59 protein-coding genes and 1 pseudogene (2 of these 60 running past the window's edge) are annotated in these 55051 nt (G+C 65.4%); 21 read left to right on the forward strand and 39 right to left on the reverse strand.

Going from position 1 to position 55051, the window contains the following annotated elements; all coding sequences use genetic code 11:
- The 3 genes from CUR21_RS07120 to CUR21_RS07130 all read left to right on the forward strand — a co-directional run.
- Positions 1-390 carry the 3' portion of a hypothetical protein gene (locus CUR21_RS07120; RefSeq protein ID WP_100196316.1) on the forward strand. The gene continues 39 nt to the left of window position 1, outside the view, so the window shows 390 of its 429 coding nt (coding positions 40-429); the start codon falls outside the window, past its left edge; it ends in the stop codon at positions 388-390.
- 96 nt (positions 391-486) lie between these two features.
- Complete coding sequence (locus CUR21_RS07125; protein WP_100196317.1) at positions 487-2226, forward strand: tetratricopeptide repeat protein; 1740 nt, start codon at positions 487-489, stop codon at positions 2224-2226.
- A gap of 7 nt (positions 2227-2233) precedes the next feature.
- Positions 2234-3058 (forward strand): 4-(cytidine 5'-diphospho)-2-C-methyl-D-erythritol kinase, encoded by an 825-nt coding sequence (locus CUR21_RS07130; RefSeq protein ID WP_100196786.1) that lies wholly within the window; start codon positions 2234-2236, stop codon positions 3056-3058.
- On the opposite strand, the gene CUR21_RS07135 is transcribed toward CUR21_RS07130, so the two are convergent.
- Complete coding sequence (locus tag CUR21_RS07135; protein ID WP_100196318.1) at positions 3051-4067, reverse strand: polyprenyl synthetase family protein; 1017 nt, start codon at positions 4065-4067, stop codon at positions 3051-3053. The two genes, CUR21_RS07130 and CUR21_RS07135, sit on opposite strands and share 8 nt — an antisense overlap.
- A 54-nt stretch (positions 4068-4121) precedes the next feature.
- On the opposite strand from CUR21_RS07135, the gene CUR21_RS07140 reads away from it, so the two are divergent.
- From CUR21_RS07140 to CUR21_RS07150, 3 genes are all read left to right on the forward strand, one after another.
- Complete coding sequence (locus CUR21_RS07140; protein WP_100196319.1) at positions 4122-4337, forward strand: DUF2007 domain-containing protein; 216 nt, start codon at positions 4122-4124, stop codon at positions 4335-4337.
- A gap of 14 nt (positions 4338-4351) precedes the next feature.
- Positions 4352-5107: a tRNA1(Val) (adenine(37)-N6)-methyltransferase gene (locus CUR21_RS07145; RefSeq protein WP_100196320.1), complete on the forward strand. Its 756-nt coding sequence runs from the start codon at positions 4352-4354 to the stop codon at positions 5105-5107.
- A gap of 100 nt (positions 5108-5207) precedes the next feature.
- Positions 5208-5375: a YdcH family protein gene (locus tag CUR21_RS07150; RefSeq protein ID WP_100196321.1), complete on the forward strand. Its 168-nt coding sequence runs from the start codon at positions 5208-5210 to the stop codon at positions 5373-5375.
- Here the strand turns inward: CUR21_RS07150 and CUR21_RS07155 are convergent.
- Positions 5353-6246, reverse strand: a complete 894-nt coding sequence (locus CUR21_RS07155; RefSeq protein WP_100196322.1) for a DMT family transporter — start codon at positions 6244-6246, stop codon at positions 5353-5355. The genes CUR21_RS07150 and CUR21_RS07155 overlap by 23 nt on opposite strands.
- Before the next feature lie 185 nt (positions 6247-6431).
- On the opposite strand from CUR21_RS07155, the gene CUR21_RS18770 reads away from it, so the two are divergent.
- Positions 6432-6578: an RSP_7527 family protein gene (locus CUR21_RS18770; protein WP_198431643.1), complete on the forward strand. Its 147-nt coding sequence runs from the start codon at positions 6432-6434 to the stop codon at positions 6576-6578.
- A 48-nt stretch (positions 6579-6626) separates the two neighbouring features.
- On the opposite strand, the gene phbB is transcribed toward CUR21_RS18770, so the two are convergent.
- The 3 genes from phbB to CUR21_RS07175 form a co-directional block, all read right to left on the reverse strand.
- Positions 6627-7352: an acetoacetyl-CoA reductase gene (gene phbB, locus CUR21_RS07165; RefSeq protein ID WP_100196324.1), complete on the reverse strand. Its 726-nt coding sequence runs from the start codon at positions 7350-7352 to the stop codon at positions 6627-6629.
- A gap of 104 nt (positions 7353-7456) precedes the next feature.
- On the reverse strand, positions 7457-8629 hold the full coding sequence (locus CUR21_RS07170; protein WP_100196325.1) for an acetyl-CoA C-acetyltransferase: 1173 nt from the start codon (positions 8627-8629) through the stop codon (positions 7457-7459).
- Between the two features lie 129 nt (positions 8630-8758).
- The gene (locus tag CUR21_RS07175; protein ID WP_100196326.1) at positions 8759-9598 is read right to left on the reverse strand and encodes an EAL domain-containing protein; all 840 of its coding nucleotides are present in this window, start codon (positions 9596-9598) and stop codon (positions 8759-8761) included.
- A gap of 113 nt (positions 9599-9711) precedes the next feature.
- Between CUR21_RS07175 and CUR21_RS07180 the strand changes: the two genes are divergently transcribed.
- Together CUR21_RS07180 and mnmH are read left to right on the forward strand one after the other, a co-directional pair.
- Positions 9712-10293, forward strand: a complete 582-nt coding sequence (locus CUR21_RS07180; protein ID WP_100196327.1) for a DNA-3-methyladenine glycosylase I — start codon at positions 9712-9714, stop codon at positions 10291-10293.
- 94 nt (positions 10294-10387) lie between these two features.
- Positions 10388-11434: a tRNA 2-selenouridine(34) synthase MnmH gene (gene mnmH / locus CUR21_RS07185; RefSeq protein WP_100196328.1), complete on the forward strand. Its 1047-nt coding sequence runs from the start codon at positions 10388-10390 to the stop codon at positions 11432-11434.
- Positions 11435-11506: 72 nt separating this feature from the next.
- Here mnmH and selD read toward each other — a convergent pair whose 3' ends face one another.
- Positions 11507-13747, reverse strand: coding sequence for a selenide, water dikinase SelD (gene selD / locus CUR21_RS07190; protein ID WP_369802511.1), 2241 nt, complete (start codon positions 13745-13747; stop codon positions 11507-11509).
- A gap of 138 nt (positions 13748-13885) precedes the next feature.
- Here selD and rpoN point away from each other — a divergent pair, with 138 nt between their 5' ends.
- Positions 13886-15136, forward strand: coding sequence for an RNA polymerase factor sigma-54 (rpoN, locus tag CUR21_RS07195; RefSeq protein ID WP_100196787.1), 1251 nt, complete (start codon positions 13886-13888; stop codon positions 15134-15136).
- Here rpoN and rnr read toward each other — a convergent pair.
- The 10 genes from rnr to hspQ form a co-directional block, all read right to left on the reverse strand.
- A complete protein-coding gene (gene rnr / locus CUR21_RS07200) occupies positions 15133-17382 on the reverse strand; it encodes a ribonuclease R (RefSeq protein WP_100196330.1) in 2250 nt (749 codons plus the stop codon). The genes rpoN and rnr overlap by 4 nt on opposite strands.
- 152 nt (positions 17383-17534) lie before the next feature.
- Positions 17535-17975 carry a molybdenum cofactor biosynthesis protein MoaE gene (locus CUR21_RS07205; RefSeq protein WP_100196331.1) on the reverse strand — a complete coding sequence of 147 codons (441 nt, stop codon included), beginning with the start codon at positions 17973-17975 and terminating at the stop codon, positions 17535-17537.
- 2 nt (positions 17976-17977) lie between these two features.
- Positions 17978-18229, reverse strand: coding sequence for a molybdopterin converting factor subunit 1 (gene moaD / locus CUR21_RS07210; RefSeq protein WP_100196332.1), 252 nt, complete (start codon positions 18227-18229; stop codon positions 17978-17980).
- Entirely contained in the window at positions 18226-18894 is a 669-nt protein-coding gene (pgsA, locus tag CUR21_RS07215; protein WP_100196333.1) for a CDP-diacylglycerol--glycerol-3-phosphate 3-phosphatidyltransferase, read from the reverse strand. The genes moaD and pgsA overlap by 4 nt, the downstream gene beginning before the upstream one ends.
- Before the next feature lie 46 nt (positions 18895-18940).
- Positions 18941-19630: a pseudouridine synthase gene (locus CUR21_RS07220; RefSeq protein ID WP_100196334.1), complete on the reverse strand. Its 690-nt coding sequence runs from the start codon at positions 19628-19630 to the stop codon at positions 18941-18943.
- Positions 19627-20523 carry a homocysteine S-methyltransferase family protein gene (locus CUR21_RS07225; protein WP_100196335.1) on the reverse strand — a complete coding sequence of 299 codons (897 nt, stop codon included), beginning with the start codon at positions 20521-20523 and terminating at the stop codon, positions 19627-19629. The genes CUR21_RS07220 and CUR21_RS07225 overlap by 4 nt, the downstream gene beginning before the upstream one ends.
- A gap of 11 nt (positions 20524-20534) precedes the next feature.
- Positions 20535-20993, reverse strand: a complete 459-nt coding sequence (locus CUR21_RS07230) for a GAF domain-containing protein (protein WP_100196336.1) — start codon at positions 20991-20993, stop codon at positions 20535-20537.
- Positions 20994-21339: 346 nt separating this feature from the next.
- A complete protein-coding gene (locus tag CUR21_RS07235) occupies positions 21340-21753 on the reverse strand; it encodes an ATP-binding protein (RefSeq protein WP_157791958.1) in 414 nt (137 codons plus the stop codon).
- 22 nt (positions 21754-21775) lie between these two features.
- Complete coding sequence (locus CUR21_RS07240; protein ID WP_100196338.1) at positions 21776-22120, reverse strand: STAS domain-containing protein; 345 nt, start codon at positions 22118-22120, stop codon at positions 21776-21778.
- Between the two features lie 65 nt (positions 22121-22185).
- On the reverse strand, positions 22186-22512 hold the full coding sequence (gene hspQ / locus CUR21_RS07245) for a heat shock protein HspQ (RefSeq protein WP_100196339.1): 327 nt from the start codon (positions 22510-22512) through the stop codon (positions 22186-22188).
- 83 nt (positions 22513-22595) lie between these two features.
- Here hspQ and CUR21_RS07250 point away from each other — a divergent pair, with 83 nt between their 5' ends.
- Together CUR21_RS07250 and CUR21_RS07255 are read left to right on the forward strand one after the other, a co-directional pair.
- Positions 22596-23477: an AEC family transporter gene (locus CUR21_RS07250; RefSeq protein ID WP_100196340.1), complete on the forward strand. Its 882-nt coding sequence runs from the start codon at positions 22596-22598 to the stop codon at positions 23475-23477.
- A 78-nt stretch (positions 23478-23555) separates the two neighbouring features.
- Entirely contained in the window at positions 23556-24146 is a 591-nt protein-coding gene (locus tag CUR21_RS07255) for a lytic transglycosylase (RefSeq protein ID WP_100196341.1), read from the forward strand.
- 21 nt (positions 24147-24167) lie between these two features.
- Here CUR21_RS07255 and CUR21_RS07260 read toward each other — a convergent pair whose 3' ends face one another.
- From CUR21_RS07260 to ilvD, 10 genes and pseudogenes are all read right to left on the reverse strand, one after another.
- Positions 24168-24770, reverse strand: coding sequence for an outer membrane lipoprotein carrier protein LolA (locus CUR21_RS07260; RefSeq protein WP_100196342.1), 603 nt, complete (start codon positions 24768-24770; stop codon positions 24168-24170).
- A 101-nt stretch (positions 24771-24871) separates the two neighbouring features.
- The gene (locus tag CUR21_RS07265) at positions 24872-25678 is read right to left on the reverse strand and encodes an alpha/beta fold hydrolase (protein ID WP_100196343.1); all 807 of its coding nucleotides are present in this window, start codon (positions 25676-25678) and stop codon (positions 24872-24874) included.
- A gap of 146 nt (positions 25679-25824) precedes the next feature.
- The gene (locus CUR21_RS07270) at positions 25825-26715 is read right to left on the reverse strand and encodes an ornithine cyclodeaminase family protein (protein ID WP_100196344.1); all 891 of its coding nucleotides are present in this window, start codon (positions 26713-26715) and stop codon (positions 25825-25827) included.
- A pseudogene (locus CUR21_RS07275) lies at positions 26712-27253 on the reverse strand (YaiI/YqxD family protein). The gene CUR21_RS07270 and the pseudogene CUR21_RS07275 overlap by 4 nt, the downstream one beginning before the upstream one ends.
- Positions 27254-27310: 57 nt before the next feature.
- Complete coding sequence (gene fghA, locus CUR21_RS07280; protein ID WP_100196346.1) at positions 27311-28141, reverse strand: S-formylglutathione hydrolase; 831 nt, start codon at positions 28139-28141, stop codon at positions 27311-27313.
- On the reverse strand, positions 28138-29073 hold the full coding sequence (locus CUR21_RS07285) for an AEC family transporter (protein ID WP_100196347.1): 936 nt from the start codon (positions 29071-29073) through the stop codon (positions 28138-28140). The genes fghA and CUR21_RS07285 overlap by 4 nt, the downstream gene beginning before the upstream one ends.
- Positions 29074-29276: 203 nt before the next feature.
- A complete protein-coding gene (locus tag CUR21_RS07290; protein WP_100196348.1) occupies positions 29277-29651 on the reverse strand; it encodes a hypothetical protein in 375 nt (124 codons plus the stop codon).
- Positions 29652-29690: 39 nt separating this feature from the next.
- Complete coding sequence (locus tag CUR21_RS07295) at positions 29691-30464, reverse strand: DUF6478 family protein (RefSeq protein ID WP_100196788.1); 774 nt, start codon at positions 30462-30464, stop codon at positions 29691-29693.
- Between the two features lie 125 nt (positions 30465-30589).
- Positions 30590-31162 (reverse strand): hypothetical protein, encoded by a 573-nt coding sequence (locus CUR21_RS07300; RefSeq protein ID WP_157791959.1) that lies wholly within the window; start codon positions 31160-31162, stop codon positions 30590-30592.
- Positions 31143-32885 (reverse strand): dihydroxy-acid dehydratase, encoded by a 1743-nt coding sequence (gene ilvD / locus CUR21_RS07305; protein WP_100196350.1) that lies wholly within the window; start codon positions 32883-32885, stop codon positions 31143-31145. Before ilvD ends, CUR21_RS07300 begins: the two co-directional genes overlap by 20 nt.
- Positions 32886-33104: 219 nt before the next feature.
- Between ilvD and CUR21_RS07310 the strand changes: the two genes are divergently transcribed.
- The 4 genes from CUR21_RS07310 (at position 33105) to CUR21_RS07325 (ending at position 36975) form a co-directional block, all read left to right on the forward strand.
- Positions 33105-33824 carry a DUF1624 domain-containing protein gene (locus CUR21_RS07310; protein ID WP_100196351.1) on the forward strand — a complete coding sequence of 240 codons (720 nt, stop codon included), beginning with the start codon at positions 33105-33107 and terminating at the stop codon, positions 33822-33824.
- Positions 33825-33832: 8 nt separating this feature from the next.
- Positions 33833-34699 carry a peptidoglycan DD-metalloendopeptidase family protein gene (locus CUR21_RS07315; protein ID WP_100196352.1) on the forward strand — a complete coding sequence of 289 codons (867 nt, stop codon included), beginning with the start codon at positions 33833-33835 and terminating at the stop codon, positions 34697-34699.
- A gap of 75 nt (positions 34700-34774) precedes the next feature.
- Positions 34775-35701 (forward strand): acetyl-CoA carboxylase, carboxyltransferase subunit beta, encoded by a 927-nt coding sequence (gene accD / locus CUR21_RS07320; RefSeq protein ID WP_100196353.1) that lies wholly within the window; start codon positions 34775-34777, stop codon positions 35699-35701.
- 35 nt (positions 35702-35736) lie between these two features.
- Entirely contained in the window at positions 35737-36975 is a 1239-nt protein-coding gene (locus CUR21_RS07325; protein WP_100196354.1) for a folylpolyglutamate synthase/dihydrofolate synthase family protein, read from the forward strand.
- Here the strand turns inward: CUR21_RS07325 and CUR21_RS07330 are convergent.
- The 3 genes from CUR21_RS07330 to CUR21_RS07335 form a co-directional block, all read right to left on the reverse strand.
- Positions 36972-37598, reverse strand: a complete 627-nt coding sequence (locus CUR21_RS07330) for a TetR/AcrR family transcriptional regulator (RefSeq protein WP_100196355.1) — start codon at positions 37596-37598, stop codon at positions 36972-36974. The two genes, CUR21_RS07325 and CUR21_RS07330, sit on opposite strands and share 4 nt — an antisense overlap.
- Positions 37599-37668: 70 nt before the next feature.
- Complete coding sequence (locus CUR21_RS18580) at positions 37669-37839, reverse strand: hypothetical protein (protein WP_157791960.1); 171 nt, start codon at positions 37837-37839, stop codon at positions 37669-37671.
- Between the two features lie 234 nt (positions 37840-38073).
- Positions 38074-38976 carry a rhodanese-related sulfurtransferase gene (locus tag CUR21_RS07335; protein ID WP_100196356.1) on the reverse strand — a complete coding sequence of 301 codons (903 nt, stop codon included), beginning with the start codon at positions 38974-38976 and terminating at the stop codon, positions 38074-38076.
- Positions 38977-39093: 117 nt separating this feature from the next.
- Here CUR21_RS07335 and pncA point away from each other — a divergent pair, with 117 nt between their 5' ends.
- Together pncA and pncB are read left to right on the forward strand one after the other, a co-directional pair.
- On the forward strand, positions 39094-39702 hold the full coding sequence (gene pncA, locus CUR21_RS07340) for a bifunctional nicotinamidase/pyrazinamidase (RefSeq protein WP_100196357.1): 609 nt from the start codon (positions 39094-39096) through the stop codon (positions 39700-39702).
- Between the two features lie 74 nt (positions 39703-39776).
- A complete protein-coding gene (gene pncB / locus CUR21_RS07345; protein WP_100196358.1) occupies positions 39777-41069 on the forward strand; it encodes a nicotinate phosphoribosyltransferase in 1293 nt (430 codons plus the stop codon).
- Positions 41070-41075: 6 nt separating this feature from the next.
- Here pncB and CUR21_RS07350 read toward each other — a convergent pair whose 3' ends face one another.
- The 9 genes from CUR21_RS07350 to CUR21_RS07390 all read right to left on the reverse strand — a co-directional run bounded on the left by CUR21_RS07350 (position 41076) and on the right by CUR21_RS07390 (position 50101).
- Positions 41076-42554, reverse strand: coding sequence for an inorganic phosphate transporter (locus CUR21_RS07350; RefSeq protein ID WP_100196359.1), 1479 nt, complete (start codon positions 42552-42554; stop codon positions 41076-41078).
- 85 nt (positions 42555-42639) lie between these two features.
- Positions 42640-43554, reverse strand: coding sequence for a phosphotransferase enzyme family protein (locus tag CUR21_RS07355; RefSeq protein ID WP_100196360.1), 915 nt, complete (start codon positions 43552-43554; stop codon positions 42640-42642).
- Positions 43551-44804 carry an aspartate aminotransferase family protein gene (locus CUR21_RS07360; protein ID WP_100196361.1) on the reverse strand — a complete coding sequence of 418 codons (1254 nt, stop codon included), beginning with the start codon at positions 44802-44804 and terminating at the stop codon, positions 43551-43553. Before CUR21_RS07360 ends, CUR21_RS07355 begins: the two co-directional genes overlap by 4 nt.
- Positions 44797-45222: an alternative ribosome rescue aminoacyl-tRNA hydrolase ArfB gene (arfB, locus tag CUR21_RS07365; RefSeq protein ID WP_100196362.1), complete on the reverse strand. Its 426-nt coding sequence runs from the start codon at positions 45220-45222 to the stop codon at positions 44797-44799. Before arfB ends, CUR21_RS07360 begins: the two co-directional genes overlap by 8 nt.
- A gap of 402 nt (positions 45223-45624) precedes the next feature.
- Positions 45625-46245 carry a queuosine precursor transporter gene (locus tag CUR21_RS07370; protein ID WP_100196363.1) on the reverse strand — a complete coding sequence of 207 codons (621 nt, stop codon included), beginning with the start codon at positions 46243-46245 and terminating at the stop codon, positions 45625-45627.
- Between the two features lie 88 nt (positions 46246-46333).
- Positions 46334-47275, reverse strand: coding sequence for an esterase-like activity of phytase family protein (locus CUR21_RS07375; RefSeq protein WP_100196364.1), 942 nt, complete (start codon positions 47273-47275; stop codon positions 46334-46336).
- On the reverse strand, positions 47248-48153 hold the full coding sequence (gene mepA, locus CUR21_RS07380) for a penicillin-insensitive murein endopeptidase (protein ID WP_100196365.1): 906 nt from the start codon (positions 48151-48153) through the stop codon (positions 47248-47250). Before mepA ends, CUR21_RS07375 begins: the two co-directional genes overlap by 28 nt.
- Positions 48150-49481, reverse strand: coding sequence for an MFS transporter (locus CUR21_RS07385; RefSeq protein WP_100196366.1), 1332 nt, complete (start codon positions 49479-49481; stop codon positions 48150-48152). Before CUR21_RS07385 ends, mepA begins: the two co-directional genes overlap by 4 nt.
- A gap of 74 nt (positions 49482-49555) precedes the next feature.
- A complete protein-coding gene (locus CUR21_RS07390; protein ID WP_100196367.1) occupies positions 49556-50101 on the reverse strand; it encodes an acyl-CoA thioesterase in 546 nt (181 codons plus the stop codon).
- Between the two features lie 168 nt (positions 50102-50269).
- Here CUR21_RS07390 and CUR21_RS07395 point away from each other — a divergent pair, with 168 nt between their 5' ends.
- The 3 genes from CUR21_RS07395 to yaaA all read left to right on the forward strand — a co-directional run bounded on the left by CUR21_RS07395 (position 50270) and on the right by yaaA (position 53468).
- Positions 50270-50557, forward strand: coding sequence for a YggT family protein (locus tag CUR21_RS07395; protein WP_100196368.1), 288 nt, complete (start codon positions 50270-50272; stop codon positions 50555-50557).
- An 11-nt stretch (positions 50558-50568) separates the two neighbouring features.
- Entirely contained in the window at positions 50569-52611 is a 2043-nt protein-coding gene (recQ, locus tag CUR21_RS07400) for a DNA helicase RecQ (protein WP_100196369.1), read from the forward strand.
- 62 nt (positions 52612-52673) lie between these two features.
- Positions 52674-53468 carry a peroxide stress protein YaaA gene (gene yaaA / locus CUR21_RS07405; RefSeq protein ID WP_100196370.1) on the forward strand — a complete coding sequence of 265 codons (795 nt, stop codon included), beginning with the start codon at positions 52674-52676 and terminating at the stop codon, positions 53466-53468.
- Positions 53469-53474: 6 nt separating this feature from the next.
- On the opposite strand, the gene CUR21_RS07410 is transcribed toward yaaA, so the two are convergent.
- On the reverse strand, positions 53475-55051 hold the 3' portion of the coding sequence (locus CUR21_RS07410) for a response regulator (RefSeq protein ID WP_100196789.1). The gene runs 943 nt beyond the window's last position; only the last 1577 of its 2520 coding nucleotides appear in the window; its start codon lies beyond the right edge, outside the window; the stop codon is at positions 53475-53477.

Consider the following 55051-nt stretch of genomic DNA (forward strand, 5'->3'; position numbering starts at 1 on the left):
GAGCGCCGGACCGGGCGGCGGCTGACAGCGGCCGAACAGGCCGATGTGCTGGCGGCGCTGGATCTGGACGGGGCGGAGGCCGAGGCTTTTCTGGCGGCTTTCGCTGCGGCCTTTTCGGTGGATATGACCGGTTATGAGCCGCGCTTTCACCACCGGGACGAAGCGCTGCTGCGCCGCCCGGGCTGGCCGATCGCGCCGCCCTTGTTGTTCGGGGTGCGGCTGCCGGTTTCGGTGACGACGCTGGCGCAGGCGGCCCAAAGCGGGCGCTGGCCGGTGGTCTATCCGGCGCTGACGGTGGCGCGGTCGGGGCAGTGGCTGAATGTGCCGCTGTTGTTGATCGGGCTGCCGCTGCTGGCGGCGGTGGGGATCGCCTTGGTGGGTTTTTTCTGACATTTGCGCGATCATCGCTGCACATGGCCCCCCGCCATTGCCAGCGGCGCGGGGGGCCGCTAGCTTTGCGCTGTCCTTCCCATGAAAAGTGCCGCAATGACCCACCCTCTGCCGCCCCGCCTGACTGCCGCTGTTCTGGCGGCACTGCTCGCGTTGACCCCGGCATCCCTGCCCGCGCAGACCGACCCGTCCCCGCCGCCCGTGGCGGAACCGGGGGATGCCGGGGCCTATCTCGCGGCGCGTTCTGCGGCGGTGCAAAACGATTTCCGCCAAGGCGCGTTCTGGTTTGCGCGGGCGCTGGAATCTGACCCCGACAATCTGGGCCTGCTGGAGGGGGCGGTGCTGTCCTTCATCGGCATCGGGGATTTCCCCCGCGCAGCCGAAGCCGCCCAGCGCCTGACCGCGCTGGAAGGGCGCAGCATCGGGGCCAATATCGCGCTTTTGGTGCGCGACGTGCAGGCCGAGGATCATGACAGTCTGCTGGCGCTGCCGGCGTCTCGCAAGATCGGCAATCTGCTGGATGATCTGACCGCTGCTTGGGCGCAGTTCGGCAAGGGCCGCATGTCAGAGACGCTGGCGGCTTTTGACGCGGTTGCCGCGACGGATGGGCTCAAGGCCTTCGGTCTGTATCACAAGGCGCTGGCCTTGGCGGCGGTGGGCGATTTTGAAGGGGCGGATGACATTTTGTCGGGCCGCGCCGAGGGGCCGTTGGTGGTGAACCGCCGGGGCCTGATCGCGCATGTGCAGATCCTGACCCAGTTGGAGAAATTCGATGAGGCCGCCGCCTTGCTGGAACGCGGCTTTGGCGGCGACCCGGACCCGGAGGTGACGGCGCTGCGGGCGCAGGTGGAGGCAGGCACGCCTTTGGCCTTTGACGTGGTGCGCAGCGCCAAGGATGGCATTGCCGAAGTGTTCTTCACCGTGGCCGTCGCGCTGAACGGTGAGGCCGAGGATGGCTATACGCTGCTCTATTCCCGGGCAGCGCTGGACCTGAACCCCAACCATGCCGAAGCGCTGTTGCTGTCGGCGGGCCTGCTGGAGCAATTGCGCCAGTTCGAGCTGGCGGGGGAAACCTATGCGCTGTTGCCGCCCGACCACGCCAGCTTTCACGCGGCCGAAATCGGGCGGGCTGCCACCCTGATCGCGCTGGAACAGCCCGACGCGGCTTTGGCGGCGCTCAAGGCGCTGACCGAAAGCCATCCGGACCTGCTGCTGGTGCATATGGCCTATGGCGATACGCTGCACCGGCAAGAGCGGTTCGAAGAGGCGAGCGCCGCCTATGATGTGGCCTTAGCCTTGGTGCCAGAGCCCGAAAACCGCCATTGGGGCCTGTTCTATGCCCGCGCAGTGTCGCATGAACGCTCGGGCCAGTGGGAGGAGGCCGAGGCCGATTTCCGCAAGGCGCTGGAGCTGAACCCGGATCAGCCACAGGTGCTGAACTATCTGGGCTACAGCTTTGTGGACCGGGGCGAGAATCTGGAAGAGGCGCTGGAGATGATCGAGCGCGCGGTCGCGGCGCGGCCCGAGGCGGGGTATATCATCGACAGTCTGGCTTGGGCCTATTTCCGGCTGGGCCGCTATGAAGACGCTTTGGCACCGATGGAGCGGGCCAGCCTGCTGGAACCGGTGGACCCGGTGGTGACCGATCATCTGGGCGATGTCTATTGGGCGGTGGGGCGGCAGTTGGAAGCGCGCTTCCAGTGGCGGCGCGCGCTGTCCTTTGACCCCGAAGAGGATGAGGCGGTGCGCATCCGGCGCAAGCTGGACATCGGTCTGGATGCGGTGCTGGCCGAAGAAGGCGCGCCGCCGCTGGCGCCGGTGACGAATGGCAACTGAGACGGCGGTGGCAACGGAATTTGCCCCGGCCAAGGTGAACCTGACGCTGCATGTGACCGGACAGCGGGCCGACGGCTATCATCTGCTGGATTCGCTGGTGGTGTTCGCCGATGTGGGGGACCGGGTATCGCTGCGCCATGACGCGGCGCTGAGCCTGACGATCACCGGGCCACAGGCGGCGGCGCTGCCGGTCAGCGACGACAATCTGGTGCTGCGCGCGGCGCGGCTGATGGGCGGGGCGGCGGCGATCACGCTGGACAAGGTGTTGCCGGTGGCTTCGGGGATCGGGGGCGGCTCGGCGGATGCGGCGGCCTGTTTGCGCGCGCTGGCGCAACTGGGGCGCGCCCTGCCGACAGAGGCCGAGGTGCTGCGGCTGGGGGCGGATGTGCCGGTGTGTCTGCGCGGAGTCCCGCTGCGGATGCAAGGCGTGGGCGAGGTCTTGACCGTGCTGCCCCCCCTGCCCGAGGCGTGGCTGGTGCTGGTCAATCCGGGGGTCGGCGTGGCAACCCCCGCAGTGTTCCGAGGGCTGGCGCGCAAGGACAACCCACCGATGCCAGAGCTGCCGCCGATGGCCGCGGCCCCGGCGCTGGCGGACTTTCTTCACCAGATGCGCAATGATCTGGAGCCTGCGGCGCAGGCGGTGGCCCCGGTGATCGGCGCGGTGAAGGCCGCCTTGGCCGCGCAGCCCGGGTGCCTCTTGGCGCGGATGTCCGGCTCGGGCGCCACCTGTTTCGGGCTGTTTGGCAGCGCGGGCGCGGCAGAGGCCGCCGCGCGGGCGGTGCAGAGCGCCGAGCCGGGCTGGTGGGTGGCCCCTGCCCGCATGCTCAGCTGATGCGTTCGACCACGTAATCGGCCAGATCAGACAGCATGTCGCGCAGATCATGGGCGGGCAGCGGCGCAAGCGCCGCGCGCGCCTTTGCGGCCCATGCCAGCGCATCGGCGCGGGCGGCTTCCATCGCGCCATGGCGGGCCATGACGACGCGGGCATGTTCCAGATCGCCCTCGCGCTGATCCCCCTGTTCGATCACCCGCTGCCAGAAGGCGCGCTCTTCGATCGAGGCTTTCTCCACCGCCTTGATGACCGGCAGCGTCAGCTTGCGTTCGCGGAAATCATCGCCGGTGTTCTTGCCGATGGCCGCATCGGTGCCGCCGTAATCCAGCAGGTCATCGACGATCTGGAAGGCGATGCCCAGCGCGTCGCCATAATCATACAGCGCCTGCACCTGATCCGGGCTGGCCCCGGCGATGACGCCGCCCACTTCGGTGGCGGCCGAGAAAAGCGCCGCCGTCTTGCCGCGCACCACCTTGAGATAGATGCTTTCATCGGTGCGCAGATCCTGCGCGGCGGTCAGTTGCAGCACCTCGCCTTCGGCGATCACCGCCGAGGCATTGGACAGAATCGCCAGAACCCGCATGTTGCCGGTTTCGGTCATCAGCTGGAAGCTGCGGGCAAAGAGGTAATCGCCGACCAGCACGCTGGATTTGTTGTCCCACAGCAGGTTGGCCGTAGGGCGGCCGCGGCGTTGCTGGCTTTCATCGACGACATCATCATGCAACAGCGTGGCGGTGTGGATGAATTCCACCGTTGCCGCCAGATGCACATGGAACGGCCCGTCATAGCCGCACATCCGCGCGGCGGCGAGGGTGAGCATCGGGCGCAGGCGCTTGCCTCCGGCCTCGATCAGATGCGCTGTCACCTCGGGGATTCGCGGCGCATGTTCGCTGGCCATGCGGTCGCGGATCAGCTGATTGACCGCATCCATATCGCGCGCCAGCCAAGCGGAGAGCCGTTCTTGTGGCTTTTGCGGAGGCTGTTCTGCTGCGATCCGATCCAAACTCATCCCCTGCCTGCTCCACTCTCGCCTTTTGCGTGAAAAGGCCATAAATCTGGGCCCATGAAAGAGCTGTTGCGCACAAACGACATAACCCTGATCGCCTATGCCCAGGCCCTGCTACAGGGCGAGGGTATAGCGACGTTTGAAATGGACGTCCACATGAGCATCCTTGATGGCAGCCTTGGCATATTGCCGCGTCGGTTGATGGTGCGAGATCAAGACCTGTTTCTGGCGCGCACGGTGCTGCGCGACAATGACATCGACCCCGGATTGTAAGCCAAGCTGCCCCGATGTTCGACGATGCCGACCTGACAGATGACAAGTTCCTGTGTGGCAGGCTGAACCTGTTGCAGCCCGCCAAAGGCTACCGGGCGGCCACCGACCCGGTGCTTCTGGCCGCCGCCTGCCCGGCGCGCGCGGGGGATCGGGTGCTGGACATCGGCTGTGGCGCAGGGGCGGCCAGCCTGTGTCTGGGCGCGCGGGTGCCGGGGGTGATGTTGTCGGGGCTGGAGGTGCAGCCGGGCTATGCGGCGCTGGCGCGGCGCAACGCGGCGCGCAATGGCGTGGCGATGCAGGTGCATGATGGCGATCTGACGCAGATGCCCGCCGCGCTGCGGGTGGATTTCGACCATGTGATCATGAACCCGCCCTATTACCCGCCCGAAGGAACACGGTCGCCGGTGCCGGAACGGGCACGCGCCATGCAGGTGGAGTTGCCCTTGGGCGACTGGGTGCAGGCGGGCGCGCGCAGGCTTGCCCCCGGCGGCTGGCTGACGCTGATCTGCGGCAGCGACGGCTTGCCAGCGGTGCTGGCGGGGGCGGGCAAGCTTGGATCGGTCAGCGTGCTGCCGCTGGCCCCGCGTGCGGGGCGCGCGGCGTTGCGCATCATCGTGCAGGCGCGCAAGGGCGGGCGGGGGCCGTTCCGCCTGCTGGCCCCGCTTGTGCTGCATGCGGGCCCTGCCCATGACGGCGACCGCGAGAATTACACGCCCGAGGCGAGCGCGGTTTTGCGCAACGGCGGCGACCTTTTGGCGCGATTTCGCTGAATTTGCGGCAAGTCCTGTGACCTTTCTGTCGATTTTGGGCGACACGACTCGGGTCTTGTGATGCACTCGTCACATTGGAACCGATTACAGGAGGGTTAAGATGACCGTTGCTTCGCACCTGCAGGAACTGCGCCGCAAGCATGAGCACCTCTCGGAACAGGTCGAGCGTGAGCAGCGCAGTCCGGCAACGGACGCTCTGAAAATCGCGGATATGAAGAAACAGAAAATGCGTTTGAAGGAAGAGATCAATCGCCTGATGCAGAACTGAGGTCTGCCTTGGCCTTGGTGGCGCTGCCCCGCGCTGCCAAGGCCGCTCCCCCTGCGATCAGCACCGCTGCCGCACCGATGACGGGGGTGGCAGGGGTGATCCCCGCAAGGATCAAGGCCAGTGTTGACAACAAAGGCGCGGCATAGGAGGCGACACCCAAAAGCTGGATGTCGCCTTTTTTCATGCCGATGTCCCATGTGAAAAAGGCGGCCCCCACCGGGCCCAGCCCCAAGGCCAGCACCGAAAGCCAGCCCAAGGTGCTGGTGGGCCACAGCGTTTCTTCCAGCGTCAGATGTGCCACCAGCGACAGCACCGCGGTGGCAAGGCAAAAGACGGTGACGCTTTCGGTGGGCACGCTGCCCAGACGGCGCGACAGCACGGAATAGGCCGCCCAGGTGAGCGCGCAGCCAAAGCCCAGAACAAGACCGGGGGCCGAGGCGCCGCCCAGATCCACCCCGCCGCGCAGCACGATCAGCGCTGCCCCGGCAAAGGCGATCAGCGCCCCAAGGATGTGCAGAGGGCGCAGTCGTTCGCCCGGCAGAAGGCCCGAGAACAGCACGATGAACAGCGGCCACAGATAGGCGATCAGCCCGGTTTCGGCGGTCGGGGCGATGCGGAAGGCGGTGAAATACAAAAAGTGATAGCCAAAAAGGCCAAGGGTGCCAAAGGCATAAACCTTCCACGACACACGGGTCAGCACGCCAAAGCCACGCCGCGCGGTCCAGATCAGGCCGATGGTGCCACCAATGCCAAAGCACAGGGCGTTGAGCAGGAAGGGCGGCACCGGGGCCGAGCCGATGGTGAACAGCGCCAAGAGCGCCCACATCAAAATGGCGGAAAATCCGATGGCGGTTGCCTTGCCTTGAGTCACCTTGTGGCCTTTTGTCTGCGAAGATCAGGGCGGAACAGATGCCAGCCGCAGGCCAAGGTCAAGCCCCGCGCTTGCGCGCGGCGGGCAACGGCAATGCAGAAAACGCATGGGGCTTTGCGTTGCAAATCGATGCCAGAACAGGCATTTCTTTGGGCAGGGGGGACAGATCCAAAGGGAAATGTCCAATGCTGGAAACCAATGTGAAAATCGACCACGAAGCCATCCTGCGCCAAGCACGCCAGTTGCGCGCTGAAGCCTTGAGCCAGATGGTGCGCAACCTCATCAGCTTTTTCCGTCGCAAGCCTGCTGTGCGCGGCGCGGCAAAAGCCTGACAGAACAGGGCCGCCCCATCGGGACGGCCCTTTCCTTTTGGCCTTGGATCAGACGAAGAACTGCCCGCCGTTGGCACTGATCGTGGCGCCGGTGATAAAGCCCGCGTCTTCGGCGGCCAGAAACACCACACAGCGCGCGATTTCCTCGGGCTCGCCCAGACGGCCAACGGGGATTTGCGGGATGATGCGGTCGTTCAGCACCTTTTCATCGATCGCGCGCACCATTTCGGTGCCGATATAACCGGGGCAAATGGCGTTGACGGTGATGCCGGCACGCGCGCCTTCCTGCGCCAGCGCCTTGGTAAAGCCCAGATCGCCGGATTTCGCGGCGGAATAATTGGCTTGCCCGGCCTGACCCTTTTGCCCGTTGATCGAGGAAATGTTGATCACACGGCCAAACTTGCGATCCCGCATGCCAGACCACAGCGGATGGGTCATGTTGAACAGGCCGGTAAGGTTGGTGTCGATCACCTCTTTCCACTGGGTCGGGGTCATCTTGTGGAACATGGCGTCGCGGGTGATGCCCGCGTTGTTGACCAGCACATCGACCGGGCCGAGATCGGCCTCCACCTGCTTGATGCCTTCGGCGCAGGCGTCGTAATCGGCGACGGACCATTTGTAGGTCTTGATCCCGGTTTCGGCGGTGAACTTGGCCGCTGCCTCGTCATTGCCGGCATAATTGGCGGCAACGGTATAGCCAGCGGCCTTGAGCGCCACGGAAATCGCAGCGCCAATCCCGCGCGATCCCCCGGTAACCAATGCAACACGCGCCATGAGTATCCTCCTTGTTCTGGCTTTCTTGAAATATAGGTATCGATAAGACAATGGGCGCGCAAGATTATTGCGCGCCCATTGTGCAAACGCAGCAAAAACTGGTCTTAGCGCTCAAGGCACATGGCCACACCCATGCCCCCGCCGATGCACAGCGTGGCCAGACCTTTCTTCGAGTCGCGGCGGGCCATTTCATGCAGCAAGGTGTTCAGGATGCGGCAGCCCGAGGCGCCGATCGGGTGGCCGATGGCGATGGCGCCGCCGTTCACGTTCACGATGGACGGGTCCCAGCCCATATCCTTGTTCACCGCGCAGGCTTGGGCGGCAAAAGCTTCATTCGCTTCAACCAGATCAAGGTCGCCCACCGACCAGCCCGCCTTTTGCAGCGCCTTGCGCGAGGCGTGGATGGGCCCGACACCCATGATCGACGGGTCCAAGCCAGCGGTGGCATAGCTGGCGATCCGGGCCAGCACCTTGAGCCCGCGCTTGGCAGCCTCTTCCTCGGTCATCAGCAGAACGGCGGCGGCGCCGTCGTTGATGCCGCTGGCATTGCCCGCCGTGACCGAGCCATCCTTGGTGAAGGCGGGGCGGAGTTTCTGCATGCTGTCCAGCGTGGCGCCGTGGCGGATGTATTCATCCTGATCCACCACCGTTTCGCCTTTGCGGGTCTTCACGGTGTAGCCGATGATTTCATCGGCAAACTTGCCCGCCTTTTGCGCGGCTTCGGCCTTGTTCTGGCTGGCAAGCGCGAATTCATCCTGCATGTCGCGGCTGATCTGCCATTGGTTGGCCACGTTTTCCGCCGTCTGGCCCATGTGATAGCCGTTGAACGCATCCCACAGCCCATCGCGGATCATGCTGTCGATGAAGTTCAGATCGCCCATCTTCTGCCCGGCGCGCAGATGCGCGACATGGGGCGAGAGCGACATGTTTTCCTGCCCGCCCGCAACCACGATGCGCGCATCGCCCAGTTGCACATGCTGCGCCCCCAGCGCCACCGCACGCAGGCCCGACCCACAGACCTGGTTCAGCGACCAAGCGCTGGCCTCTTTCGCAAGGCCCGCCTTGATATGCGCCTGACGGGCGGGGTTCTGGCCTTGGCCTGCGGTCAGCACCTGCCCCAGAATGGTTTCCTCCACCTCGGCCTTGTCGATCCCGGCACGTTCGATCACCCCGGCAATGACCGCCGCGCCCAGATCATGCGCAGGCACAGTGGCGAAGGCGCCATTGAAACTGCCCACGGCGGTGCGCCCTGCGGCGACGATAACGACATTGGTCATGCGATCTTACTCCCTCGGCCTAGGCGACAGGAGGCCTTTCCCCTGCCTTCTCTTTTGACCTAAGCCGCCGGGCCGCAAAGCGCAAGATTCTTGCGCGCCAGAGCTAACCTTACGTCAGTTCAGCAGCGGTCAGGCGGTCTGGCGTTCGGGCGGTGGCCCGGTCCAATCCGGCTGCACGGTGGGCGCGCCGAAGAAATAGCCTTGCTGGCAATCCACCCCCAAGGCCTGCAGATATTGGGCATCGGCAAGGGTTTCGACCGATTCCGCCACGCAAAGCATATCGAACTGCCGCGCAATCGAGACAAGCGCCGCCGTCAGCACCTGATTGTCGGCATCGGCATGGATGTTGCGAATGAACTGCCCGTCGATTTTGAGGATATCAAAGGCGAAATCCTTGAAATAGCGGATCGCGGTATAGCCGGCGCCGAAATCATCCAGCGCGAAGGCCACGCCATCGGATTGCAGATCCTTCATGAAGGCAATCACGATTTCAGGCACCAGCATGGCCGAGCTTTCCGTGATCTCCAAGATCAGGCGTTCGCCGATTTCGGGATTTTTGCGCAAGGCATTGCGCAAGATCGACAGCCATTTCGGATAGCCGATCGACCGCGCCGACATGTTGACCGACAAGCGGACATGCGGCACCCGCGCCAAAGTGGCCAAGGCCATCGCCAAGGAGGCGCAGTCCAGTTCCCGCCCGATTTCCTGCGCTTCGACCGCGGCCATGAAATCGCGCGCGGGAATGGGGCGACCCGCCGGGTCCAGCACGCGCATCAGGCCTTCGTGAAAGGCGATGCGCGAGGTGTCGGCCGAAATGACGATCGGCTGATAGGCCAGCCGGACACGGCCCTTGAGCAGCGCCTCCCGCACCATGGCAATGGTCTGCCGGTCATTTTCCGAGATGGCATAGAACAGGGGGCTGGCCAGTCTGGGCGGCACTTCGGGACGGGGGGGATTGTCATGCGCCATCGGACACTCCTGTGTTGAGGGTCGCAGAACCGTGGCGCCATGCGGGTAAAGCTTGCGTAAAGTTTCACATTTTGTTCCAATTGTCTTCACTCAGGGCAAACGGGTGGCAACAGATGGACGGAACTGCGCAATCGCGCTGCGGATGGTGCGGGACAGAGCCGATTTATGTGGATTATCATGACCATGAATGGGGCGTCCCCGAACGTGACGGCCGCGCCCTTTGGGAAAAGCTGATCCTTGACGGCTTTCAGGCCGGGCTGAGCTGGATCACGATCCTGAAAAAGCGCGACAGTTTTCGGCAGGCCTTTGACGGTTTTCACCCCGAGGTGATCGCGCATTGGGGCGAGGACGACATCGCCCGCCTGCTGGCCAATCCCGGCATCGTGCGGCACCGGGGCAAGATCGCGGGCACCATCGGGTCGGCACAGGCCTATCTGCGGATCGAGCAGCGCGAGGGATTCGCCCATTTCCTCTGGGCGTTTCAGGGCGGCACCGTGCAGCAAAACCGCTGGCAAAGCCTGTCGCAGGTGCCCGGGCAAACCCCGGTGTCACAGGCCATGTCAAAGGCGCTGAAGGCCGAGGGCTTTGCCTTTTGCGGGCCGACGATCGTCTATGCCTTCATGCAGGCCTGCGGCATGGTGAATGACCATCTTGTCAGCTGCCCCTGCCATGACAAGGTGGCTGCGCTGGCCTGAGCCTCTTGCCGCACAGACCGGCGCAAGGCGGGCCAGAACTCGGGGTTGCGCGCAGCGGGCAAGCCGCCCATTCTGCGCGGATTCTGGGGGCACCATGGCTGTAGAACTCACATCCCTTGCCGATGTATTGGCGCTGCGCTTCGATGACATCATCGATGTGCGGGCTCCGGCGGAATTTGCCGATGACCATCTGCCGGGCGCCCTCTCGCTGCCGGTGCTGGATGATGCAGAACGCGCGCGCGTGGGCACGCTTTACAAGCAGGTCTCACCCTTTGACGCGCGCAAACTGGGGGCTGCGCTGGTGGCCAAGAATGCCGCCGCGCATCTGATGGGCCCCTTGGCCAACCGCCCCGGCAGCTGGCAACCGCTGGTTTATTGCTGGCGGGGCGGCCAGCGCTCGGGGTCTTTCGCCACCATCCTGTCGCAGATCGGCTGGCGGGTGCAAACCGTTCAGGGCGGCTACAAAAGCTGGCGCAGCCTTGTGGTCGCGGCCTTGCAGGACCAGCCCTTTCCTTGCCCGGTGGTCGTGCTGGACGGCAACACCGGCACCGCCAAAACCGCGCTTCTGGCGCAGCTGGCCGCGCAAGGGGTGCAGGTGCTGGATCTGGAAGCTCTGGCCGGGCACCGGGGGTCGCTGTTCGGGGCCATCGGGCCGCAGCCTTCGCAGCGCCGCTTCGAAGGGCAGCTGGCGCTGGCAATGGCCCGGCTGGACCCGAAGCGCCCGGTTGTGATTGAGGCGGAAAGCTCGCGCATCGGTCGGCTGAACCTGCCGCGGGGGCTGTGGCGCGCCATGACAGCCGCCCCGCGCATCACGCTCGATGCGCCGCTGGACGAGCGGGCGCGCTATCTGGCCGAGGCCTATGCCGATATCGCCGCCGATGCCGGGCGGCTGACAGCGGTGCTGGGCTGGCTGCGCCCGTCGCATCCGGGCGAGGTGATCGCCGAATGGGAGGCCTTGGCCGAGGCGCGGCAGTTCACCGCGCTGGCCCGCGGCTTGATGCAGCGCCATTACGACCCGCGCTATGCCAAGCACCGCGCCCGCAGCGCACCACCGGTGGCCGAAATCCACGCCCCCCGCCTTGACGCAGAGGCGCTGCCGGATCTGGCCCGGCGCATCGCGCAGGCGGTGCCGGGGCTCTGACCCGCGCCCGGATTTGCACCTTTCTTAAATACTCCCGCGCGGAGCGCTCCTGCGGCCCGCCTCGCAGGGCTGTCAGCGCAGGATAATCCGTGCAGGGGCCGCCACCACCTGCCCGATCTGCACCGCAAACTCCCCCGCCGCCGCCATGGCGGCCAGCGCCGCCGGGGCGGCGGCCTCGGGCAGGCACAGCAAAAGCCCGCCACAGGTTTGCGGGTCGAACAGCAGATCCAGCCTTGGCCCGGCCTCGCCCTCGACCTGCCAGCCAAGGCCTGCCCGGTTCGAGGGCGCAAGGGTGGAGGCCACGCCTTGCGCCGCCAAGCCTTCGGCCCCCGGCAAAATGGGCAAGGCCGCGCGCGACAGTTCGGCCCCCAGCCCCGCCGGTTCCAGCATTTCCCACAGATGGCCGGCCAGCCCGAATCCTGTCACATCGGTCATCGCATGGGCCTGTGGCCGCAGAATCGCCGCCGCCGCCGCCAGCGGGCGTTGCATGCTGTCGATACAGGCCGCCCAGATCTCGCCCAGCATCAGACCATCGGTGCCTCTACAGTCTGCCGCGATCCGCGCCATCTCGGCGGCCAGAACCACGCCGGTGCCCAAAGGCTTGGTGAGCAGGATCGCATCGCCGGGCCGCGCCCCTGTCTTGAGCCGTGCCGGGCCTTCCATCAGCCCCGTCACGGTAAAGCCCAAGGCCAGCTCATCCCCCACCGCCGAATGGCCGCCCACCACATCGGCCCCGGCGGCGCGGAACACCGCGCTTGCGGCCTGCATCACCTCGGCCAGCATATCGGCCTGCAAGGCCTCGGACAGGCGTGGCAGGGTGATCTGCGCCAGCGCCGCCTGCGGATCGGCGCCCATCGCCCAGACATCGCCCAGCGCATGAATCGCCGCCAGCCGCGCCATCAAGGCCGGATCGGCGGTAAAGGCGCGCAGATGATCGGTCGTTATCACCTGCGTGCGCCCGCCGATGACCAGCCGCGCCGCATCATCGCCGCGCCCAGACAGCACATCCGTGCGGTCGGGCGCGGGAAGGCCTGCCAATGCCGCACGCAAGGCCCCTGCCCCCACCTTGGCCCCGCAGCCGCCGCACATCGGTTTGTCGCCCAGCGCCTGCGCCATGCCCTTGGCATGAACGGGCGGCACCGCAGGCCGGGGCATTGCCGGATAGGTCGAGAATTTTGCCATGAACTTGGCATCGATCTGGTCTTTCACCTGCCAAAGCCAGCGGCCACCGCCGCGCAGACCGAACTTGTCGGCCACCGCCACCTTGTCCCCCACCGACACCAGTTTCAGGTAATCGCGCTGCGGGTGATAACCGCGCAGCGGCCCACCCGCCCCTGCCTGGTCCGACCCTGACCCGCCCGAAACGGCCGCGCGCAGATTGTGCAACAGCACCGGCGCCTGCCGCACCGCGAACACCCCCGCCTTGGGGCGCGGGGCATGCGTCAGATGCGCGCAATCGCCGACCGCGAAAATCGCCGCATCCGAGCTTTGCAGCGTCGGCCCCACATCGACAAAGCCATCGGTCAGCGCAAGCCCGGTCTGCGCCAGCCAGTCCTGCGGGCGCGCGCCCGCCACCGACAGGGTGAAATCCGAAGGCAGTCGCCGCCCATCCTGCAGCAGCACGGCCTCTGCCAGCACCTGCGCCGGGCTGACCCCTGTCAGCAGGGTGACACCGTGACTGTGCAGCGCCGCCAGCAAGCTGCGCCGCGCGCCCGCCGAGACCCCCGGCAGCGCCTGTGCGCCCCGGTCCAGCAAGGTGATCTGCGGCGTCTTTCCCGCCGCGCGCAGGCGATGGGCCGAAGCCAGCGCCAGCTCTACCCCGCCCACGCCCGCGCCGATGATCACCAGATGCGGCGCCGGGCCGCTTTCGGCCACAAAGGCCTCCCATCGTGCGGCATAGCGGCCCAGCGGCTTGGCCGCCACGCCATGCGCCGCATAGCCCGGCACCTCGGGCAGATCCGAGGCGATGCCAATGTCAAGCGAGGCCACATCATAGCGCAGCCGCCGCCCCGAGCCGAGCACCACCTGCCGTGCCGCGCGGTCGATGCCACAGGCCCGGTCCATCACCAGCCGCGCACCGGCAAAGCGCGCAAGACGCACCAGATCAATCATCATCGCCTCGCGGCGGTAATGCCCGGCCACCGCGCCGGGCAACATGCCGGTATAGGGCGCCACCGGGCCGGGGTTGATCAGCGTCAGCCGCGCGCCGGGCAGCGGGTTCATCCCCCAGCGGCGCAGCACCAAGGCATGCGCATGGCCGCCGCCGATCAGCACAATGTCTTGCGTCAGCGGCAGAGGCGGGGCAGTCATCATGGCAGGGCGCACCTTTTGGGCTGTCATGCCGCGACCTTACGCGCTTGGTCCTGCAAGCGCGAGGGGCGCGCAGATCCTCTGCGGTCAAAGGCGCAACAGGCTTGCGTCCTGTCTGGCACGCGCCTTAGGCTGGCCGCCATGAAGGCACGTTCAAAACTTACGGTCAGCCCGTCGCAGCGGCTTCAGCTCAGTGCCGGGCTGCAAGCCGCGCTCAATGTGCTGCGTGCCGACGCCACCAGTCTGACAGAGTATCTGGAGGAACAGGCCGCCGAGACTCCGGCGCTTTCACTGCAGACGGTGCTTCCCGCAGGGGGCGACTGGTTGCCGCGCTGGTCCGGCACCTTGCCGACCGGAGGGTCGGAGGATCTGGAAAACCTTGCCGATCATGGGCCAAGCCTGATCGCCCATGTGCTGGCCGCGATCCCGCAGCTTGTCGAAGGCCACGGCGCGCGCGAGATTGCGGTGGCCTTGGCCGATGCTCTGGAACCCTCGGGCTGGCTGGGCCGCCCGCTGGCGCAGATCGCCGCCGAGCTTTCGGTGAGCCTGCCAGCGGTGGAACAGGTGCTGGGCCAGTTGCAACGCATTGATCCGCCCGGGTTGTTCGCGCGTTCGCTGGCCGAATGTCTGCGGCTGCAAGCCTTGGATGCCGAGGTGCTGGACCCGGTGCTGGCCACCATGCTTGACCGGCTGGATCTGGTCGCTTCGGGCGATTGGGCCGCCTTGGCGCGGCTTACCAACGCGCCGACGGCAGAGCTTCAAAGCCGCTTTCGCCTGATCCGCAGCTTCAATCCGAAACCCGGCGCCAGCTTTTCTGCCGTCGCCAGCCCCCAGCGCGAGCCGGACCTGATTGCGCGGCAAGGCGGCGATGGCTGGCAGGTGGCCTTCAACCGCTCGTCTTTGCCGGCGCTGTCGGTCGATCCCGATGCCGCCGGGGCCGCCCGCGCGCGCGATGTGGTGCGGCTGATCGAAACCCGCAACGCCACCCTTTTGGCCGTGGGCCAAGCCATTCTGGCGCATCAGCATCTGGCCTTGGCGCGCGGCCCTTCGGCCTTGCGGCCCCTGACGATGCAAGACATTGCCCAAAGCCTTGGTCTGCACAAATCCACCGTCAGCCGCGTGGTGGCGGGCACCGCTGTCGATACCCCGCATGGCACGTGGTGGCTGCGGCGGCTGTTCTCGCCCGATATGGGGGCCGACACTGCGGCCGCCGCCCTGCGCGCCCGCCTTGCACGGTTGATTGCGCAGGAAGAAACCACAGAGCCCCTATCGGACGAAGCGCTGACGCAGGCGCTTTCGCAAGACGGAATCGCCTTGGCACGGCGCACGGTGGCGAAATACCGGGCCGAGTTGCGCATCCCGGCCGCGCATCACCGAAAACGCAGGCACTAGCGCCGCTTGCGCAGCACCTTGCGCTTGACCTTGGCCTCCTTCGCGGCGGCCTTGCCCGGCTTGCGCGGTGCAAAGCGCCCGCGGCGCGGCTGGGCGCGCGGCAAGGCGCCGCCTTCGATCTCCAGCAGTTCCAGCATGATGCCGCCGGTCACCGGCACCGCCTCGGCAAGCCGCACGGTCACGCGCTGACCGATGCCGATGGTCAGGCCGGTATCGGCTCCGGTCAGGGTCTGGCTGTCCTGATCATAATGAAAGAACTCGCGCCCGACGCTGCGGATGGGGATCAGCCCATCTGCGCCGGTCTCGTCCAGCTTCACGAACAGGCCAAAGCGCTGCACGCCGGAAATCCGGCCCGTGAAATCCGCCCCCACCCGGTCGGCCAGATAGGCCGCCAGATAGCGGTCGGTCGTATCGCGTTCGGCCGCCATGCTGCGTCGTTCGCTGTCGGAAATCAGCTTGGCGGTGTCCTCCAGCTGCTCGATGTCAGACGCCGACAAGCCATCCTTGCCCCAGCCATGCCCTGCAATCAGCGCACGATGCACGATCAGATCGGAATAGCGCCGGATGGGCGAGGTGAAATGCGCATAATTCTTCAAGGCCAGCCCGAAATGGCCAAAATTCTGCGGGAAGTAATAGGCCTGCGTCATGCTGCGCAGGGTGCTGATGTTCAACAGCTCATCAAACTCGGTGCCTTGCGCCGCCGCCAGCAGGCTGTTCAGATGCCGCGTCTGCAACACCTGCCCCTTGGCCAGCACAAAGCCCGAGGCTTCCGCCACCTCCCGCAAGGCATCCAGCTTTTCCGGTGTCGGTTCTTCATGCACGCGGAACAGCAAGGGCTGCTTCAGCCGCACCAGTTCTTCCGCCGCCGCCACATTGGCGAGGATCATGAATTCTTCGATCAAGCGATGCGCGTCAAAGCGTTCCTTGAACGACACCGACCTCACCTCGCCCGCCTCGGACAACTCGATCTTGCGCTCCGGCAAATCCAGATCCAGCGGCTGGCGGGCGGCGCGCGCCAGTTTGGTGGCGGCATAGGCGGCGTAAAGCGGGCGCAACACCGGGTCGAGCAGCGGCGCGGTCACCGCATCGGGCGCGCCATCAATGGCCGCCTGCACCTGTTCATAGCTCAGGCTGGCGACAGACCGCATGATCCCGCGCACGAAACGGTGGCTGATCTTGGCACCCTTCGCATCCAGCCGCATCCGCACCGCCAGACAGGCGCGGTCCACATGCTGATGCAAGGAACACAGATCGCCCGACAGCACATCGGGCAGCATCGGCACCACCCGGTCGGGGAAATAGGTCGAATTGCCGCGCTTTCTCGCCTCCCGGTCCAAGGCCGATCCGGGGCGGACGTAATAGGCCACATCGGCAATCGCCACCCAGACGACAAAGCCACCGGGATTGCCCGGCTCGGTATCGGCCTCGGCGTAAACCGCATCATCGCGGTCGCGCGCATCGGCGGGGTCGATGGTGCACAGCGGCAAATCGCGCAGATCGGTGCGCCCTTCCAGCGGGGCTGGTAGGGCACGGTCGGCCTCGGCGATCACGGCATCGGGGAACTGGTCGGGGATGCCGTGCTGATGAATGGCAATCAGGCTGACCGCTTTCGGTCCCGAGGGGTCGCCCAGCACGGCGGTGATGCGCGCCTGTGGCAGACCCATGTTGCGCCGCCCCACGGCCTCGCCTTCGACCAGCTCGCCATCCTTGGCGCCAAGGGTCATGTCGCGGCCCACGCGCCATTCCTTGTCCTGCCCCTTGTCGATGGGCACGATCCGCCCGCCTTCGGCGCCTGCGCGAAACACCCCCAGCACCCGCAGCGGGTTGGTGCCGATATGGCGGATCAGCCGCGCCTCATACTGGTATTCGCCCACATCCGCCGGGGACAGCCGCGCCAGAATCCGGTCGCCCGCCGCCAAGGCCGGGTCGCCCTTCTTGGCCAGAAACAGGATGCGCGGCGCCTCGCCCGCGCCGCCCCATTCCATCGGCCGGGCAAAGACATCGCCCTGCGCATCCGGCCCGGTGATCACCAGAATGGACACCGGCGGCAAGCCTTCGGGGTCGCGGTAGCTGCGGCCCTTCCTGGCAATCTGCCCCTCTTCGGCCAATTCGCCAAGGATGCGCTTCAACTCGATCCGCGCCGCCCCCTTGATGCCAAAGGCCTTGGCGATATCGCGCTTGGCCGCAAGGCCGGGGTTTTCACTGATCCATTGCAGGATCTGCTCTTTGCTGGGCATCTGTTCCATGACATCAGCCCTAGCACGCCCCGCGGTCGCACGAAAGCCGCCTGCCGCTTGCACCTTTTCCAAATACTCCCGCGCGGAGCGCATCCGACGCCGGCCCCCCGCGCGACCAGCGCAAAACCGCCCCCTGCGACCTGCGCAAAGCCGTCCCCTCGCTACCAGCGCAAAAGGGCCGCCTCGTCCGCATCCTTGGCCGCAACCCAAGCGGCGCCCTCAGGGCCAAGCTCTTTCTTCCAGAACGGCGCGCGGGATTTCAGGTAATCCATCAGGAACTCGGCGGCGGCAAAGGCATCGGCCCGGTGCGGGGCCGCCGTTGCCACCATCATGATCATCTCGCCGCCCGCCAGTCGGCCAAAGCGGTGGATCACCAGCGCATCCACAAGCGCCCAACGGCCTGCGGCCTCGTCCATGATCGCGGCAATCGCCTTTTCGGTCATGCCCGCATAATGCTCGATCTCCATCGCCGACAGCGCGCCGCCATTGTCGCGCACGATGCCGGTAAAGGTGACCACCGCTCCCGCGCCCGCCGCCCCGGCGGCAAAGGCCTGAGACTCGGCCCCCAGATCGAACGGCGCCTCCTGAACCGACAGGCGCATCGTCAACCCCCGGTCATCGGCGGAAAGAAGGCAACCTCGCGCACCCCGGCCAAGGGCGCGTCAAAACTGGCAAGCTCTTGATCCAGCGCCACCCGCAGGCTCGCCAGATCGGCAAAGGCCATGGCATAGCGGTCTTCGCGCGCCACCAGTTCGGCGATCAGATCGGCCACCGTGGCCGCATCGGTCTGCACGCGCTCGCGCGGCAGGCCGATCCGTTCCCGCACCCATGCGAAATACAGAACCTCGACACTCACGGCTTGTCATCCTTCAAGAAGGGCAGCGATTTGCGGAAATAATCCCAGCCGGTCACAAGCGTGAGCGCCGCCGCCACCCAGATCAGGCACAGCCCCACCAGCGTGGCCACCGAGGAACAGCCGCGCGCGCCGCACGACCGCAGCGGATCGGCAAGACCCTGGGTCACCAGCGAGGCATATTGATCTGTCGTCATCCCGCGCCGGGCGATGCCCTCCAGATGCTCGAGCCCGGTGCCCAGAAACAGCACCGCAATCGCCACCATCTGCGCCGTGGTCTTCCATTTGGCGAGTTTGGTCACCTTCAAGAGCCCGGCCTTTTCCGCCAGAAACTCGCGCAGGCCAGACACAAAGACCTCACGGAACAGGATCAGCGTCACCGGCAGGATCAACCAAGGGTTCATGCCGGAATAACCGGTGATGATGACCAGCGCGATCACCACCATCGCCTTGTCGGCAATCGGGTCGAGCATGGCGCCGAACTTCGATTCCTGCTGCCAGCGCCGCGCGATATAGCCGTCGAACCAATCGGTGACCGCGGCCACGATGAACAGCGTCAGCGCAAACCAATCCGCCCAAGGCCGATGGAAATACAAGAACATGATCGCGACGCCGGGCGCCGCGATCAGGCGCATCACCGTCAGAATATTGGGCAACGTCCATCTCATGCCCGATGCTTAGCCCATTAACCGCCGCAGAGGAAAGCGGATTTGCTCAGAACGGCGCGGGCGCGGTAAAGCTGACCGGCGCGCCGGTGGCGGGATGGTGCAGCGTCAGCATCTCGGAATGCAGCATCAGCCGATCCGCCGCCCGCGCGGGGCCGGTGGCATAGATCTGATCGCCGATGATCACATGGCCCAGCGCAAGCATATGCACGCGCAATTGATGGCTGCGCCCCGTGCGCGGATACAGCCGCACGCGGGTTTCGGTTTCGGTGCGTGCCACCACCTCCCAATCGGTCTGCGCCGGGCGACCGTTTTCCGGGTCAACCATCTGACGCGGGCGGTTGGGCCAGTCGCTGCCCAAGGGCAGATCCACATGGCCGGAGTCCGCTTCCATCACCCCCCAGACGCGGGCGACATAGGTTTTCTGCGCCCGGCGCTTTTCGAACTCCTGCCCCAGATAGGCCTGCGCCTGTTTGGTGCGGGCAAAGATCATCACGCCCGATGTGTCGCAATCCAGCCGGTGCACCACCAGCGCATCCCAATATTCGGCCATCAGGCGCGAGATCAGGCAATCCTGCCGCCCTTCCAACTTGCCCGGCACGCTGAGCAGACCCGCAGGCTTGTCCACCACCAGAATATGCGCATCCGCGTGCAGCACCGACAACGGCACATCGGGCGGGTCATAGCTGAAATCGGGGATCAGGCTGGGCGCGTGATCGGGCACCTTGCGCCGGGTCATCGGATCGTGTGGCCCGCCGCCTGCAAGCGCGCGGCCAGATGGCGGATATGGGCGGGCCCCACCTCGCAGCAGCCCCCCACGATCGTGGCCCCCATCGCCACCCAGTCCAGCGCGAAATCGGCGTATTTTTCCGGGGTCAGATCGTGGCGATGGGTCAGTTCCGCCACCGTGGGCGCGTCTTTCAGGAAATTGCCGGAAATGTGGGTGAACCCGTTCGCATAGGCGCCAAAGGGCAGGCCAAGGGTTTTCAGCCCCGCCAGTGCCGCACCCATCGCCTCGGGGACCGAGCAATTGGCCAGCACCGCCGCCACCTTGTGGCGCGCGATCACACCGGCCAGATCGGTCACCGGCTCGCCCGAGCGCAGTTTGCTGCCGTCATGGTCATCCACCGAAACCGAGAGCCAGACCGGGCGGCCCGCCGCTTGCGCGCCTGCGGCAGCACCTTCAGCCTGCTCCACGCTCGCCATGGTTTCACACAGGATCACATCGACATGCGGGCCAAGGAGGGCAGCAATCTCGGCATATTTCGGCGCGGCCACGGCCACGGGCTGCGTGACCTCGGGGCGGTAGGTGGCGACCAGCGGCCCCATCGAGCCTGCGATCAGGCCCCGCCCATGCGCGCCGCGCGCCTCATGCGCTTCGGCCAGCGCGCGCAGGTGCAAGGCGTGGAACAGATGGTCCAGATCAAAGCGTTCCAGCCGGTCATGGTGGATGGCATAGGTGTTGGTGGTGGCCACACTCGCCCCGGCGGCGAAGTAATCGGCATGGATCGCACCGACCATGCCGGGATGGTCGATCATCACCCGCGTGGCCCACAAGGGCGTGGGCGCATCGCCCGAGCGGGCGACGAGTTCCTGCCCCATCCCGCCGTCCAGAAGGGTGATCTGTGCCATGCCGTCTCCTTTCAGGCCGCGTCGCGGAAGACATCCGCCAAAAGGGCGGTGAAAAAGGCCTCATCCTCGGTGGTGAAGGCCGCCGGGGTGTTGCTGTCCAGATCCAGCACCCCCAGAAGCGTGCCCGCCCCGTTCCAGACCGGCAGCACCAGTTCGGACCGCGTGCTGGAGGCGCAGGCGATGTGGTCGGGGAAAGCATCGACATCGGGCACGTTGAGCACCTTGCCGCTGCGGGCGCTGGCGCCGCAGACCCCGCGCGAAAACGGGATCACAAGGCAGCCATGGCCGCCCTGATAAGGCCCGATCTTGAGCAACTCGGGCGCCACGACGCGGTAGAACCCGGTCCAGTCGCTGAGCGGGTGGTGGTGATGCACCTCGCAGGCGACGGTGGCCATCAAGGCCACGGCATCGGTTTCGCCATGGGTCAGCGACAAAATGGCGCTGCGCAGCGCGTCGTAATCTGGGGTCATCGTGGCCTTCCACCTTTTGCGGCTTCACAGGGTCCGGCCACGCCGGTCTGTGCTGCCTTGGTCCCTATCACAGCCGATTGCACCGCGCCAAGCAGGCAGTGGCGCAGGCAGGCAGTGGCGCTGGCAGGTTTGGCGCTGGCAAAGGCGCCATGCCGGGAGACAGGGGAAGGAGGCGCGCAGGCACAGGCAGATCCTCGGCGCCGCGAACTGGGTGGGGGCGTTATCCGCAGCGCCGAGGGAAGCCTAATGCAGCTACCCCTTCACTGTCGCGGCAAGGCGCGCCGTTTTTGCGGGGAAACTGGGGCAGTTTCGCGACATCTGAAGAAAGGCAGAAACAGTGCGGGGGTCACTCAGAGGATTGTTGCGCAGAAATCCGAAACGACAGCAGGTTCCGCCCGCCTTCGCGCCGATAGCACAGGTCTTCGGCCAAGCTGCGAATCAAATGCCAGCCATAGCCACCTTCTGAAAGATCCTCTGCGGCAGCGGGCGATGGCAGCCGCCCGTCTGGCAAGGCGCCGCCGGGCAAGGGCACCCCGGCATCGATGATCTGGCAGGTGACGCCGCCTTGGGTGGCTTCCACCGTTACCTCAATCTCGCCGGGGGCCAAGGCATAGGCGTGTTCGACGATGTTGTTCAACGCTTCGGCCAGCACGATCTGGGCGGCATCGCGGGCTTCGCTGCTGATCGGCCCCGGCGTCCAGCCGGTGAAGAGGGCGCAAAGCGCCTGCCGCACAGCCACGGGATCGGCAGGGAAGACCATGCGGGTCCGCCCCCCGGGGCTGTCAGCCGGCATCGCGCAGGCCATCGGCCCCCGCCGGGGCCGTGGGGTGGATGATGAAAACGCTGTCCATCCGCGTCAGCCGAAACACCTTTTCCACCGAAGGCGTCAGGCCCGACAATTCCAGCGGACGCTCTGGCCCCAAGGCCTTGCGCACGGCCACCACCGCACCCAGACCAGAACTGTCGATGAACATCACATCCGACAGGTCGAGCAAAACCCGCCGGCCATCCTGCGCGGTCAGATCGCGCATCCGATCCTTGAAATCGATCGCGCCCGCCGCATCGATGCGCGGTTCCCGGACGTGAACGATCATCAGATCAGGGGTGTGGGTGCAGTCCAGTCGCATCGTCGCCCTCCGCTTTCTGCGGCAGGCTAGCGTGCAAAGATTACCGACAGGTCAATCGCGCCGGATCAGTTGAGCTGAAATTGCAGCGGATAGCGCCCATCCTCGAAGTCTCCGAACAGATCGTTCAGATCCGGATGGCCCACAGGCTCTCCGGTGTCATCCGGCACAAGGTTCTGCTCGGACACATAGGCGACGTAATAGCTTTGGTCATTTTCGGCCAGCAGGTGATAGAACGGCTGGTCTTTTGAAGGACGGCTTTCTTCGGGAATGTTTTCATACCATTCATCGGTATTGGAAAACATGGCATCCACATCGAAGACCACACCGCGAAACGGGTGCTTGCGATGACGCAGAACCTGACCAAGATGGTATTTCGGTGTTGATGTCAGCATCTCTTGCGTCCTTTGGTCATGGTTATTAATCCCGATGGCAGGGTCTTGTCCACCGGACAGGCGGCGCAAAAGGGAAACAAACTGTGGTCCTGATCCTCACAGTGCTCGAGATCGTGGCGCCCGTCGGTCTGCTGGGATTGATCGGCTACATCTGGGTGCGCACCGGCCATGAATACCGGATGGAGTTCATCACCCGCCTGTCGATGACCCTGTCGGTGCCCGCGCTGATCTTCACCGCGCTGATGCAGGCCGAGCTTGACCCTGCCGCGCTGACCGCCGTGACCTTGGCCGCCATCGCCGCCTATGGCGCCCTGACGGTGATCCTGTGGGCGGTGGTCAGGCTGCTCAGGCTCGAACGCCGCACCTATCTGGCGCCGCTGATCTTTGGCAACACCGGGAACGTCGGCCTGCCCTTGGCGCTGTTTGCCTTTGGCGAGGCAGGCTTGGGCTATGCCGTGGTGATCTTTGCCGTGATGATGGTCTGGAGCTTTACCTTTGGCATCTGGCTGGTCTCGGGCGGCGGATCGCTGATGCGCGTGGTCAAGGAACCGGCGATGGGCGCCACGCTTTTGGGCGCGCTCTTCCTCTGGCAAGGCTGGCAAACGCCCGCGTGGCTGACCAATTCGCTGACGCTGCTGGGCCAGATCGCCATTCCGATGATGCTGATCACGCTGGGGGTTGCGGTGGCACGGCTGACGCCGGGGCGTCTGAGCCAAGCGCTGTGGCTGACGCTGCTGCGTGGCGGGCTGACGGTGGCGGTGGCCGTGGCGGTGGGGCGGTTCTTCGCGCTTGATCCGGTCGGATTTGCCGTTCTGGTGCTGCAGGTCAGCACGCCGGTGGCCGTGACCTCTTACATGCTGGCGGAAAAATATGGGGCCGATTCCGATGCGGTGGCCGGGCTGGTGATTGCATCGACCCTGCTGGCGATCATCACTTTACCGCTCACTCTCGGATTTCTGATCTGACAGGCCCTTGCGCCCCATTTCCCCCGGCCCGGATTTGACCTATCATCCAAGGCAATAAGAAGACTGTGCGAGGGGCAAATGAGCAGATTTCTCCGCGCGTCGATATTGTTGCTTTTGCTTGCCGCCTGTGGCGGGGGAAGCAGCAGGTTTTCGGCGCCCCGCGACTTGGAAAACGCCTGCGCCATCGTGCGTGAGCGTCCACAATATCTCAGCGCCATGCGCGCCACCGAACGCAAATGGGGCATCCCCATCCATGTTCAGATGGCCACCATCCATCAGGAATCGAAATTCATCGGCAATGCCCAAACCCCACATCAATTTGCGCTGGGCGTGATTCCGATGGGTCGACAATCCTCGGCCTATGGCTATTCGCAAGCGCTGGATGGCACATGGGAAGAGTATCAGCAGGAGCAGAACCGCCGGAGCGCGCGGCGGGACCGGATCTCTGATGCCACCGATTTCATGGGCTGGTATATGGATCAAAGCGAAAAGCGGCTGGGCATTTCCAAGGCCGACGCCCGCAACCAATATCTTGCCTATCACGAAGGCCGCACCGGCTTTGCCCGGCAAAGCTATCTGGCCAAGCCATGGCTGGTGGATGTGGCGGGTCGGGTGCAGCGGCGGTCAGAGATGTATGCCCTGCAACTGGCAGGCTGCGGGCGGCGCTAAGCCGCCCGCGACGCGCGCGGGTTACAGCCCGCGCTTGCGTGTTTCGGCGGTGATGTCAAAATAAGACGCCGGGATCGACCCGCCTTTCGACATTTCCCCCAGCACCACCGTGGTCTGGTTGCCCACATCATCGGTGATGATCCATTGACGCAACTCTACCGGGTTGGCGGTGAACACCAGTTCGATCGTGCCATAGGCCGGATTTTCCGGGTCCTGCGCGATCACCCGCGTGGTGTTTTCCACCTCGCGGTGGCCCACCACCATGCGCGCGCGGCCCAGATCGACATTGGCCGCCAGAATCAGGTTCAACGGCGTCCGGCGCAGCGGATATTGCTCGGGCGGCTGGTTTGATTTGGGGTCGAAAATCGCCACCTGACTGCCGCCCGCCATCACCAGACTGCGATCCGGCGGCGCATATTCAAACCGGATGCGCCCGGGCCTGCGGATGAACAGCTTGCCCGTGGCAATCGTGCCGTCTCCGTTGATCTGGGTGAAATCGGCCTGCACAGTCGTCAGACTGTTCAGATAAGCGGACAGATCGGCCAGCGGGATCCGCGCGGCAAAAGCCGGGGCGCCAAGCGCGAAAAAGGCGAGCGGGGCCAATATGGCGGTTCTACGGTTCATGGATGATATATAAGCCACCTTGGGCCGTCCTGAAATCCCCCACCCGCCGCGAGCCTGTCACGACAGGGCGAGGGATTGTTACACTTCAGATGCCGAAACCGTCAGCGTGACAGAAAGCCGATCAAGGCGGCGTTGAACGCCTCGGCATGGCTGACGTTCACGCCATGCGGCCCGCCCTCGATCAGCGCAAGCTGGCTGCCATGGATGGCCGCCTTGGTGCGCGCGCCCGAGCCTTCGAAAGGCACGATGCCATCGGAATCGCCGTGCAGAACCAGTGTCGGCAGCGATACCTTTTTCAGATCCTCGCGGAAATCGGTGGTGCCAAAAGCCTCCATGCAGCCCAAGGCCGCAGCCTGATCGGACTGTTTGCACAAGGCGATGGCCTTCTGACGCTCTTCCTCCGACACTTTCAACGCGCCGTCGGCAGAAAAGAAATCGCGGGTGAACTGGTCGAAAAAGGCATCGCGGTCGGCGCGCAGACCGTCTTCCATTTCCTGCGCAGCATCTTCGGTCAGCGGGCCTTCGGGGTTGTCGTCCGACTTCATCAAAAAGGGCGGCACCGCCGAAGCAAAGACGACGCTGCGCAGACGGCTTTCGCCATGGTTGGCGATGTAGCGCGCGACCTCGCCGCCCCCCATCGAGAATCCGACCAAAGAGGCATCGCGCAGATCATGCGACTCCATCAGATCGGCCAGATCCTGCGCCAGCGTATCATAATCAAAGCCCGAGGCAGGCTTTTCCGACTGGCCAAAGCCGCGGCGGTCATAGGTGATCACCCGGAAACCAGCCTCGGCCAAGGCAGGCACCTGATGCGCCCAGGCCTTGCCCGACAGCGGCCAGCCGTGAATCAGGATGACAGGGCGGCCCGCGTCGGGGCCGGTGGCTTCGATATGCAGTTTGACGGACATCTGGGTTCCTGCGGAAAACGGTGTTGCGGTTCAACTTCGCAGGTCAAACGCCACAGCTTCCGGTCAGTTCCAGAGGCGGAAGGGCGGGCGCAGCACATGCGCGTGATCCCGCCGCACAAGGCGCCAGCCGTTTTGGCCGCAATCCGTCAGGCCGCAACCGCCCGCGCGATGTAATCGGCGGTCATCAGGTCCAGATGCGCGCCACCGCCGTTCTTGGCGATGGTGATGTCATCGGGCGATCTGCGGCTGTAAAAGGCCGGATCATCATAAAAATCGGCGATCACATCCGATTCAGAAATGGCACCACTGCGGATCGGCTCGATCAACTCGCCGATATGGCCCAGCGTCGTCTCGCGGCTGTCGACAAACAGCCGGGCGCGCGCCATCGCCTCATCATCGACCTCGCGCATGGCCGGGGTATAGGCGCCGATCAAATCCAGATGCTGCCCCGGTTGCAGCCAAGCGCCCCGGATCAGCGGCGTGCGGGCCATGGTGGCGGTGCAGATGATGTCGGCGGCGCGCACCGCGGCCTCCAGATCTTCGGCCACCGGCAGGCCCATCGCCTCGGCCGAGGCACGGCTCCGGCTCCAGACCGTGAATTCCGCCTGCGGAAAGGCGCTGGCATAAGCGCTCACCATCGAGCGCGCCACCGTGCCCGCCCCCACCAGAAGGATGCGACGCGAATCCTTGCGCGCCAGACGTTTGGCCGAAAGCAGGCTGTCGCCAGCGGTTTTCCACTTGGTCACCAGATGGAAATCCACCATCGCCGCTGGCAGTCCGGTCTTGTCTTCAAACAGCGTGACCGCCCCATTCACCGTGGGCAGGCCCTGCGCGCCATTGCCGGGGAAAACGGTGGCCACCTTCACCAACTGCCCCAGCCCGTCGATCCAGGCGGCGCGGTTCAGCAGCGTATCTTCGCCGCGATACAGAACCATGTCGCGGATTTCCGCCTTCGGGCGGCGGTGCCCGGCCTCGATCGCCTCGGTCAGCCCTTGCCATGTCAACCGCGACTCGGCGTCCTTGGTGATGATCTTCATGCGCCCAATCCTGCTTGTGCCATCCTTGCGTCTGCCCCGGACGCGCTGCCCATAGAGCCTGCGGCACGCCGGGGTTTCAACCCCCGACCTGCGCCTTTGCCGCCCGCACCACCCGGTCGAGCACATCCAGAAAGCGCGAGCGGTCCGCCTTGGAAAAGGGCCGCCCGCCGCCTTGGCGAAAGGGGTCGGCGCTGCGCAGGTCCTGCATCAGATCGCGCGTGGCCAAGGCCATGCCGATATTGGCTTGGCCCAGTTCCTCGCCATTGTGCTTGATCACCCGCGCCCCCGCCGCCACGCATTTCGCGGCCAAGGGAATATCGCCTGTCACCACCACATCGCCCGGACCGCAGGCCTCGGCGATCCATTTGTCGGCCTCATCGGGGCCGCTGGCCACGAACACGCTTTCCACCAAAGGATTGGGCGAAGGCCGGATGCCGCCATTCGACACCAACAGCATCTTCACCCCATGCCGTGTGGCCACCCGCTCGGCCTCGGCTTTCACGGGGCAGGCATCGGCATCAATGAACACACGCGTCATGCCCTCCCCCCTGCGCATGTCGCGCCCTTGCAAGCGCGCGGCGCGACATGCGCCCGCTTAGCCATACAGCGCCTTGGCATGAAAGCCGATGTGATCTTCCATGAAGGTCGAGACAAAGAAATAGCTGTGGTCATAGCCCTTTTGCATCCGCAGCGTGCCGCCTTGCCGCCGCACCGCCATCGCCTCGGCCAAGGCCTCGGGTTTCAGCAAATCGATGAACTGGTCCGAGGTGCCCTGATCAATCAGGATCGGCCCGTCAAAGCCGCGCTTTTTCATTAGCAGCGTCGCATCATGCGCGGCCCAAGCCGACTCATCACGCCCCAGATAGGCGGCAAACTGCTTGCGCCCCCAGTCGCTCGCGGTCGGATGGCAGATCGGCGCAAAGGCCGACACCGATTTGAACCGCCCCGGAAAGCTCATCGCAATGGTCAGCGCGCCATGCCCGCCCATCGAATGCCCGGTGATCGCTTGCGCCTCTTCCGCCAGTGGAAAGGCGCTGAAAAGCAGCCGGGGCAGCTCCTCCGTCACATAATCCCACATGCGGAAATGCGGGGCCCAAGGCTTTTGCGTGGCGTTCACATAGAACCCCGCCCCCTGCCCCAGATCAAAGGCCGGATCATTCGCCACACCCTCGCCCCGCGGCGAGGTGTCGGGAAACACCACCGCCACCCCGGCCTCGGCCGCCCAGCGCTGCGCATTCGACTTCACCATCGCATTCTCATGCGTGCAGGTCAGACCGGACAGGAACCACACCAAGGGCACCGGCCCATCCTCGGCCCCTTCGGGCAGGAACAGACCAAAGGTCATCTCGCCCGCCGTCGCGGCGGAGCTGTGCGAATACACCCCCTGCACCCCGCCAAAGGCCCTGTGTTCCGAAACCGTCTTCATCCGTTTCCTCCATTCACCAAGGCGATCACCGCCGTCAGGGTCAGCACAGAGGCTGCCGTCGACAGCAGAATCGCCGTTGACACCCGCTGCGGCGCCACACCGAAATGCGCCGCCAGAATATAGACATTGCCCGCCACCGGCAGCGCGGCGGCGGCAATCATCACCCCCGCCGCATACCGTTCCACCGGGAAAATCACCAGAGCCGCAAAGGCCACCGCCGCCGGATGCAGCACCAGCTTGGCAAAGGCAAGCCAAGCCGCCACCTGCACCCGCTCGGCGGACCGCCCGGCCAAGGACGCACCAATCGCAAACAGCGCCCCCGGCGTGGCCGCCGCGCCCAGCGTGGTCATGAACTCGTTCACCGGCCCCGGCACCTGCCACCCGGTCGCGCCCCAGCCCAAACCCAGCACGATCGACACGATCATCGGATTTTTCAGCAAGCCAAGCCCCAAGACCCGGAACAGCCCAAGGCTCATCCGCCCTTCGCGCCGCGCCGTGATCACCAGCGTGATGACGCTGGAAAACACGATTAGATCCACCGCAAGCACCAAGAGCACCGGCCCTGCCGCCGCCGCCCCCAGCAAGAGCACCAGCATCGGCACGCCCAGAAAGCCGACATTGCCGATCACCGCACATTGCGCCTCGACCGCCGCTTCCTCCACCGTCACCCCGCGCCACAGCGCCACCGCCGACGCCAAAACATAGACCACCCCCGAGGCCGAGAGATAGGCAAAGACAAAGGTCCAGTTGAGGATCTCGCCCAAGGACAGATTGGCGGCAAAGCCGAACAGCATCGCCGAAAGTGCGAAGTAAAAGACGAATTTGGTCAGCGCTGCCGTGGCCTCACTCCCGAAAAACCGGGTGCGCCCGGCCAGATAGCCCAGACCGATCAGCGCAAAAAACGGCAGGGTCTTCAAAAGGATCGGCAGCATCGGCTCACTTTCGCGCGGTCCCGCGCAGGGTTTCAGAAACCGCCCGCCACCGCAAGCCGCTGCCCATGGTCCGCCCCGCCTCTCTCATAGGGGGCGGCGCGCCCTGTTGCGCAGCCCCGCGCGGAGGGGCAGGCGGCGCAAGCCGCGCCCCGACACCTCGCGTGCGGGCGGCACGCCCGCTCTGCAAGATCCGCCGGGTCAGGCTAGCCCATCGTCTCCAGACAATGGCGCCGGAAGGCGCGCTTGAGCATGTCCAGCTCTTGCCGCAACAGATCCACCTCGGCGCGCATGTCATCTTCCATGGCCACCCCGGTGATAAGCGTGAAATGGGCCAGCGTCTCGCCGCTCGCCGCCTCCCGGATCAAAAAGGTCTGCACCCCATCGCTCAGCACTTCAGCGGGTATCGGCACCCGCACGGCCCAGTCCGTGGGACGGTCCGGCACCGGCTCGACGGTGACACCGGGCAAAGGCTGTTCCAGCAGCACCACCTCCAGCGCGGGCCGGGCGTCTGCCCCGCTCAGCACGCCTTCCCAGATCCCGGCGCGGATGCGCGTCTTGGTCAGCCGCTTTTCGATCATCTTCGCCTCACCTTGTTCCACGCGCCTCAGCGCCGCCCCTTACACTTCGGCGCGGGGCCGCCGCGAAAGCGTCACGTCGCGCAGGATGATCTGGTTCATCTCCGGTCCTTCGAAGATCAGGTCCACCCACAAGCGCTCGACCCGCTTTTCGCTGATCTTGGTATAGGCAAGGTCGAATTCGACCATCACCTCCGCATCGCCCAAGGGCAGTTCGCGCACGATCTGTTCCACATTCGGCCCGTGCTTCACGTTCAGCCGGGCGAAAATCTCCAGTGGCTTTTCCATTTCCACGATCACATCCAGCCGGATCAGATGGCGCAGCTTCAACCCCGCCGCCGCCTCGGGCGGCAGGTCCAGCACAAGGCTCAGGAACGACCCGTCAAAGCGGAACACATCCATGCGACAGCCAAAAGGCGCGAGGTCGGATTGCCGCGTGTTGCGGATCTGGCGCACCGTCAGCTCGCTGTGGCGGCAATCGTGAAACACCGTCGCGCCGTCGCACAGCGGCGCCCGCCCCGGCACCGAAGACACCCCCGGCACCGGGATCGGCCCGCGCCAGAGCATCGGCCGCCACGACCAATCCGTGCCCAAAGGCCGCCGCATCGCGTTCGACCCGATCACCGGCAGCGCCAGCCGGTGCTCGGCCTCATGGATCACCCGGTCCAGCTGGCGGCGGATCGACCGCGCCCGGCCGCGCAAGGTGCTCAACGTGGCCAGATCCAGCGTGGCGGCACGCTCCGCCCAAGCGCCCCAGCGCCGCTGCACCCGACGTTGCAACACCCGATCCAGAAAGGCGTCAATCCGGCCTGCCATCTGTGTTCCGAAATGCTCCTCCGCCCCCTCCGCGCGCATGCTGAGCGACGGAGCGGCGACTCTTCTTATCGCCGCAAATCCTTTGCGATTCCACAGGTTTTGCATCTGGTGGGCAGAGCGTGACCCTAGCGGTTGGCCCGGCGCAAGGCGCGGGCCGTGTCTTCAACAAGCGTGCGGCTTGCCGCTTCTTCCAGCGCAGGACCCGACACTTTGATGCTGATGGTGCGGCCCGCCAAGGCCGTCATCCCGCGCCAATACACGCCTTCCGCCCGGTCCGACACCCGGAACAGGAACAAGTCGCCCACGCTGCGCGCCGAGGTGATCGACACATCCGATGCCCGCCCCCGGCGGCTCAGCGATTTGCGACCGGCCTCCGAGGCGAAGAACGCGGCCATTTCTTCACCGCCCACCGTCATGGCCGAGGCACTGCCGCCGCGGCCAAAGGTCACCGTGATCACCGCAGGCGGCGCCTCGGCCTGATCGGTGCAGCGCCCCAAAAGCAAGGTGGCCGCGCCAGCGGTCTGCTTGAGCGTGGCAGGGTCCGGGCAATAGCCCGCCGGACCTTGCACCGTCAGACCTTCTGCACGCAGCACCACCGCTTTGGGCAGGGTCTCGGCCCCGGCGGCCAAGGGCAGGCCCATGGCCCAGCCCAAAACCGCCAGTGCCCAGAGGCCCTGCTTACTGGTCCATGTAGACATGGCTTTCCGCCTTGGCGCCCGGATGGGTGACGGCCCCCCACCGCGCGCCGCCCACCAGCTTGGCAAACTTGTGCACCGCGCCCGAGGTGTATTCGGTCTTGCGCGGGCCTTTCCATTCGGCCTTGCGCTTGGCCATCTCTTCATCCGACACATTCACCGACAATTCGCCGGTCAGCGCGTTCAGCGAGATGATATCGCCGTTCTGCACCAAGGCGATCGGCCCGCCATGCGCGGCCTCTGGCCCGACATGGCCGACGCAGAAGCCGCGGGTCGCGCCCGAGAAGCGGCCATCGGTGATCAGCGCCACCTTCTTGCCCATGCCTTGGCCCGACAGGGCGGCGGTGGTCGACAGCATCTCGCGCATCCCCGGCCCGCCAGCGGGGCCTTCGTTGCGGATCACGATGACCTCGCCTTCCTTGTATTCGCGCTTTTTCACGGCCTCAAAGGCCTCTTCTTCGCATTCGAACACACGCGCCGGGCCCGAGAACACCTGCTCGGCCTCGCTCATGCCCGCCACTTTCACGATGGCGCCATCGGGGGCAAGGTTGCCTTGCAGCGACACCACGCCGCCGGTCTTGGTGATGGGCGACCCGATGTGATAGATGACCTTGCCATCGGCTTCGCCCCGGATCTCGTCCAGCGACTCGCCCAGCGTTTTGCCCGAGGCGGTCATGCAATCCAGATGCAGCAGGCCTTCCTTGGCCAGTTCCTTCATCACCACGGCAACACCGCCCACCTCGTGCAGGTCTTTCGCCACATAGCGCCCGCCCGGACGCAGGTCGACGAAATAGGGCGTGTCCTTCATCATCGCGGCCACGTCGAACAGGTCGAAGTCGATCCCGGCCTCATTCGCCAAGGCGGGCAGGTGCAGCGCCGCATTGGTCGAGCCGCCGGTGCAGCCCACCACGCGGGCGGCGTTTTCCAGCGATTTGCGGGTCACGATGTCGCGCGCGCGAATGTTCTTTTCGATCAGGTTCATCACCGCCACGCCCGAGGCCTCGCCATACTGGTCGCGGCTTTCATAGGGCGCGGGGGCCGAAGAGGAGTTCAGCAGCGCAAGGCCGATGGCTTCGGACACGCAGGCCATGGTGTTGGCGGTGTATTGCGCGCCACAGGCGCCCGAGGACGGGCAGGCCACCCGCTCCATGATTTCCAGTTCCGCATCCGACAGATTGCCCGCCTGATGCTTGCCCACGGCTTCGAACATGTCCTGAACGGTGATGTCCTTGCCCTGATAGCGGCCCGGCAGGATCGACCCGCCATAGATAAAGACCGACGGCACGTTCAGCCGCACCATGGCCATCATCATGCCCGGCAGGGATTTGTCGCAGCCCGCAAGCCCCACCAGCGCGTCATAGCAATGGCCGCGCATCGTAAGCTCTACCGTGTCGGCGATGGCATCGCGCGAGGCAAGGCTGGAGCGCATGCCTTCATGGCCCATGGCGATCCCGTCGGTGACGGTGATGGTGGTGAATTCACGCGGGGTGCCGCCGCCCTTTTTCACGCCATGCTTGACGATCTGCGCCTGACGGTTCAGCGCGATGTTGCACGGTGCCGCCTCGTTCCAGCAGGTGGCGACCCCGACCCAAGGCTGGTGGATTTCTTCCTCGGTGATGCCCATGGCATAGAAATACGACCGGTGCGGCGCGCGCGCCGGGCCTTCGGTCACATGACGGCTGGGAAGTTTCGATTTGTCGAAACGCTGGTTCGTGGACATGGGCATCCTCCCGCAAAATCTGGCTGGTCTGGGATAATGGGCGAATTCCCCGGGGGCAAGCCGCGAAAGCAAAGGCCAAAACGGAATAACGCGCAACAAGGCCGGGTTCCCCCCGCCTTTTGCCCGGTCAGATTGGCGGGGAAAGCCCCAGCTTGCCGCCGGTTGCAGGCGCGCGTTGTCTTGGGGGGCTTTCCTTAGCCGCTGGCATGGCTACTGTGCGGCGCCATGACAGCGCACCGCATCCATGCCATCGATCTTGCCCGTTCCGTCGCCCTGCTGGCGATGGCGGGTTATCACTTTACCTTTGACCTCATGCTCTTTGGCCATCTGCCGCCCGGCTTCGTCTTTCAGGGCCCTTGGCCGCTGATCGCGCGCGGCATCGCGTCCAGCTTTCTGTTTCTGGCCGGAGTCTCGCTCTGGCTCGCGCATGCACGGGGCATCCGCTGGCCCGCCTTCTGGATGCGCTTTGCCATGGTCGCGGGCGCGGCCCTGCTGGTGACCACCGCCACCTATTTCGGCATGGGCGCGTCTTTCATCCGCTGGGGAATCCTGCATGCCATCGCAGCGGGCAGCCTCATCGGGCTGGCTTTCCTGCGCGCGCCGATCCTGCTCACGCTGGCGGTGGCCGCCCTTGTCTTTGCCGCGCCGCATCTGGCCCGGTTCGAGCTGTTCAACGCGCCCCATTGGCTTTGGCTGGGCCTGTCGACCGAGATCCCGCCGATGATGGATTACGAACCCCTGCTGCCTTGGCTCTGCCCGGTGCTTCTTGGCATCGTCTTTGCCCGGCTGATGGCCCGCAGCGGCGGGTGGGACTGGCTGCGCCTGTGGCAGCCGGGACGGCTTGCCCGTGCGGCGCTTTGGCCCGGTCGGCACAGCCTTGCCATCTATCTTGTCCACCAGCCTGTGCTTTTCGGCGGGCTCTATCTCTTCACCCGTTATCTGTAAGGCCCGCCATGCTTTCCTTGCCCGACCAGCCCGATCTTTACGCCGCCCTGCGCGCCAGTGGTGCCGCACCCGAAGACCTGTCCGCGCTCATCGCGGGCAGCCCGCCCGCCGTGGCCGACCGCCTGACGGCAGGCGACCAAGGCCTGCTGCGCGCCCTCTTGCGCGCGGGCCAAGGCGGGCCCGCCATCTCCGCCGCGCCGCAGATCCTTGCGCATCTGCGCGCGCAAAGCTTTGTCCCGCTCTTTCGCCCGGATGTGGCGCAAAGCCCCACCCTCACCTTGCTCACCAATGGCGAGCATCCCGATATGCCGCCCTTTTCCGACCGCGCCTTTGATGCGTGGTTCGCGGCCAAGGGCGTGCCCTATGGCATTGGCACCTATGGCGAGGATCGGTCGGTCTATCGCACCGCGCAATTCGCCGACAGGCTCAGCCCGGAACGCCGCACGCGCCATCTTGGCATCGATGTCTTTGCTCCCGCAGGCACCCCGCTTTATGCCCCGCTGCCGGGCCGCGTGCGGCACCTGACCTATAACGCCGACCCGCTCGATTATGGCCACACCCTGATTCTGGAGCATCAGGCCGGTGATGCGCCTTTCTTCACCCTTTACGGCCATCTGGCCGGCACCTTGCCCGGGCTGTTGCAGCCGGGGGCCGAGGTGGCGGCAGGCCAGCATATCGCCGATCTGGGCGACTGGCCCGAGAATGGCGGCTGGGCACCGCATGTGCATTTCCAGATCATGACCGACATGCTGGACCAGACCGGCGGCAACTTCTACGGCGTGGGCCACAGCAGCCTGTGGGATGTCTGGCAGGCCATCTGTCCCGACCCCAACCTGATCCTGCGGCTGCCGGACAGCGCCTTCCGGCTCGCCTGACGCCGGGGCCGATTGCATTTCACGCCCCGTGCCTCTATCTGAAAGCAAAGATCGGCACCCGAAAGGCCCGCCCGCATGAACTGGATTTCGAACTACGTCCGCCCGAAAATCAACTCGCTCTTCTCGCGCCGGGAAGTGCCCGAGAACCTGTGGACGAAGTGTCCCGAATGTGGAACCATGCTGTTTCACCGCGAATTGGCAGAAAACCTGAACGTCTGCTCGAACTGCGATCACCATATGGCGATCAGCCCGCGCGACCGGTTCAAATCCCTGTTCGACACCGGCATTTTCACCGAAGTGAAGGTGCCCGAGCCTGTCGCCGACCCGCTGCATTTCAAGGATCAGAAGAAATATCCTGACCGTCTGAAAGCCGCGCAAAAGACCACCGGCGAGAAAGAGGCGATGCTGGTCGCCGAAGGCGAAATGGGCCGCACGCCGATTGTGGCCGTGGCGCAGGATTTCAGCTTCATGGCAGGCTCCATGGGCATGTATGTCGGCAATGCCATTCTGGCCGCCGCCGAACGCGCCGTGAAACTGAAGCGCCCCTTGGTGCTGTTTTCGGCCGCAGGTGGCGCGCGGATGCAAGAAGGCATCCTGTCGCTGATGCAGATGCCGCGCACCACGGTGGCGGTGCAGATGCTCAAGGAGGCGCGGCTGCCCTATGTCGTCGTGCTGACCCATCCCACCACCGGGGGCGTGACCGCATCCTATGCCATGCTGGGCGATGTGCAGATTTCCGAACCCAACGCCCTGATCTGCTTTGCCGGGCCGCGTGTGATTGAACAGACCATCCGCGAAAAGCTGCCCGAAGGGTTTCAGCGCGCGGAATACCTGCTGGATCACGGGATGCTGGACCGCGTCACCCACCGCAAGCAGATGCGTGATGAGTTGATCACCATTCTGCGGATGCTGACCGGGCAATCGCCCGCCATCAAGGCCGATCTGCCGCCCCCGGCCGCGCCGGAACCGGCCCCGGTGACGCCACCCCCGGCTGCGGGCTGATCTTGGCCAGCGGGTCCGACGCGATACTGGAACGGATGATGACCTTGCACCCCAAGGTCATCGACCTCACGCTTGATCGGATGCACCGGCTGCTGGACGCGTTGGGCCACCCCGAGCGCGCGCTGCCCCCGGTGATCCATATTGCCGGGACCAATGGCAAAGGCAGCACGCAAGCGATGATCCGCGCCGGGCTCGAGGCTTCGGGGGCACGCGTCCACGCCTATACCTCGCCGCATCTGGCGCGCTTTCACGAACGCATCCGCCTTGCCGGCGCGTTGATCAGCGAACCCGCCCTGACGGCGTTGCTGGATGAATGCGTGCAGGCCAACGGGCCGGAAGCGATCACCTTTTTCGAGATCACCACCGCCGCTGCACTGCTTGCCTTTGCCCGCACCCCGGCGGAGTTCACCTTGCTCGAGGTGGGTCTGGGCGGGCGGCTGGATGCCACCAATGTGATCGAGCGCCCGGCGCTGACCATCATCACGCCGGTCAGCCTCGACCATCAGCAATATCTGGGTGAGACCTTGCCCGAGATCGCAGGGGAAAAGGCCGGGATCATCAAGCGTGGCGTGCCGGTGATCATCGGGCCGCAAACGCCCGAAGGCCTTGCGGTGATCGAGGCGCGGGCCGAACGGCTGGGCGCGCCGATTCTGGCCTTTGGCCAGCATTGGCATGTGGCCGAAGACCGGGGCCGCCTGATCTTTCAGGATGAGACCGGCCTCTTGGACCTGCCCTTGCCCAATCTGCCGGGGCCGCATCAGATTCAGAACGCCGGGGCGGCCATCGCCGCGCTGCGCGCGCTTGGCCATGGCGAAGCCGCCTGCGAGGCAGCCGTCACCCGCGCGGACTGGCCCGCCCGGATGCAGCGCCTGCGCCATGGGCCGCTGGTCGAGATGGCGCCGCAGGTCGAGCTGTGGCTGGACGGCGGGCATAACCCCGCCGGGGGCGAGGCGATTGCCGCCACGCTGGCGCGCCTGCCGCAGCGGCCGACACATCTGATCTGCGGGATGCTGAACACAAAGGATGTGACGGGCTACATGCGCCCCTTGGCGGGACATGCGGCGCATCTGCATGCGGTCTCTATTCCGGGCGAGAAAAACACACTTGCCGCCGAAACCACCCGCGATGCGGCACGCGCGGTTGGCCTGCCCGCAACGGCGGCGGGCTCTGTCGGTGAGGCATTGGCCGCCATCACCGCAGCCGAACCTGCGGCACGGGTGCTGATCTGCGGCTCGCTTTATCTGGCGGGCGCGATCCTGCGCGAGAACGGCTAGTCCCGCAGGCCGTAGCGGGCCATGAACATCTGAACCGCGCCGCGCACCGCGCGCCGCCCGCTTTCGGCGGTGATCTGGTGATCCATGCGGAAGACCAGCTTTTCCATCAGCCCGGCCTTGCACAGCTGGATGAACTGCTCTGCCGCCAGATCCACATCGTCAATCTGGAGCGCATCCTTTTGCACAAGAAGGTGCAGATGGTGCACAAGGCGATCATGCACCAGTCCCGGCCCGTTGCGATAAAAATCGCGGGCGAGTTCCGGGAAACGCGCGCCTTCGCCGACGATCAGCCGACAGGCATTCTGCCCGAAATCGGACAGGATGAACCCGGCAATCCGCTCTCCGGCCAAGGTCAGCATCGCCTCGACCGACATCAAAGGGTCGATCTCGGCTTCAACCTCATCGGCCTGCCGCAAGCATTCCTGTGCGCAGATTTCCTTGAACAACAACTGCTTGTCGGGGAAATAGGCATAAAGCGTGGCCTTGCTGACCCCGGCCTCGCGCGCGATGTCATCGACCGAGGCGCCGTCAAAGCCGTCGCGCAGAAACACCGCGCGCGCGCCTTCCAGCACCTGATCGAACTTGCGCCCGCGGCGCACCCCTTGTTGTGCGGCTGTTGTCATGGCCCCCCCGTTTTGGCGACCATAGGTCAGGAGCACCAAGGGGGGCAAGCCGCGCCGAGGCAGCAAAAGGTTATTTGCACACCGTCACGGCCGGCTTGGGCGCGGCGGTGCAGCCTTTGGTCGAGCTGGTGGTCTGGTCGTCCTGCGGCCAGCTCAGGTGTGGCAGATCGACGGAAAAACCGGCGGCCATGGCCGAACCCGCGCTGAGGGCCAAGGTCAGGGCAATTGCAAGGACACGCATGAGACACTCCTGATTCTGAACTGTTGGGTTCAGAATATATGAACCGATCGGTTCACCTTTTCAAGAATTAAATATACTGAACGGTTCAGTTTTTGCATGCGCAGCGGCGCCGCGCGTGCAGTGCAGGCGCGGGGGTAGAGAAGCGGGGCGTGAAACGGGCGGCGGCGGTGCCTGTGACAGCCCGCGCAGGGGGCTCTGCCCCCTCACCCCCGGAGTATTTCAGAAAGGTGCAAATCAGGGGCCTAGATGGCTTTCGCCACGGGCGGCGGCCAGATCCATCTGGTGCTGGCGTTCGCGGAAGCGCGCCCGGTCCGCCGGGGAGTATTCGTCAACGCAAGCCGCGCAGCAGACGCCTTTTTCATAGGCAGGATGCGCCCGGCCTTCGGGGGTGACAGGGCGGCGGCAGGCGCCGCAGCTTTCGTTTTGCCCCGGCACCAGCCCATGGCCGACCGAGACGCGGGCGTCGAAGACATAGCATTCGCCTTGCCACAGGCTTTGGTCCTGAGGGACCTCTTCGAGATATTTCAGGATGCCCCCCTTGAGGTGGAAGACATCCTCTACCCCTTGCGACAGGAGGTAATTGGTGGATTTCTCGCAGCGGATGCCGCCGGTGCAGAACATGGCGATGCGCTTGTTGTGAAAGCGGTCGCGGTTTTCCTGCCACCACTGCGGGAAGTCGCGGAAGCTGCGGGTGGCCGGGTCCACCGCCCCCGCGAAGGTGCCGATGGCCACCTCGTAATCGTTGCGGGTGTCGATCACCGCCACATCCGGTTGCTGGATCAGGTCATTCCAATCCGCCGGGGTGACATAATGCCCGACCCGCGCCTTGGGGTCGACATCCGGCACCCCCATGGTGACGATCTCGCGCTTCAGCCGCACCTTCATGCGGCCAAAGGGCATGGTTTCGGCGGTGCTTTCCTTCCAGTCGAGATCGGCGCAGCCGGGCAGCGCGCGGATATGGGCGAGCACCGCATCAATGCCGGCCCGCGGCCCCGCGATGGTGCCGTTGATCCCTTCGGTCGCGAGGAGCAGCGAGCCGCGCACGCCTTGTGCCGCGCACAGCTCTGCCAGCGGCGCGCGCAAGGCGGCCGGATCGGGAAAGCGGGTGAAATGATAAAGCGCGGCGATGATGAGCATAGGCGCGGCATAAGACAAGCCAAGGCGCGGATCAAGCCACCGCCCGTGCCAAGCCCTGATTGACAGGGCGCCGCCAATCCCCGAGGACTGGGGAAAAGCCAGACCGGAGGTTCCCCGATGCGCCCAGCCGATGACGCCCTGATCGTGATTGATGTGCAGAATGATTTCTGTCCCGGCGGCGCCTTGGCGGTGGCGGGCGGCGATGCCATCGTGCCGGGCCTCAACCGGATGATGGCCGATGCGGCCTGCGTGGTGCTCACGCAGGACTGGCACCCGGCCAACCACGCGTCTTTCGCCGCCAACCATCCGGGGGCCGCGCCCTTCAGCCTGACCGAGATGGACTATGGGCCACAGGTGCTGTGGCCCACGCATTGCGTGCAAGGCAGTGCCGGGGCCGCGTTTCACCCCGATCTGGACGTGGCGCGCGCCGATCTGATCCTGCGCAAGGGTTTTCGCCCCGCCATCGACAGCTATTCCGCCTTTTTCGAGAATGACCGCCGAACCGCCACCGGCCTGCACGGCTATCTGCAAGACCGCGGCCTCCGGCGGCTGGTGCTGGCCGGGCTCGCCACCGATTACTGCGTGGCCTATTCGGCGCTGGATGCGGCACGTCTGGGCTATGCCGTGACCGTCCGCATGGACCTGTGCCGCGCCATCGACCTTGACGGCAGCTTGGCCCGGATGCGGGCCGAGATGCAGGCGGCAGGCGTTATTTTGCAGGAGTGACCGGTGTCAAGGCAACTGGACACGCCGCCGCGCAGTTGATTTAACAGCGCAAATCCTGCGCAGGAGCCGCTTTCATGGTCGACATCGCAACCCGCGTCTACAATCACAAGTGGAAGGTCGACACCATCGTCCGCTCGCTGATCGACACCGACTTCTACAAACTGCTGATGTGCCAGTCGGTGTTTCGCAACAAGCCCGAAACCACTGTCACCTTCAGCCTGATCAACCGCACCAAAAGCATCCGGCTGGCCGATCTGATCGACGAAGGCGAATTGCGTGAGCAGCTGGACCATATCCGCACCCTGCGGCTGTCGCGCGGCGAAAGCACGTTCCTGCGGGGCAACACCTTTTACGGCAAGCGGCAGATGTTCCGCCCCGATTTCATGGAATGGTTCGAAGGCCTGCAACTGCCGCCCTACCATCTGGAAAAGCACGACGGCCAATATGAGCTGACGTTTGAGGGCAAGTGGCCCGAAGTGATGATGTGGGAAATCCCGGCGCTTGCGGTGCTGATGGAGCTGCGCTCGCGCGCGGTGCTGCGCACCATGGGTCGGTTCGAATTGCAGGTGCTTTATGCCCGCGCCATGACCAAGCTGTGGGAAAAGATCGAGACGCTGCGCCGGATCGACGGGCTGAAACTGGCCGATTTCGGCACCCGCCGCCGCCATTCCTTCTTGTGGCAGGATTGGGCGGTGCAGGCCTTGATCGAAGGGATGGAAGGCAAATTCATCGGCACCTCGAACTGCCTGATCGCCATGCGCCGCGAGGTGGAGGCGATCGGCACCAATGCGCATGAATTGCCCATGGTCTATTCCGCGCTGGCCAATTCCGATGCCGAACTGGCGCAGGCGCCCTATCAGGTGCTGGCCGACTGGCATGAAGAGCATGACGGCAATCTGCGCATCATGTTGCCCGACACCTATGGAACCGAAGGCTTTCTGGCGCGCGCGCCGGAATGGCTTGCGAAATGGACAGGCATTCGCATCGACTCGGGCGATCCCGCGACGGGGGCGGAAACCGCCATCCGCTGGTGGAAAGCGCGCGGCGAAGACCCGCAGGACAAGCTGGTGATCTTCTCGGACGGGCTGGATGTGGACAAGATTGCCGAATTGCACGCGCAATTTGCCGGCCGCGTGAAGGTGTCCTTTGGCTGGGGCACCATGTTGACCAATGATTTCCGCGGCTTGGCCCCAGACGATGGGCTGGCGCCGTTCAGTCTGGTCTGCAAGGCGATTGCCGCCAATGGCCGCCCGACTGTCAAGCTGTCGGACAATCCGAACAAGGCAATGGGCCCCGAGGACGAAATCGCCCGCTACAAGCGCGTGTTCCGGGTGGGTGCGCAGGCCCCGATGGATGTGGTGGTCTGACCGCGCTCAGGAAAAGGCGGTCAAGGCCAGAAAGATCAGCGACGACATGATCGCCGCCATCGGCACCGTGATCACCCAAGCCGCGCCGATCGTGAGGAAATGCGCGCGCCGCACCAGCTTGCGGCGGCCCCGCTCGGCCGGGTCCACCGGCTTGCCCTTTTCGATGCCCAAGCGGCGGGCTTTGCGTTCGGCATCCCATTCGCGGTAAAAGCCCACGCCAAACACCGCGCCCACCGCGATATGGGTGGAGCTGACAGGCAGGCCCAAGGCGCTGGCCACGATCACCGTGATCGCCGCCGACAGCGCCACGCAATAGGCGCGCATCGGGTTCAGCTTGGTGATCTCGCCGCCCACCATGCGGATCAGCTTGGGGCCGAACAGCACCAGACCAAAGGAAATCCCGGCGGCGCCAATGATCATCACCCAAAGCGGAATGGTCACCTGCGCACCGGCGCCGCCGTCCTGCACGGCATGGGCGATGGCGGCCAAGGGCCCGACCGCATTGGCCACATCATTGGCCCCATGCGCAAAGGACAACAGCGCCGCCGAAACCACCAGCGGCAGAGCAAACAGTTTCTTCAACGATTTCTTGCGGTTCTCCAGCCCTTCGGACTGCCGCCGCACCATGGGGCGCGCGGCCAGCGTGACCGCAACCCCAATCGAAAGCCCCAGCAGCAGACCGCCGGTCAGCGACACGTCGACCACGCGGCGCAGGCCCTTGACCGCCAGATAGGCCGAAAAGGCGCCCGCCATCAGCCCGATCAGCACCGGCACCCAGCGGCGGGCCGCGCCGATCTTGTCGGGCACATCGTTGATATAGGCTTTGATAAAGGCCAGAAACAGCGCCGCGATGACGCCGCCCAGCAAAGGCGAGATCACCCAGCTGGCGGCGATCTGCCCCATCGTCGGCCAGTTCACCGCGCCAAAACCGGCGGCCATGATCCCGGCCCCCATCACGCCCCCCACGATGGAATGCGTGGTCGAAACCGGCGCCCCCACCCATGTGGCAAGGTTCAACCACAGCGCCGCCGCCAAAAGCGCCGCCATCATCGCCCAGACAAAGGTGTCAGGGTCCGCCACCGCCTCGGGGGACACGATCCCGCCCGAGATGGTGGACACCACATCCCCCCCGGCGATCAGCGCGCCCGCCGTTTCGAACACCGCCGCGATGATCAGCGCGCCGCCCATGGTCAGCGCATTGGCCCCCACGGCCGGCCCCATGTTGTTGGCCACATCATTGGCCCCGATGTTCAGCGCCATATAGGCCCCAAAGGCCGCCGCCGTCACCAGAATGACGGTCGAGGACGATCCGCCCGCCAGCACGATGGCCGCCACCGCGCAGACCAGAATGAACAGCACGCCAAGGCTGATCGCGATCATCGGGCGGCTGACGAAAAGCAAGGCCTGCTCCAGCTGCACGATGCGGCCCAAGTCCTTGTCCAGCGTCTTCCACTGGTTCTGCGGCGGGGTCGGCTGAGAGGTCATGTCATGCGCCTGTTACTGTGGCGTTACGCCAATGTCACACGGGCGCTGACTATCCGTTCACAATCGGCCGCACAACCGCTTTCCCTCAGCCCAGACAGCGCCCGGCGAACATCAGCGCCCGCGCGATATGGCGCGCATGCACCGGGTCCTCCGGCGGCAGGCGCGGCGCCGCCCACCCGACCGAGGCCAAGGTGCGCGCCAGCGTGAAGGCATCCACCGCCTCGGGCGCGGCCAGCCCATAGCCTTCACACAGCGCGGCGCGGATCTCGGCATAGGCAGGCTCATAGAGGTTCTGTGACAGCACGGTGCCCAGATCATACAGCCGGTAGCCAAAGCCGGAATCGTCAAAATCGATCAGCGAAAGTGAACCATCGTTCACAAGAACATTCTCGCGCAGCACATCGGCATGGATCAGACCCAGCGCATCCCCCTGCCGCGCCAGCGCGCCCGCCAGCCAGACCCGCGCCTCGGCCAGCATCCCGGCCTCGCGCGCAGTCAGCGCCGGATGTTCCCAGAACCGCCCCCAGAACGGCGCCTCGCCCACCAGCCCTTCGCGGTCCCAGCGCGGGCGGGCAAAGCCTTCGGGCAGCACCAGCGCATCGGTTACCGCATGCACCCGCGCCAAAAGCTGTCCCAAGGCGTGATGCTGCGCCGCCTGCTCCGCGCCATGCCCCGCCAGCGGCACCCCGGCCTCCCCCATGGGGGCGCCGTCGACCCATGCCACGACCGAGGCCATGCGCCCCGCCCTCAGCACCGCCAGATGCCCCCCCTCGGGCAAGGCGACCGCCGCCGGAACCGGCAGCCCGGCGTCGGCCAGCGCCGCACACCACCACAGCTCCGACCGGATCGCCGCCGCCGACTGATAGCCACGCCGATGCAGGCGCAAGGCCGCGCGCCGCCCACCCGGCAGCGCCAGTTCATAAACCGCGTTTTCCCGCAGGCGCAGCGCGCGGGTGATCTGCCCGCCCCAGCGCCCCGCGGCTTCCTCGGCCTCGGTCATGCCGCGTCCAGCGCCGCTTGCAGCGCATCGGCGAGCAGGTCTGCCTCGGCCCGGCCAAACACCATCGGCGGGCGGATCTTCAGCGTCGCCCCGCCCTTGCCGATCCGGTTCAGCAAAAAGCCGCGCTCCACCAGATCCTCGACCAGATCGGCGGCAAAATCGCCCGCCCCCGCGCCGCCAAACTCCAGCCCGAAGAACAGGCCCGCGCCGCGCACATTCACGATCCGCCCATGTCGCAAAGCGCCCAGCCGCTCCAGCAGATAGGCCGAGGTGTCCACCGCGCGCGCCTGCAGGCCTTCGTCCTCAATCACATCCAGCGTGGCCAGACAGGCCGCCGCCGACACCGGATTGCCGCCGAAGGTGTTGAAATAGCCAAACGCCTCGCGAAAAGCCGCCATCACCGCGGGCGTCGCAAGGCAGGCCGCCACCGGATGGCCATTCGCCATCGGCTTGCCCACCGTCACCACATCGGGCGCAAAGCCCAGCCAGTCATGCCCCCAGAAATGGCTGCCCACCCGGCCAAAGCCCGGCTGCACCTCGTCACACAGGATCAGTCCCCCCGCGCGGCGCACCACCTCCACCGTGGGGTCCAGAAACCCCGGCCCCACGGCGGGCAATCCTTCATTGGCAAAGACCGGGCACAGCATCAGCCCGGAAAACCCAAACCCCGCCGCCTCCAGATCCTCAATCGCCGCCGCCACCTGCGCGGCAAAGGCGGCGGGCTGCGCCGCCAGACTGCCGCCCAAAGGCGCCAGCGTGTCGGGCGCGGGCACCAGCCGCACATGGGGCGCGCGCCCCCCGATCGGCGGGCGCCGCGTGGAAAGCTGGCTCACCGCCGCCGTATTGCCGTGATAGGTGGCATCGGTGGCGATGATCCCGGTCTTGCCCGTCACCGCCTGCGCCATCCGCAAGGCCAGATCATTCGCCTCGGACCCGGTGCACACCATGATGGCCTGCGAAACGCCATGGCCCAAGGTGCCCGTCAACCGCTCGATGTAATCCAGCACCAGATCATGGTGATAGCGCGTGTGGGTGTTCAACACCGCCGCCTGCGCGGCAATCGCCGCCACCACCCGGGGATGGCAATGGCCGACATGGGCCACATTGTTGTAGCAATCCAGATAGCGCTTGCCTTGCGCATCCCACAGCCACACCCCCTGCCCGCGCACGATATGCACGGGCTTGCGGTAAAATGTGGGCACATTCGGCCCCATCAGCCGCGCGCGCCGGGCCTCAAGGCTCTCACTCATCCAGATCTCCCACCCGGCCCCGCCCGGCTTTCACATCGCCACGCACCGCCTTGGCCTTCAACCGCCGCAAGGTGCTGCCATAGGTCGGCTTGGTCGCCACCCGGCGCTTGGGCGCCACCAGCGCCGCCCGCACCATCTCCACCAGCCGCTCCCGCGCCAATTCGCGGTTGCGCGTCTGGCTCCGCGTCTCCTCGGCCCGGATCACGATGGCCCCGTCCAGCGTCCAGCGCCGCCCCGCCAGCTTTTTCAACCGCGCTTTCACCGGGGGCGGCAAGTGCGGGGACCGTTCCGCCTCAAAGCGCAACTCCACCGCCGTCTCCACCTTGTTCACATTCTGCCCGCCCGGCCCTTGTGAGCGGGTAAAGCTCTCGGTCAGCTCCCAGTCGGCCAACGAGATGGTGTCTGAAATCCTCAACATCCCCGCACCATAGCAAAGGCCCCAACCAACAAAAGCCCTGCCCTGTCATCTGTTCAAAAATATCCCCGCCGGAGGCAACGACCGAGGCGGCGCGCAGGCGCCAACGAGACAAAAACAATGCGCGCAAAGCGCGCGCCTTTTCGCAACCGTCGGTCCAACAGGGGGCCGAAAAAGAGAAAGGATCGCCGGGATGCGGCGACCCTTTCCGAGTTCAAGGAGATGGGCCAGTTAGGTAACCTGTCCCAATCAAAGGTTCGTTCGCTAAGGGGTTGCCCCTAGAAAACACCCCCCATGACTGTCCCGACACGTCTCTCCAATATCACTCTAGACACTGGATCACCTCCTTTCAAATGGTTGCCGATAAGGCTAGCCTGACACAGATTTAGGGCCTGTCAAACCCTTTTAGGCAATCCGTGCGCTCAATTTTCCGACAATCATCCGGAATGGCAAAAGTGCCACCAAAGCGAGCAAAAGCTTCACGCCCCAGTCCGCCACCGCCAGCGAAACCCACAAGGGCAGCGCCGGGCCAAAGCCCAAAAGGGGCAGACTCTCATTGGCCCAGCTCACATCATTGCCCGGCTCCAGCCCGGCCAAGGGGGTGGAAAAGGCGATGGTGAAGAACAAGGCCGTATCGACAGAGGACCCGATCAGGGTCGACACCAGCGGCGCGCGCCACCACGCGCCCGCGCGAAACCGGTCGAACACCGCAACGTCAAGCAATTGCGCCGTCAGGAAAGCCACCCCTGACCCGATGGCAATGCGCCATGTCACCAGCGGGCCAAACTCGCCCATGATCTGCGTCCCGATCAGCGAGCACAGCACCCCGACCGCAAAGCCCGCGAATACCACCCGCCGCGCCGCGTGCACGCCATAAAGCCGGTTGGTCAGATCGGTCACCAGAAAGGCGATGGGATAGGTAAAGGCGCCCCATGTCAGCCATTGGCCGAACAGAAATTGCACCAGAATATTCGAGGCCACGACAGTCGCGGCCATGGCAAGAATGCCAGGCAGAAGTTTTTGCATCTTGTGATCCGTTTTTTATGCAAGGTCGCGGAGACTTGCCCCCCGTTCGGTTGGGGACGCGCTGCCCTAATGCAGCCCGGCGCGTCTGTCAATCGGTCAGCCGGTATTCCACAATCTCACTGGGCAGGAAGGCCAGAAAGTTGTCGTCCGAAATCATCGTCAGCCGGATCGCCCCGCGCGCATCGCGCCAGACCGACAGCCCTTCCAGATTGCCATGCTGCCCGGTCGGGGTTTGCAGCTCCAGCCGGGCCTCGCCCAGCGCCTCTGCGCCCAGCGCGAAAGACCGCACCCGGCTGGCAAAGCCGCTGATCCCGCGAAACGAACGTTCCAGCACATAAAGCCGCCCGTCCGGGCCGAAATCCGCGCCCACCGGCAAAAACACCCCGTCGCGCGGCAGATCAAAAGGCTGGGTCCATCGGCCATCGGCAAAGCGCCAGATCGGAAAATCCGGCCCGCCCGCATTGCCGGGCTGCCCGGTCAGCAACCGGATGCCACGGGTTCCGGGCAGTTCCTCGGGCAGGGTGTAAAGCGCGCCATCGGCATCAATCGCCAAGGCCTCCAGCGCGGCATTGTGCGGAAAAAGGGCAAACGCGGGCGGCGTCGGCAGATTCTCGGCCAGCCCGGTGATCTCGGCATAGCGCAGCACCCGCGCCACACCTTCGAACGACACATAAACGGTGCCGTCCGCCGCCACCGCCAGCCCTTCACTGTCATTGCGCCCTTCGGCCAGCGGCGCGTCGCGGTTCGATTTCAGCAGCGTCGGCGGCCCGGCCTCTACCCCTGTGATCCGCTCTTGCGCATCGCGCCGCAGCCTGCCTTGCACAAAACGCCCGCGATCGCTCAGCGCGATAAAGCTCAGACCATCCGCCGACAGGTCAATCGCCGAAAACCCGCCAAAGCCGGGCGCGGCGCTTTGCCAGCGAAAGGCGCCCATGAAGCCGGGCGGAGAGGGGGGGCTGGCGCTTCCTTGCAGCCCAAGGGCAACCACCAGCGCCGTCGCGATCACCGCGAGGCGAGAACGTCGTGGCATTGTTTGGGCAGATCCGCCATCGTGAATTGGCGCGGATGGCGGGCACGCGGCACGTCAGGGTCCACGGGTTTCTTGGTCGTCGTCTTCGGCGGGTTCAGATAATCCGTCACCCACCAGTTCAGCGTCTCATCACAGCCATTGCCGCCTTTTGACAGTTCGGCCACCGTGGGGGTCTGCGTCTCGCACAGCCGCGCGCCCTTGGGGCATTTCAGCCGCACATGAAAATGCGTGTCATGCCCGGCCACCGGGCGGATCTTCTGCAACCATTTGGTATCGGCCCGCGTCGCCGTCTTGCACATCTCGATCTTCACAGCCGCCGCCACGAAGATCCGGTCCACGCGCGGGTCAAGCGCCGCCGCCCGCATCACCGCATGATGCCGCGCCGTCCAGTTCCGGGTCACCGATCTTTGGTCGGCCGAGCGCACGGGGATCGAGGAAATCTTCTCCCGCTCCTGCCGCGTCAGGTTCAGCCGGTCGGGGGGCAATTGCCAGATGTCGGCATCCAGCCCGATCTGGTGGCTGGCATGGCCGCTGGTCATCGGCCCGCCGCGCGGCTGGCTGATATCCCCCACATAAAGCCCGGCCCAGCCAATCTTCTGCGCCGCCCGGCTAAGGTCGACAATGAAATCGATCATCTCGGGGTGGCCAAAGTTGCGCCCGCGCGACAGGCGCATCGCCTGCCAGCTGGGCCCACTCTCCGGCAGTTCCACCAAGCCCGCCGCACAGCCCTTGGCATAAGATCCCACCGGCATCGCCTTTTGCTGACTGGGAGTCGCATGGGCGCCGAACAGCTGATTGGCCAGCTGCTGGGCCTGCGCCGCCCCCGCCGACAGGGCAGGCACGCACAGGGCCGCAGCCACGAGCAAGGGCTTGATCATGCGGAGTCTCCCTCTGGTTTCACCCAAAGTAACAGGAACAACCCAATGAGGAACAGCCCGATCAGCGGGGTCACGCCAAGTTGTTGGCTCCCCGTCAGATCCGTCACCACCCCGATCGACAAGGGCGCCATGAACGAGGTCGCCTTGCCCGCCAGCGCATACATGCCAAAGGCTTCGGTCATCCGCTCGGGTTCCGCCTGCCGCACCATCATCGTGCGGCTCGAGGATTGCAGCGAACCGCCGCCTGCCCCGATCAAGGCACCAAGGATGTAGAAGCCCACATCCGGCGCAAGGCTGCCGGGCGCCACCGGCACCCCGAACACCGACTCGCGGCTGACGAACACCACCGCCACCGCCACCAGCGTCAGCAGCACCACATTCAGGATGATGACGGGTTTCGGGCCAAAGCGGCTGTCCATCCGCCCGCCCAGAAAGGCAAAGATCGCCCCGGTCAGCGCCGCGATGATCCCGAAGATCCCCACATTGGTGACGGACCATCCCAGCACCCCCGCCGCATAGATGCCGCCAAAGGTATACATCCCATTCAGCGCATCGCGGTAAAACATCGACGACCCCAGATAGGCAAACAGGCTCCGGTTCTGCGGCAGCCGCGCCAGCGAGGCTTTCAACTCGGGCCACGCCGCCTTCAGCGCCTGTCCAATGGGCATGGCCTGCGGCTTGGGGGGCTCTTTCACCCAAAGGAAGAACGGGATCATGAACAGGGCAAACCAGATCGCCACCAAGGGCCCAACCGACCGCGTGCCCTCGCGCGTGTCCGGGTCCAGCCCAAGGATCGGAGGAATGCCCAAAAGCGTGCGCCCGCCAGCGCCTTCGGCCAGAAACAGCAGCATGATGACCAGCGCTACGATGCCGCCCAGATAGCCAAAGGCCCAGCCATTGCCTGACACCCGCCCCAGATCGTCGCGCGGGCACAGATCGGGCAGCATCGCATTGGTGAAGGTGGTGGCAAACTCCATCCCGATCAGGCCGATACAGAACGACAGCATCACCCACCAGACGTTGAAATCCGCCGGCGCCGAATACCACAGCCCCCAAGCCCCGATCACATAAAGCGCGGAAAACAGCCAGATAAAGGCCATCCGCCCGCCCGACCTGTCGGCCACTGCGCCCAACAGTGGCGACAGCACCGCAATCACCAGCCCTGCCGTGCCGATCCCATAGCCCCAAACCGCCTGCGCCGCACTGCCATCGCCGATCACCGACACCACATAGGGGCCGAAGATAAAGGTCAGAAGCAAGGTGTTGTAAGGCTGGCTGGCCCAATCAAAGAAATACCAGCCCCAGATCCGCTTGCGTGCTGCCGTCATTCCGGTCCCCCGACGGGCCTTGTCTGGCCCTTTGCCCGATCAAAGCCCGAAAACCCCGGCGGGTGCAAGCAGGGCTACTGCATCGGCGGCCAAGGCCGTTCGGCATCGGCCGCAATCCAGGCGGTGACCCAAGCGGGCAGCGGCGGGCTTTCCGGCGACAGGCCAAAGGCACGCGCCATCTCGGCCGGGGCCACGATCCCGGCCTTGCCCCGCTCGCCCGCGCCCGTCACCGCCGAGCGGATCAGGATATGCGACGTGCACTCGGCCCCGCGCCACATGGATTGCTCGATATACAGGAACCGCGCATCCCAACCGATGATCCGCGTCCGCATCTCCAGCCGGTGAAACATCTTCACCCGCTTGCGATAGCGGGTGCTGTTGCCTGCCACCGCCAAGCCCCAACCGCGCGCCTTGAGCACATCATGCAGCCCCATCCGCTGCCCCAGCGGAATGCGCCCCAGATCATACAGCGTCAGCGTGCGCCCGTTGTTCAGCTCCATCCACGGGTCAATGTCCCACGGCCAGCAGATGTGATGGCTGACATGCGTCTCGAACAAGCCCAGCTTGGGGGCTTTGCGGAATTTGAAGATTTCCTTGAACATTCGGACATAAGGGTACATGCGCAGCCACTCCGGTTTGGTCGCCTCCCCCTGCCCCGGCCTTACGCAAACGTCAAGCCAGACGCGGCGGAAGCCAGTTGCCCTTTGGGGGGGCGATTGATACCACTGCCACAACAATTTGTGCCCTGCGCGCGCACGCCCACATCCATGGCTTCAGGAGGCCCGCCCATGACCTCGCTTCTGCAAATCCTGCTGTTGATCATCAGCATCGTCCAATGGATCATCATCGCCCATATCATCATGAGCTGGCTGATCAACTTTCAGGTGCTCAATCTGCGCCAGCCGCTTGTCGCGCAGATCTGGGATGGCCTGAACCGTCTGGTCGAACCGGTCTATTCCCGCGTCCGCGCCTTCCTGCCCAACATGGGGGGCTTGGATCTGGCGCCGCTGGTGGTGCTGATCGGCATTTACGCGCTGCGGATCATCCTGATCAACAACGCCGCCGCCTTCTACTAAGCCCGGCCCCGATGCGCGACCCGCAGCAGCTTTTGCAGGAAATCTTCGGCTTTCCCGGCTTCCGGCCGGGACAGGAAGAGATCGTGCAAGCCGTGCTCGCGGGGCGCAACACGCTTGCCATCATGCCCACGGGGGGCGGCAAATCGCTGTGTTTCCAACTGCCTGCGCTCTGCCGTGCGGGCGTCACCGTGGTGATCTCGCCGCTGATCGCGCTGATGCGCGATCAGGTCCGCGCCTTGCGCGCAGCCGGGGTCGAGGCAGGGGCGCTGACCTCGGGCAACACCGATCAGGAAACCGAGGATGTGTTCACCGCCATCGACGACGGCCGGTTAAAGCTCCTTTACATGGCGCCCGAACGGCTCGCCTCGGGCGGGGCCACGGCGCTGTTGCGCCGCGCCAATGTCACGCTCATTGCTGTGGACGAGGCGCATTGCGTCAGCCAATGGGGGCATGACTTCCGCCCCGATTACCTGCGCATCGGTGAATTGCGCCGGGCATTGAACGTGCCTTTGGCCGCCTTTACCGCCACCGCCGATGAAGAAACCCGGGCCGAGATCGTCACCCGCCTGTTCGATGGCACCCCGCCGGAAACCTTCCTGCGCGGCTTTGACCGTCCGAACATCCACCTTGCCTTTGCCGTCAAGGACAAGCCGCGCGAGCAGATCCTGCGCTTTGCCGCCGCGCGCAAGGGCCAGTCCGGCATCGTCTACACCGCGTCGCGCGCCCGGACCGAGGTGCTGGCCCAAGCCCTGCGCGAAGCGGGCCACTCCGCCTGCCACTACCACGGCGGGATGGAGGCCGAAGACCGCCGCCGGGTCGAAATCCGCTTTCAACAGGAAGACGGGCTGATCGTCGTCGCCACCATCGCCTTTGGCATGGGGATCGACAAACCCGATATCCGCTGGGTCGCCCATGCCGATCTGCCCAAGTCGATTGAAGGCTATTATCAGGAAATCGGCCGTGCCGGGCGCGATGGCGCCGCCGCCGAAACCCTCACCCTTTACGGCCCCGATGATATCCGCCTCCGCCGCAGCCAGATTGATGAAGGTGCCGCCCCCCCCGACCGCAAGGCCGCCGACCATGGCCGCCTGAATGCGCTTCTGGGGCTGGCCGAGGCCACCGCCTGCCGCCGTCAGGTGCTCTTGGGCTATTTCGGCGAAAGCTCTGAACCCTGCGGCAATTGCGATCTGTGCGACCGCCCCGTGGAGGTGTTTGACGCCACCGAATCCGTGCGCAAAGCGCTGTCGGCCATCCTGCGCACCGGGGAATGGTTCGGCGCGGGCCATCTGATCGACATTCTCACCGGCAACGCCACCGCCAAGGTGCGCGAAAAGGGGCATGACCAACTCCCCACCTTTGCCGTGGGGCGCGATCTTTCGAAACCCGCTTGGGGCGCGGTGTTTCGCCAGATGATGGGCCGCGATCTGATCCGCCCCGATGCCGACCGTTTTGGCGCCCTGCGGATGACCGATGCTGCCCGCCCCATCCTGCGCGGCGAGGAGAGCATTTCCTTGCGCCGCGACACCATCACCTCGGCCGTGCCGCGCGTGGCGGTGAAAACGCTGGTCTCTGACGAAGACGCCCCCTTGCTTTCGGCGCTGAAGGCCAAGCGCCGCGCGCTGGCCGAAGCGCAGGGCGTGCCCGCCTATGTCGTCTTTCCCGACCGCACGCTGATCGAAATGGCCGAACGCAAACCGACCAATCTGGATGAGATGGCAGGAGTCACCGGGGTGGGCGCGAAAAAGCTGGAAAGCTATGGCGCCGCCTTCCTTGCCGTCATCAATGGCGCGACCGAGGCATTGCACCCCGCCCGCCAGCGCCTTGTCGGCCGCCCCTCGGGCCCGATCTATGACCGCTTGGCCGAAGTGCAGCTGTCCCTTCTGCGCGGGATCGATGGCACGGGCAAGCCGCTGAGCCTGTCCCCCGGCACCTTGCGCCGCATCGCCGAGGCGCGGCCTTCAACCCTGTCGGATCTGGACCGGGTGGGGGATCTGGGCCCTGCCAAGATCGAGCGTTTTGGCACCGCCTTCCTTGAGGTTCTGCGCGAAGGCTGACCGCTGGGGGTGGACACTGTCGCGTCACACCATATCTTGTCGGCCCAACGAAAGGGCCTGCCATGCTGACCGTGATTTCCCCCGCCAAAAAGCTCAACGAAGTGCCGCAGGCCTTGCCCGACGGCCATCAGATGACCGAGCCGGAGTTCGCGGCACAGGCGCTGGAGCTGGCCGCATTGGCACGCGATCTGTCCATCGATCAGTTGCGCAAGCTCAGCCATATCTCGGAACCGCTGGCCCGATTGAACCAGTCCCGCTTTGCCGCCTTCAGCGCCACGCCTGCGCCCGGCACCATCTATCCGGCGGTGCAGTGCTTTGCGGGCGACACCTATCAAGGGTTGGAGGTGCGCACGATGTCAGCCCCGGCGCTGGACTGGGCAGCGGGGCATTTGCGCATCCTGTCCGGCCTTTACGGCGTGCTGCGCCCCTTTGATGCGATTCAGGCCTATCGGCTTGAAATGGGCAGCCGTCTGGCCAATCCGCAAGGCGCCGATCTTTACGCCTTCTGGGGGCCGCGCCTTGCGCAGGCGCTCACCACCCTCGCCGAAGAACAGCAGGCCAAGGCCTTGGTGAACTGCGCCTCCGTCGAGTATTTCGGCGCCGTCGACCGCGCCACCCTGCGCCTGCCGGTCATCACGCCGGTGTTTCTGGAAGAGCGGGACGGGCAGGCCAAAACCGTCAGCTTCTGGGCCAAGCGGGCGCGCGGCGCGCTGGCGCGCCATATCTGCGAACACCAGCTGACCAACCCCGATGATCTGCGCAGCTTTACCGCAGGCGGCTACAGCCACCGGCCCGATCTGTCAGGCGACGGGCAGATGGTGTTTCAGCGCGCGGCCCCCAAGGCCGAAGCGGCCTGACGCGCCTTATCCCGCCGGGGCGAGTGGACGCGTCTCCTTGGGCCAATGCGTCGTCATCACCTCCAGCAAGACCGATCGGCGCAGCGGTTTGGTCAGATAAAGGTCCAGCCCCGCCGCCAGTATGGCCGCGGCATCCCCTTCCATCGCATGCGCGGTCAGCGCCACGATCGGGACATGGCCTTGCCCCGCCTCCAGCCCCCGGATGGCCCGCGCAGCCGCGCGCCCATCCATTTCGGGCATCGAAATATCCATGAAAATCAGGTCGGGCCGCCAGTCCTGATACAGCTCCACCGCCTCGCGCCCGTTGTTGGCAAAGCGCAGATCGATGTCCAGATCCTTCACCATCTTGGCAAAGACAAGCTGATTGGTCCGGTTGTCCTCGGCCGCCAGCACCCGCATCTGCCGCTGCCCGGCGGGCGGCGCAGCGGCTGGCAAGGGCACCGACAGCTCTTGCAGGTGCCGGTACAGCTCTGACCGCAGGATCGGCTTTTGCAATATGGCCGCCAGCCCCGCATCGCCGCCCGCCGCTTGCGCGACAAAGGGGTTTGACGACAGCATCACCACCGGCATCTGATGCCCCGCCGCCCGGATCTGGCGCGCCAGCATCACGCCGTCCATTTCGGGCATCTCGTGATCGGTCACCACCACGTCGAACCCTTCCTCTTGCGCCAGCGTCGCCAGCGCTTCGGCCCCGCTGCGGCACAGCGTCACCGCGATGCCATGCGGGGTGAGCTGGCGTTCCAGAATGGTGCGGTTGATGAACTGGTCATCCACCACCAGCGCGCGGCGCAGCGTGATCGGCAACCGTGCCGCCGGGGCCGCCTCTGACACCGGCAGCGTCAGCCGAAAGCCAAAGCACGCCCCCTTGCCCAAGGTGCTGTCCACCCAGACCGTGCCATCCATCTTCTCGATCAGCCGCCGCGTGATCGCAAGGCCCAGTCCGGTGCCCTCGAACTTGCGGTTCTGCTGATCCTCCACCTGATTGAATTCGCCGAAGATATGCTCAAGGTTCGCCGCCGAGATGCCGATGCCGGTGTCTTCGACGGTCACATGCAAGCTCTGCATCCCCGCGCTGCCTTCGGGCCCGACCACCCGCACCAGCACATGGCCCTGCTCGGTGAACTTCACCGCATTGCCCATCAGATTGGTCAACACCTGCCGGATGCGCCCCGGGTCGCCGATGAAGCGCGTGGGCAGGAACATGTCGTAATCGATGATCAGATCAATCCCCTTGGCGCGCGCGCGCGGTTGCAGCAGCATCGCCACCTCATGGATCACGCGTTCCAGATCAAAGGGTTCGGGGTGCAGCACCAGCCGCTCGGCTTCGATCTTGGAATAGTCCAGAATGTCGTTGATGATGACCAGCAGCGCCTCGCCCGAAGATCGGATGGTCTCTGCAAACAGCCGCTGCTCTTCGCTCAGCGCGGTGTCGCACAGCAATTCCGCCATGCCGACCACGCCGTTCATCGGCGTGCGGATCTCATGGCTCATATTCGCCAGAAAGGCCGATTTTGCCCGGTTCGCCGCTTCGGCCTGTGCGCGGGCAGCCTCCAGCGCCGCTTGCTGCTCTTTCCAGTCGGTGA

The organism is Pseudorhodobacter sp. MZDSW-24AT (assembly GCF_002794355.1).
Taxonomy (GTDB): Bacteria; Pseudomonadota; Alphaproteobacteria; order Rhodobacterales; family Rhodobacteraceae; genus Pseudotabrizicola.

Excerpts from the sequence above, each read along its gene's own strand:
- CUR21_RS07270 (WP_100196344.1), bottom strand. The coding sequence starts at position 26,715 with ATGAAGATCATCACCAAGGACGCCGAGTCGCGGTTGACATGGCAAGGG.
- CUR21_RS07235 (WP_157791958.1), bottom strand. The coding sequence starts at position 21,753 with ATGGTCTTCCCTGCCGATCCCGTGGCTGTGCGGCAGGCGCTTTGCGCC.
- CUR21_RS07390 (WP_100196367.1), bottom strand. The coding sequence starts at position 50,101 with ATGTACCCTTATGTCCGAATGTTCAAGGAAATCTTCAAATTCCGCAAA.
- CUR21_RS18770 (WP_198431643.1), top strand. The coding sequence starts at position 6,432 with ATGCTGGAAACCAATGTGAAAATCGACCACGAAGCCATCCTGCGCCAA.
- CUR21_RS07355 (WP_100196360.1), bottom strand. The coding sequence starts at position 43,554 with ATGACCGAGGCCGAGGAAGCCGCGGGGCGCTGGGGCGGGCAGATCACC.
- recQ (WP_100196369.1), top strand. The coding sequence starts at position 50,569 with ATGCGCGACCCGCAGCAGCTTTTGCAGGAAATCTTCGGCTTTCCCGGC.
- CUR21_RS07300 (WP_157791959.1), bottom strand. The coding sequence starts at position 31,162 with ATGTCTACATGGACCAGTAAGCAGGGCCTCTGGGCACTGGCGGTTTTG.
- CUR21_RS07265 (WP_100196343.1), bottom strand. The coding sequence starts at position 25,678 with ATGTCCGTCAAACTGCATATCGAAGCCACCGGCCCCGACGCGGGCCGC.
- CUR21_RS07385 (WP_100196366.1), bottom strand. The coding sequence starts at position 49,481 with ATGACGGCAGCACGCAAGCGGATCTGGGGCTGGTATTTCTTTGATTGG.
- CUR21_RS07220 (WP_100196334.1), bottom strand. The coding sequence starts at position 19,630 with ATGACCCGGCGCAAGGTGCCCGATCACGCGCCCAGCCTGATCCCCGAT.
- CUR21_RS07335 (WP_100196356.1), bottom strand. The coding sequence starts at position 38,976 with ATGCTCATCATCGCCGCGCTTTATCATTTCACCCGCTTTCCCGATCCG.
- mnmH (WP_100196328.1), top strand. The coding sequence starts at position 10,388 with ATGGCTGTAGAACTCACATCCCTTGCCGATGTATTGGCGCTGCGCTTC.
- pncA (WP_100196357.1), top strand. The coding sequence starts at position 39,094 with ATGCGCCCAGCCGATGACGCCCTGATCGTGATTGATGTGCAGAATGAT.
- CUR21_RS07375 (WP_100196364.1), bottom strand. The coding sequence starts at position 47,275 with ATGCCACGACGTTCTCGCCTCGCGGTGATCGCGACGGCGCTGGTGGTT.
- CUR21_RS07205 (WP_100196331.1), bottom strand. The coding sequence starts at position 17,975 with ATGCGCCTGTCGGTTCAGGAGGCGCCGTTCGATCTGGGGGCCGAGTCT.
- selD (WP_369802511.1), bottom strand. The coding sequence starts at position 13,747 with ATGATGACTGCCCCGCCTCTGCCGCTGACGCAAGACATTGTGCTGATC.
- hspQ (WP_100196339.1), bottom strand. The coding sequence starts at position 22,512 with ATGCTGACATCAACACCGAAATACCATCTTGGTCAGGTTCTGCGTCAT.
- CUR21_RS07150 (WP_100196321.1), top strand. The coding sequence starts at position 5,208 with ATGACCGTTGCTTCGCACCTGCAGGAACTGCGCCGCAAGCATGAGCAC.
- CUR21_RS18580 (WP_157791960.1), bottom strand. The coding sequence starts at position 37,839 with ATGCGTGTCCTTGCAATTGCCCTGACCTTGGCCCTCAGCGCGGGTTCG.
- CUR21_RS07315 (WP_100196352.1), top strand. The coding sequence starts at position 33,833 with ATGCTTTCCTTGCCCGACCAGCCCGATCTTTACGCCGCCCTGCGCGCC.
- CUR21_RS07325 (WP_100196354.1), top strand. The coding sequence starts at position 35,737 with ATGATGACCTTGCACCCCAAGGTCATCGACCTCACGCTTGATCGGATG.
- CUR21_RS07230 (WP_100196336.1), bottom strand. The coding sequence starts at position 20,993 with ATGACCCCAGATTACGACGCGCTGCGCAGCGCCATTTTGTCGCTGACC.
- CUR21_RS07125 (WP_100196317.1), top strand. The coding sequence starts at position 487 with ATGACCCACCCTCTGCCGCCCCGCCTGACTGCCGCTGTTCTGGCGGCA.
- CUR21_RS07175 (WP_100196326.1), bottom strand. The coding sequence starts at position 9,598 with ATGGCGCATGACAATCCCCCCCGTCCCGAAGTGCCGCCCAGACTGGCC.
- CUR21_RS07285 (WP_100196347.1), bottom strand. The coding sequence starts at position 29,073 with ATGCTGCCGATCCTTTTGAAGACCCTGCCGTTTTTTGCGCTGATCGGT.
- CUR21_RS07360 (WP_100196361.1), bottom strand. The coding sequence starts at position 44,804 with ATGAGTGAGAGCCTTGAGGCCCGGCGCGCGCGGCTGATGGGGCCGAAT.
- fghA (WP_100196346.1), bottom strand. The coding sequence starts at position 28,141 with ATGAAGACGGTTTCGGAACACAGGGCCTTTGGCGGGGTGCAGGGGGTG.
- rnr (WP_100196330.1), bottom strand. The coding sequence starts at position 17,382 with ATGGAACAGATGCCCAGCAAAGAGCAGATCCTGCAATGGATCAGTGAA.
- CUR21_RS07140 (WP_100196319.1), top strand. The coding sequence starts at position 4,122 with ATGAAAGAGCTGTTGCGCACAAACGACATAACCCTGATCGCCTATGCC.
- CUR21_RS07295 (WP_100196788.1), bottom strand. The coding sequence starts at position 30,464 with ATGGCAGGCCGGATTGACGCCTTTCTGGATCGGGTGTTGCAACGTCGG.
- CUR21_RS07370 (WP_100196363.1), bottom strand. The coding sequence starts at position 46,245 with ATGCAAAAACTTCTGCCTGGCATTCTTGCCATGGCCGCGACTGTCGTG.
- CUR21_RS07135 (WP_100196318.1), bottom strand. The coding sequence starts at position 4,067 with ATGAGTTTGGATCGGATCGCAGCAGAACAGCCTCCGCAAAAGCCACAA.
- CUR21_RS07330 (WP_100196355.1), bottom strand. The coding sequence starts at position 37,598 with ATGACAACAGCCGCACAACAAGGGGTGCGCCGCGGGCGCAAGTTCGAT.
- mepA (WP_100196365.1), bottom strand. The coding sequence starts at position 48,153 with ATGATCAAGCCCTTGCTCGTGGCTGCGGCCCTGTGCGTGCCTGCCCTG.
- CUR21_RS07260 (WP_100196342.1), bottom strand. The coding sequence starts at position 24,770 with ATGAACCGTAGAACCGCCATATTGGCCCCGCTCGCCTTTTTCGCGCTT.
- rpoN (WP_100196787.1), top strand. The coding sequence starts at position 13,886 with ATGAAGGCACGTTCAAAACTTACGGTCAGCCCGTCGCAGCGGCTTCAG.
- accD (WP_100196353.1), top strand. The coding sequence starts at position 34,775 with ATGAACTGGATTTCGAACTACGTCCGCCCGAAAATCAACTCGCTCTTC.
- arfB (WP_100196362.1), bottom strand. The coding sequence starts at position 45,222 with ATGTTGAGGATTTCAGACACCATCTCGTTGGCCGACTGGGAGCTGACC.
- CUR21_RS07240 (WP_100196338.1), bottom strand. The coding sequence starts at position 22,120 with ATGCGACTGGACTGCACCCACACCCCTGATCTGATGATCGTTCACGTC.
- CUR21_RS07145 (WP_100196320.1), top strand. The coding sequence starts at position 4,352 with ATGTTCGACGATGCCGACCTGACAGATGACAAGTTCCTGTGTGGCAGG.
- CUR21_RS07350 (WP_100196359.1), bottom strand. The coding sequence starts at position 42,554 with ATGACCTCTCAGCCGACCCCGCCGCAGAACCAGTGGAAGACGCTGGAC.
- phbB (WP_100196324.1), bottom strand. The coding sequence starts at position 7,352 with ATGGCGCGTGTTGCATTGGTTACCGGGGGATCGCGCGGGATTGGCGCT.
- yaaA (WP_100196370.1), top strand. The coding sequence starts at position 52,674 with ATGCTGACCGTGATTTCCCCCGCCAAAAAGCTCAACGAAGTGCCGCAG.
- CUR21_RS07310 (WP_100196351.1), top strand. The coding sequence starts at position 33,105 with ATGACAGCGCACCGCATCCATGCCATCGATCTTGCCCGTTCCGTCGCC.
- CUR21_RS07170 (WP_100196325.1), bottom strand. The coding sequence starts at position 8,629 with ATGACCAATGTCGTTATCGTCGCCGCAGGGCGCACCGCCGTGGGCAGT.
- pncB (WP_100196358.1), top strand. The coding sequence starts at position 39,777 with ATGGTCGACATCGCAACCCGCGTCTACAATCACAAGTGGAAGGTCGAC.
- CUR21_RS07290 (WP_100196348.1), bottom strand. The coding sequence starts at position 29,651 with ATGATCGAAAAGCGGCTGACCAAGACGCGCATCCGCGCCGGGATCTGG.
- CUR21_RS07255 (WP_100196341.1), top strand. The coding sequence starts at position 23,556 with ATGAGCAGATTTCTCCGCGCGTCGATATTGTTGCTTTTGCTTGCCGCC.
- ilvD (WP_100196350.1), bottom strand. The coding sequence starts at position 32,885 with ATGCCCATGTCCACGAACCAGCGTTTCGACAAATCGAAACTTCCCAGC.
- CUR21_RS07180 (WP_100196327.1), top strand. The coding sequence starts at position 9,712 with ATGGACGGAACTGCGCAATCGCGCTGCGGATGGTGCGGGACAGAGCCG.
- CUR21_RS07395 (WP_100196368.1), top strand. The coding sequence starts at position 50,270 with ATGACCTCGCTTCTGCAAATCCTGCTGTTGATCATCAGCATCGTCCAA.
- CUR21_RS07225 (WP_100196335.1), bottom strand. The coding sequence starts at position 20,523 with ATGGCACAGATCACCCTTCTGGACGGCGGGATGGGGCAGGAACTCGTC.
- pgsA (WP_100196333.1), bottom strand. The coding sequence starts at position 18,894 with ATGAGATGGACGTTGCCCAATATTCTGACGGTGATGCGCCTGATCGCG.